Origin of the sequence: Marinobacter sp. MBR-99, assembly GCF_040547575.1 — a bacterium.
GTDB lineage: Bacteria > Pseudomonadota > Gammaproteobacteria > Pseudomonadales > Oleiphilaceae > Marinobacter.
This window is the reverse complement of record NZ_JBEPPY010000007.1, coordinates 112,730-170,400: the sequence shown is the minus strand read 5'-3', so window position 1 is coordinate 170,400 and position 57,671 is coordinate 112,730. Positions and strand designations below refer to the sequence as shown.

The 57,671-nt window shown below is 58.5% G+C and carries 47 protein-coding genes (2 of these 47 running past the window's edge); 27 read left to right on the top strand and 20 right to left on the bottom strand.

All coding sequences use genetic code 11. From position 1 onward, the window contains the following. Positions 1-58, bottom strand: partial view of a DsbA family protein gene (locus ABIE59_RS08280; protein ID WP_354445931.1) — the 5' end (the start) only. The gene continues 674 nt to the left of window position 1, outside the view; 58 of the gene's 732 nt are visible here — the first part of the coding sequence; its start codon is at positions 56-58; its stop codon lies off the left edge, out of view. 115 nt (positions 59-173) lie between these two features. Here ABIE59_RS08280 and ABIE59_RS08275 point away from each other — a divergent pair, with 115 nt between their 5' ends. Beyond that, entirely contained in the window at positions 174-1,136 is a 963-nt protein-coding gene (locus ABIE59_RS08275; protein ID WP_354445929.1) for an NAD(P)H-dependent flavin oxidoreductase, read from the top strand. On the opposite strand, the gene ABIE59_RS08270 is transcribed toward ABIE59_RS08275, so the two are convergent. Next, the gene (locus tag ABIE59_RS08270; RefSeq protein ID WP_354445927.1) at positions 1,122-1,718 is read right to left on the bottom strand and encodes an acyl carrier protein phosphodiesterase; all 597 of its coding nucleotides are present in this window, start codon (positions 1,716-1,718) and stop codon (positions 1,122-1,124) included. The genes ABIE59_RS08275 and ABIE59_RS08270 overlap by 15 nt on opposite strands. A 110-nt stretch (positions 1,719-1,828) precedes the next feature. Between ABIE59_RS08270 and ABIE59_RS08265 the strand changes: the two genes are divergently transcribed. After that, complete coding sequence (locus ABIE59_RS08265; RefSeq protein ID WP_354445925.1) at positions 1,829-2,005, top strand: DUF6435 family protein; 177 nt, start codon at positions 1,829-1,831, stop codon at positions 2,003-2,005. Between the two features lie 36 nt (positions 2,006-2,041). Here ABIE59_RS08265 and ABIE59_RS08260 read toward each other — a convergent pair whose 3' ends face one another. Both ABIE59_RS08260 and ABIE59_RS08255 read right to left on the bottom strand, forming a co-directional pair. Then, positions 2,042-2,383: a chaperone modulator CbpM gene (locus ABIE59_RS08260; RefSeq protein WP_354445923.1), complete on the bottom strand. Its 342-nt coding sequence runs from the start codon at positions 2,381-2,383 to the stop codon at positions 2,042-2,044. Between the two features lie 11 nt (positions 2,384-2,394). Next, positions 2,395-3,366, bottom strand: a complete 972-nt coding sequence (locus ABIE59_RS08255; protein WP_354445921.1) for a DnaJ C-terminal domain-containing protein — start codon at positions 3,364-3,366, stop codon at positions 2,395-2,397. 280 nt (positions 3,367-3,646) lie between these two features. On the opposite strand from ABIE59_RS08255, the gene ABIE59_RS08250 reads away from it, so the two are divergent. The 6 genes from ABIE59_RS08250 to ABIE59_RS08225 all read left to right on the top strand — a co-directional run bounded on the left by ABIE59_RS08250 (position 3,647) and on the right by ABIE59_RS08225 (position 9,358). Then, complete coding sequence (locus ABIE59_RS08250) at positions 3,647-4,426, top strand: SGNH/GDSL hydrolase family protein (RefSeq protein ID WP_354445919.1); 780 nt, start codon at positions 3,647-3,649, stop codon at positions 4,424-4,426. A 57-nt stretch (positions 4,427-4,483) separates the two neighbouring features. Further along, positions 4,484-5,509 carry a hypothetical protein gene (locus tag ABIE59_RS08245; RefSeq protein ID WP_354445917.1) on the top strand — a complete coding sequence of 342 codons (1,026 nt, stop codon included), beginning with the start codon at positions 4,484-4,486 and terminating at the stop codon, positions 5,507-5,509. 102 nt (positions 5,510-5,611) lie between these two features. After that, positions 5,612-6,301 (top strand): DUF3348 family protein, encoded by a 690-nt coding sequence (locus ABIE59_RS08240; RefSeq protein ID WP_354445915.1) that lies wholly within the window; start codon positions 5,612-5,614, stop codon positions 6,299-6,301. Then, positions 6,298-8,097: a coiled-coil domain-containing protein gene (locus ABIE59_RS08235; protein ID WP_354445913.1), complete on the top strand. Its 1,800-nt coding sequence runs from the start codon at positions 6,298-6,300 to the stop codon at positions 8,095-8,097. Before ABIE59_RS08240 ends, ABIE59_RS08235 begins: the two co-directional genes overlap by 4 nt. Further along, on the top strand, positions 8,097-8,750 hold the full coding sequence (locus tag ABIE59_RS08230; protein WP_354445911.1) for an OmpA family protein: 654 nt from the start codon (positions 8,097-8,099) through the stop codon (positions 8,748-8,750). Before ABIE59_RS08235 ends, ABIE59_RS08230 begins: the two co-directional genes overlap by 1 nt. A gap of 2 nt (positions 8,751-8,752) precedes the next feature. After that, on the top strand, positions 8,753-9,358 hold the full coding sequence (locus ABIE59_RS08225; protein WP_354445909.1) for a DUF2894 domain-containing protein: 606 nt from the start codon (positions 8,753-8,755) through the stop codon (positions 9,356-9,358). Between the two features lie 51 nt (positions 9,359-9,409). On the opposite strand, the gene ABIE59_RS08220 is transcribed toward ABIE59_RS08225, so the two are convergent. From ABIE59_RS08220 to ABIE59_RS08195, 6 genes are all read right to left on the bottom strand, one after another. Further along, complete coding sequence (locus ABIE59_RS08220) at positions 9,410-10,363, bottom strand: transglutaminase family protein (protein WP_354445907.1); 954 nt, start codon at positions 10,361-10,363, stop codon at positions 9,410-9,412. A 10-nt stretch (positions 10,364-10,373) separates the two neighbouring features. Beyond that, complete coding sequence (locus ABIE59_RS08215; RefSeq protein ID WP_354445905.1) at positions 10,374-12,878, bottom strand: circularly permuted type 2 ATP-grasp protein; 2,505 nt, start codon at positions 12,876-12,878, stop codon at positions 10,374-10,376. A gap of 89 nt (positions 12,879-12,967) precedes the next feature. Beyond that, positions 12,968-16,285, bottom strand: coding sequence for a transglutaminase family protein (locus ABIE59_RS08210; RefSeq protein ID WP_354445903.1), 3,318 nt, complete (start codon positions 16,283-16,285; stop codon positions 12,968-12,970). A gap of 35 nt (positions 16,286-16,320) precedes the next feature. Further along, positions 16,321-17,259: an alpha-E domain-containing protein gene (locus ABIE59_RS08205; RefSeq protein ID WP_354445901.1), complete on the bottom strand. Its 939-nt coding sequence runs from the start codon at positions 17,257-17,259 to the stop codon at positions 16,321-16,323. A 1-nt stretch (position 17,260) separates the two neighbouring features. Then, complete coding sequence (locus tag ABIE59_RS08200; protein ID WP_354445899.1) at positions 17,261-18,721, bottom strand: circularly permuted type 2 ATP-grasp protein; 1,461 nt, start codon at positions 18,719-18,721, stop codon at positions 17,261-17,263. Between the two features lie 14 nt (positions 18,722-18,735). Further along, a complete protein-coding gene (locus tag ABIE59_RS08195; RefSeq protein WP_354445897.1) occupies positions 18,736-19,797 on the bottom strand; it encodes a zinc-binding metallopeptidase family protein in 1,062 nt (353 codons plus the stop codon). 223 nt (positions 19,798-20,020) lie between these two features. Between ABIE59_RS08195 and ABIE59_RS08190 the strand changes: the two genes are divergently transcribed. Together ABIE59_RS08190 and pntB are read left to right on the top strand one after the other, a co-directional pair. Then, positions 20,021-21,598, top strand: a complete 1,578-nt coding sequence (locus ABIE59_RS08190; protein WP_354445895.1) for a Re/Si-specific NAD(P)(+) transhydrogenase subunit alpha — start codon at positions 20,021-20,023, stop codon at positions 21,596-21,598. Between the two features lie 12 nt (positions 21,599-21,610). Then, positions 21,611-23,002, top strand: a complete 1,392-nt coding sequence (gene pntB / locus ABIE59_RS08185; protein WP_354445893.1) for a Re/Si-specific NAD(P)(+) transhydrogenase subunit beta — start codon at positions 21,611-21,613, stop codon at positions 23,000-23,002. A gap of 87 nt (positions 23,003-23,089) precedes the next feature. On the opposite strand, the gene fba is transcribed toward pntB, so the two are convergent. The 4 genes from fba to tkt form a co-directional block, all read right to left on the bottom strand. Next, positions 23,090-24,154, bottom strand: coding sequence for a class II fructose-bisphosphate aldolase (gene fba / locus ABIE59_RS08180; protein ID WP_354445891.1), 1,065 nt, complete (start codon positions 24,152-24,154; stop codon positions 23,090-23,092). Positions 24,155-24,376: 222 nt separating this feature from the next. Continuing rightward, entirely contained in the window at positions 24,377-25,537 is a 1,161-nt protein-coding gene (locus ABIE59_RS08175) for a phosphoglycerate kinase (RefSeq protein ID WP_342631030.1), read from the bottom strand. 128 nt (positions 25,538-25,665) lie between these two features. Further along, a complete protein-coding gene (gene gap / locus ABIE59_RS08170; RefSeq protein WP_354445889.1) occupies positions 25,666-26,694 on the bottom strand; it encodes a type I glyceraldehyde-3-phosphate dehydrogenase in 1,029 nt (342 codons plus the stop codon). After that, on the bottom strand, positions 26,694-28,694 hold the full coding sequence (tkt, locus tag ABIE59_RS08165) for a transketolase (protein ID WP_354445887.1): 2,001 nt from the start codon (positions 28,692-28,694) through the stop codon (positions 26,694-26,696). The genes gap and tkt overlap by 1 nt, the downstream gene beginning before the upstream one ends. A gap of 235 nt (positions 28,695-28,929) precedes the next feature. On the opposite strand from tkt, the gene ABIE59_RS08160 reads away from it, so the two are divergent. From ABIE59_RS08160 to ABIE59_RS08130, 7 genes are all read left to right on the top strand, one after another. After that, entirely contained in the window at positions 28,930-29,931 is a 1,002-nt protein-coding gene (locus ABIE59_RS08160; RefSeq protein ID WP_354445885.1) for a metalloregulator ArsR/SmtB family transcription factor, read from the top strand. Between the two features lie 96 nt (positions 29,932-30,027). Beyond that, positions 30,028-31,218 carry a methionine adenosyltransferase gene (gene metK, locus ABIE59_RS08155; RefSeq protein ID WP_354445883.1) on the top strand — a complete coding sequence of 397 codons (1,191 nt, stop codon included), beginning with the start codon at positions 30,028-30,030 and terminating at the stop codon, positions 31,216-31,218. 469 nt (positions 31,219-31,687) lie between these two features. Next, the gene (gene ahcY / locus ABIE59_RS08150; RefSeq protein ID WP_354445881.1) at positions 31,688-33,082 is read left to right on the top strand and encodes an adenosylhomocysteinase; all 1,395 of its coding nucleotides are present in this window, start codon (positions 31,688-31,690) and stop codon (positions 33,080-33,082) included. Positions 33,083-33,094: 12 nt separating this feature from the next. Then, positions 33,095-33,964 (top strand): methylenetetrahydrofolate reductase [NAD(P)H], encoded by an 870-nt coding sequence (metF, locus tag ABIE59_RS08145; protein WP_061332605.1) that lies wholly within the window; start codon positions 33,095-33,097, stop codon positions 33,962-33,964. 216 nt (positions 33,965-34,180) lie between these two features. Further along, the gene (locus ABIE59_RS08140) at positions 34,181-34,939 is read left to right on the top strand and encodes a transporter substrate-binding domain-containing protein (RefSeq protein WP_354445879.1); all 759 of its coding nucleotides are present in this window, start codon (positions 34,181-34,183) and stop codon (positions 34,937-34,939) included. Between the two features lie 71 nt (positions 34,940-35,010). After that, complete coding sequence (locus tag ABIE59_RS08135) at positions 35,011-35,682, top strand: amino acid ABC transporter permease (protein ID WP_354445877.1); 672 nt, start codon at positions 35,011-35,013, stop codon at positions 35,680-35,682. A 13-nt stretch (positions 35,683-35,695) separates the two neighbouring features. After that, the gene (locus tag ABIE59_RS08130; protein WP_354445875.1) at positions 35,696-36,442 is read left to right on the top strand and encodes an amino acid ABC transporter ATP-binding protein; all 747 of its coding nucleotides are present in this window, start codon (positions 35,696-35,698) and stop codon (positions 36,440-36,442) included. A gap of 59 nt (positions 36,443-36,501) precedes the next feature. On the opposite strand, the gene ABIE59_RS08125 is transcribed toward ABIE59_RS08130, so the two are convergent. Together ABIE59_RS08125 and ABIE59_RS08120 are read right to left on the bottom strand one after the other, a co-directional pair. Next, positions 36,502-37,290, bottom strand: a complete 789-nt coding sequence (locus ABIE59_RS08125) for an SDR family oxidoreductase (protein ID WP_354445873.1) — start codon at positions 37,288-37,290, stop codon at positions 36,502-36,504. A gap of 55 nt (positions 37,291-37,345) precedes the next feature. Next, the gene (locus ABIE59_RS08120) at positions 37,346-38,905 is read right to left on the bottom strand and encodes a BCCT family transporter (RefSeq protein ID WP_354445871.1); all 1,560 of its coding nucleotides are present in this window, start codon (positions 38,903-38,905) and stop codon (positions 37,346-37,348) included. Between the two features lie 207 nt (positions 38,906-39,112). Here ABIE59_RS08120 and ovoA point away from each other — a divergent pair, with 207 nt between their 5' ends. Then, positions 39,113-41,275: a 5-histidylcysteine sulfoxide synthase gene (ovoA, locus tag ABIE59_RS08115; RefSeq protein ID WP_354445869.1), complete on the top strand. Its 2,163-nt coding sequence runs from the start codon at positions 39,113-39,115 to the stop codon at positions 41,273-41,275. A 38-nt stretch (positions 41,276-41,313) separates the two neighbouring features. Here ovoA and ABIE59_RS08110 read toward each other — a convergent pair whose 3' ends face one another. Next, positions 41,314-41,802, bottom strand: a complete 489-nt coding sequence (locus ABIE59_RS08110; protein ID WP_354445867.1) for a DUF2505 domain-containing protein — start codon at positions 41,800-41,802, stop codon at positions 41,314-41,316. A gap of 214 nt (positions 41,803-42,016) precedes the next feature. Here ABIE59_RS08110 and ABIE59_RS08105 point away from each other — a divergent pair, with 214 nt between their 5' ends. The 4 genes from ABIE59_RS08105 to ABIE59_RS08090 all read left to right on the top strand — a co-directional run bounded on the left by ABIE59_RS08105 (position 42,017) and on the right by ABIE59_RS08090 (position 46,733). After that, entirely contained in the window at positions 42,017-43,366 is a 1,350-nt protein-coding gene (locus tag ABIE59_RS08105; RefSeq protein WP_354445865.1) for an adenosylmethionine--8-amino-7-oxononanoate transaminase, read from the top strand. Between the two features lie 9 nt (positions 43,367-43,375). After that, complete coding sequence (locus ABIE59_RS08100) at positions 43,376-44,110, top strand: 16S rRNA (uracil(1498)-N(3))-methyltransferase (RefSeq protein WP_354445863.1); 735 nt, start codon at positions 43,376-43,378, stop codon at positions 44,108-44,110. A gap of 255 nt (positions 44,111-44,365) precedes the next feature. After that, on the top strand, positions 44,366-45,595 hold the full coding sequence (locus ABIE59_RS08095) for a DUF445 domain-containing protein (protein ID WP_354445861.1): 1,230 nt from the start codon (positions 44,366-44,368) through the stop codon (positions 45,593-45,595). Between the two features lie 91 nt (positions 45,596-45,686). Next, positions 45,687-46,733 carry an HDOD domain-containing protein gene (locus tag ABIE59_RS08090; protein ID WP_354445859.1) on the top strand — a complete coding sequence of 349 codons (1,047 nt, stop codon included), beginning with the start codon at positions 45,687-45,689 and terminating at the stop codon, positions 46,731-46,733. Here the strand turns inward: ABIE59_RS08090 and ABIE59_RS08085 are convergent. After that, positions 46,716-48,080, bottom strand: a complete 1,365-nt coding sequence (locus tag ABIE59_RS08085; RefSeq protein ID WP_354445857.1) for a YihY/virulence factor BrkB family protein — start codon at positions 48,078-48,080, stop codon at positions 46,716-46,718. The genes ABIE59_RS08090 and ABIE59_RS08085 overlap by 18 nt on opposite strands. A gap of 210 nt (positions 48,081-48,290) precedes the next feature. On the opposite strand from ABIE59_RS08085, the gene ABIE59_RS08080 reads away from it, so the two are divergent. Then, a complete protein-coding gene (locus ABIE59_RS08080) occupies positions 48,291-49,571 on the top strand; it encodes an OmpP1/FadL family transporter (RefSeq protein WP_354445855.1) in 1,281 nt (426 codons plus the stop codon). On the opposite strand, the gene ABIE59_RS08075 is transcribed toward ABIE59_RS08080, so the two are convergent. After that, positions 49,562-50,500 (bottom strand): D-2-hydroxyacid dehydrogenase, encoded by a 939-nt coding sequence (locus ABIE59_RS08075; protein ID WP_354445853.1) that lies wholly within the window; start codon positions 50,498-50,500, stop codon positions 49,562-49,564. The genes ABIE59_RS08080 and ABIE59_RS08075 overlap by 10 nt on opposite strands. A 74-nt stretch (positions 50,501-50,574) precedes the next feature. Here ABIE59_RS08075 and tmpT point away from each other — a divergent pair, with 74 nt between their 5' ends. The 4 genes from tmpT to ABIE59_RS08055 all read left to right on the top strand — a co-directional run bounded on the left by tmpT (position 50,575) and on the right by ABIE59_RS08055 (position 56,319). Continuing rightward, positions 50,575-51,234 (top strand): thiopurine S-methyltransferase, encoded by a 660-nt coding sequence (gene tmpT, locus ABIE59_RS08070; protein WP_354445851.1) that lies wholly within the window; start codon positions 50,575-50,577, stop codon positions 51,232-51,234. Between the two features lie 290 nt (positions 51,235-51,524). Continuing rightward, the gene (locus tag ABIE59_RS08065; RefSeq protein WP_354445849.1) at positions 51,525-53,447 is read left to right on the top strand and encodes a PrkA family serine protein kinase; all 1,923 of its coding nucleotides are present in this window, start codon (positions 51,525-51,527) and stop codon (positions 53,445-53,447) included. Positions 53,448-53,473: 26 nt separating this feature from the next. Further along, positions 53,474-54,763 (top strand): YeaH/YhbH family protein, encoded by a 1,290-nt coding sequence (locus ABIE59_RS08060; RefSeq protein WP_354445980.1) that lies wholly within the window; start codon positions 53,474-53,476, stop codon positions 54,761-54,763. Further along, positions 54,760-56,319 (top strand): SpoVR family protein, encoded by a 1,560-nt coding sequence (locus ABIE59_RS08055; RefSeq protein ID WP_354445847.1) that lies wholly within the window; start codon positions 54,760-54,762, stop codon positions 56,317-56,319. Before ABIE59_RS08060 ends, ABIE59_RS08055 begins: the two co-directional genes overlap by 4 nt. A 29-nt stretch (positions 56,320-56,348) precedes the next feature. Here the strand turns inward: ABIE59_RS08055 and ABIE59_RS08050 are convergent, their stop codons facing one another. Further along, a protein-coding gene (locus ABIE59_RS08050; RefSeq protein ID WP_354445845.1) for a TonB-dependent receptor family protein crosses the window boundary here: on the bottom strand, positions 56,349-57,671 show its 3' portion. It continues 780 nt past the right edge of the window; only the last 1,323 of its 2,103 coding nucleotides appear in the window; its start codon lies beyond the right edge, outside the window — the gene reads right to left on this strand; the stop codon is at positions 56,349-56,351.

Here is a 57,671-nt window from a genome sequence, read left to right as displayed (position 1 = left end):
TCCGGTGTTTACGCGGTGCGGGGGCGCCGGTTTGTTTGCGTCTTTTTGCTTCACCCATGGTGGGCTCCTTTGGTTTTGTCCTGTCACCCGTTGGAACGATTGTCCAACGTTCTCCGGGCAGGCTAAGATCCCCTATATCCTGAGAAAGTTCCAATAAAAATCAAGGACCAACCATGCCAATGCCCGTTCAGCTCAAAGATTCTCTGTCATTACCCCTGATTGCTGCACCGATGTTTCTGATTTCTTCACCCCGGCTCGCGCTGGCCTGCTGTAAGGCGGGCGTGGTCGGGAGTTTCCCGGCGTTGAATCAGCGCAGCAGTGAGGGGTTTGAGGAATGGCTGATTCAGATGAATACGGAGCTGGACCAATGGAAACAGGCCCATCCCGACAAGGTTACCGCGCCCTACGCGGTGAATCTGGTGGTGCACCGCACCAATCCCCGCTGGCAGGCGGATCTGGAGCTGTGTGTGAAGCACCAGGTGCCGATGGTGATTACCTCACTGGGTGCGGCCAGCCAGGTGGTGGAGGCGGTGCACAGCTATGGTGGGCTGGTGTTCCATGATGTGACCAATCAGAAGCACGCCCGCAAGGCGGCGGAAGCCGGGGTGGATGGCATTATTGCGGTGAGTGCCGGGGCCGGTGGCCATGCCGGTACGGTGAACCCGTTTGTGCTGGTGCACGAGATTCGTGAGGTGTTTGACGGCACGATTCTGTTGGCGGGCGGGCTGTCTCATGGTGAAGACCTGCTCGCGGCGCAGGCGCTGGGGGCGGATCTGGCCTATATGGGTACCCGGTTTATCAATACCGAGGAATCCGAGGCCGAGGATGCCTATCGGAACATGATTATTGAGGCAGTCTCTGCAGACATTATTCACACTCCTGCGGTTTCAGGCGTTCCCGCCAGTTTCATGCGCCAGAGCCTGGAGGCGGCCGGTTTTGATATGGCGAAGCTGAACCAGGCCGGTGATGTGAATTACGGCGAGAAGCTCAAGCCCATGGATGACGAGGCCAAGGCCTGGAAAACCGTCTGGTCTGCCGGCCAGGGAGTGAGCCTGATTCACGACGTGCCGAGTGTTCAGGCGCTGGTGGACCGGCTTAACGAGGAATACCAGCAGGCACGCTCACGGTTGGGCTGACAGGCTGGCGGTTTCTGCTTCGGCGAAGTTAAGCAGTTCCGGAAAGAACTGGAGAAACCGGGCTTCGAGCTGCTCATCGTTAGCCCGGATTTCTTCGATGATGCCAGCGAACTGATTGGCAAATCGGATTCTGCTGGCGACGCGATCAAGGGCATAGCCGATGTTCTCGAAGTCTTCGTAGGCACCGAACCAGTCATGCTGAACCATCCGACGGGTCACTTTGACCATGGGGGCAGGCATGATGTCTTCGTGGCTTGCCAGTTCTCGATACACGCCCCGCACAAACCGGTGATGATCAACGTCGCTGAACCTCTGCCAATGCCGCAGCAGGTAGTGATCATAAAGAATATCCAGCGCCACACCGGCAAAGCGCCGGCGCTGGCTGGAGAACAGCTGTTTACTGGCCCGCACTTGCGGGTGCCGGTCGGTGAAGGCATCCACTGCCCGGTGGTGGCGCACGCCCAGCAATACCGGTTCGGGCAACTCTGCCAGCCTGACACCCCGGCAGAAGTCTCCCAGGATACTGCCCACACGGGCCTCCGGAGAGTCCGGGGCGAGGAAGGTGTGGGCCAGGTGGTTCATTCTGAATGTCTACCATTTTGATCATTGATCATGTTGCGGTCAGTCCACGGTGAACTCTGCGGGGCCTGTTCCGTATACCTTTGCATAAACACAGCAACCGAGCGACCAGTATGTTGGGATTTTTGAAAGGCGACCCGAAGAAGAAACTGCAAAAAGCGTATGAGGACAAACTGGCCAAAGCACTGCACGCCCAAAGGAACGGGGACTTACGCAGTCACGGAACGCTGATGGAAGAGGCGGAGAAGATCTATGCGGAGATTCAGACCCTGGAGCAGGGAAAGAATTGATGGTGGGGGCAGTGCTGTTGACACTGCCCCGGGCAATCATTCGTCCATCAGTTGTCGAAGCTGCTGGTTAAGCCGAGCGATTTCTCTGCGCATGTCCTGAACTTCGTCGAGCAAGTCCAGAGATACCGCCAAGCCCGGCAGGTTGAGTTTCAGGTCTCTTTGCAACCGCATGGCTTTTTGCAAACGGGCCAGGGCTTCTACGTCAAACTGCCACTGACGTGCTTCAGGCACTTCGTCCACCGGCGCGATGATGCCGTAGCTCACCAGCTTGATAACGAACTCGGCGTGGCAATCGCCCCGCTCGCATACCTCCCTGAGAGTAAAGGTGCTGCCGGCGTCAGTGAGTTCCACGGTCACGATCTGATCTTTGCTAGTCATACCCACCCCGCTCACACGTGCAACTTGCTGCGTGGATTAAAGTTCTTTTCCAGTTCGGCCAGTTTCTCATACAGCGCTTCGGCCTCGGCTGTGTGCTGTTCCGGCATGGCCACCTGCAACACCACAAGCTGATCACCGGGGTGTTTGCCCGGGAAGCCCTTGCCTTTCAGGCGGAGTTTTCGGCCACTGGTGGAACCCTTTGGCACTTTCACATTCACCTTGCCACCAATGGTTGGCACTGTAATGGTCGCACCGAGCGCAGCCTCCCAGGGAGCCACAGGCACGGCGACCAGAACATCCGGGCCTTCCACGGCAAAATGCGGATGTGGCGCCAGTTCTACCTCAATAAACAGATCCCCGCTCTCACCGCCGCCCATACCCGGCGCACCCTGCCCTTTCAGGCGGATATGCTGACCCTCGCGCATACCGGCCGGTATTTTGACGTTCAGGGTCTTCCGGCGCGCGATTATCCGGCCGTGGTCATCCGGTTCGTGCACGGTGAACGACACCTGTTTTTCGCAGCCATGGAACGCCTCCTCAAGAAACAGGGCCAGACGGGCATGCACATCTTCGCCCCGCATGGATCTGCTCTGGCGAAAGCCGGCTCCGCGGGGGCCGCCGGAGAATCCGCCAGCACGACCACCGCCGAAGATCTCTTCAAAAAAGTCACTGAACTGCCGGGCATCAGCTTCGGTATAGCCGCCACCGCCAAAGCCGGATGAGCTCTGCCAACCCGGAGGCGGCTGGAACGAGCCGTCAGCACGGGCACCATACTTGCGCAGTTGATCATACTCGGCGCGCTTTTCAGGGTCTTTGAGCACCTCATAGGCTTCCCCGACTTCCTTGAACTTGTCACTGGCGTTCTCTTCCTTGCTGACATCCGGGTGGTACTTGCGCGCCAGCTTGCGATAGGCCTTTTTGATGTCCTCGGGTGAGGCAGACTCACTCACCCCCAGGGCGGCGTAATAGTCTTTGAAGTCCATGGAGCTCCTCACATCTGATCAAAGGTAATGCTCTGATACCTAATAGTTGACGCTGGCGCCGAAAATACAAGGCGGGAATGTTCGGGAGTTGCTTTGGGTCAAAGCCGATATTGGTGCGCTCGCGTCATCTTTCGTGACACCGCTCACAACTGGCATAGGCTGGCCGATTAGGACAATTTTTAACCAGTCCTGACATTTCAAAACCTCAGGCTTTCAGACCACTATTCATACTGCAGTACCAGAAATTGGAGTATCTATCCCTTACAAACGGAGTTGCACTATGTACAACAATCACAAAAAACCAACGTACCTGCAGGCTGTTTTTAACGCCAACCTGACCAGAGCCCTGGCTACCCTGTTGATGGCAGCCCTGTTCACCGGTTGTAGCGAACTGGGCTACCTGCTCAGTAACGACAAGGTGACCGATGCCGACAACAATCAGGTTGTCTTTATTGGTGATTCCATCTTTGCCTTGTCTGGCGAGATCCAGAACCAGCTGGAGACCAAGGCCGGTGAAACCTTCCGGCGCTATACCGTGTCTGGCGCCCAGTTATCCGGCGAGCTGATTGCCCCTTCTATCCCAAATCAGTTCCGGGAGGCGGTAGCGGACAACCCGGATATCAAGACCATGGTGGGCGATGCTGGCGGTAACGATATCCTGATCCCTGCCATCTTCCTGAATTCCAACAACTGCAAAACGCCCTGGTGGCGTTTCGGCCGGCTGAGCAAGCAATGCCGGGATTTCATTGATGACATCTATGTTGAAGGCGTGGATTTTCTTAATGAAGTGGCGGAAGCCGGGGTACAGAACGGCGTTCTTCTGGGTTACTACTACACCAAGAACGGGCTGTTTCGCCTGAAAGATATGAAGGAGGCTGTCGACTACGGCAACGCCACTCTGGCACGGGCCTGCCGAAACTCGGTGCTTGACTGCACCTTTGTTGACCCGCGAAGCGTGATTAACGACAGCGACATCATCTTTGATGGTATTCACCCGGCCGACAGCGGCTCGCGGAAAATCGCCGACCTGATCTGGCCGAAACTGCAGCCACTACTCTAAGCCCCGTAACCACCGGGCGGCCTCTTACCGGGGCCGCCCGACACCCTGAGGAACACCATGAGAGCTCAAAGCTGGATCGTACTCGCGGCATTTACAGGGCTGACCATGGCCGGCGGGATCTACATAGCCCAGGAGGCTGGAAACTCCGACGTTCAAAAGCGCGCTCAGGCCCTGGAAGCAAGACAAGCGCAGACTATCGCTCCGCATGACGAAACCGCGCGGCAGGCCCGGGACAGGGCCCTGGAGCTGGCGGTAAAATACCTGGAGACCTACGGCAAAACCATCCACAACCCGTCAACCCAGGCCCGACTGTATAACGAGAGACGGGAATTGATTGACGCAGACCCCGGCCACGGTGCCCAGCTGTTCCGCGATGCCGTTGAGACCGCCTTCCCGGATACGGCAGCACAGATTCTCACGCTGATGGCGCATCTGGACCTTTATCACGAATGGCTGGATGATAACGAACTTCGGTTACAGGCACTGCCACCACTGCAGCGCGAAACCGAACTCTGGCAGCAACGAGAAGCTCTGTTTGGCGCCCTGGCCAGCCAGATCTGGGGGGAGGAAACATCGTTTCTGGAGGAGAAATCCCAAAGGTTCCAGCAGGTGGTCACCAATCTGGAGGAATCCGGGGAACTCCAGTTAACCGAGCTGGCCCACCAGCTCCAAACTAGTGCCGAGGAAATCTACGGCAGCGACATGACCCGGCAATTCGCCGGCTCCGGCGCCCTGGGCCACGCACTGCTCAGCCTGGACAGCGTGCAAAGCCATTTACACCAGTTACCACCGGATCAGCGACAGCAAACCATTACCCACCTGCGCCGGCAATTCGGCTATCCCGAGGCTGCGCTGGAGCGCATGGCAAAACAGGACCAGCTTCGGGAGGAGAAATGGCAGAACGGGAACGCTTACATGGAGAAGCGACAAGTTCTTACCCGGCGCCTGGCCGGTGAAGAGCTGGAATCAGAACTCAACCGCTTGCGGGAAGAGCACTTCGGCATCGCAGCACCTACCATTGCACGCGAGGAAGAGGAGGGCTTCTATCGGTTTGAGCGGCCCCGGCGTTATGGCCTGAACTGAGTTTTTCTCACCACACAGTCATTATCATTCACTCCCCTTAGCCAGTAGAATAGCGTTTTTTGACGTTAGTCCGATCTGAACACGGAGTGAGACACCGAACGGATGCCGAACCAGCCTCAGGCGCAAACAGGCCACTCATCCAAACTGCTCGCACAGCTGGCCCAACTGGGCACACCTGCAGCTTCTGACGCCCTGCCCTGTTTTGCAGAGCGCCTGAGCCGGCTGTTTGGCCTGGGCGACACCATGACCCTGGACGCCGCCACCGCCTATCGCGCCCGGCAGCCGGGCCCGGTGCAAGACGCCGTGGTCGAGAAACTGACCGACGAACTGACCACTACCCGCCGGGCGCTGGTCCGCCGCGTTCGCACCTGGGCGGATGACCTTGAACTTGAAGGCGAGCCGGAGTTTGAGCCGGTGTTAAACGCCTGGCTGGCATTACAGCGCAAGATCGCCGCCAATAGTCGCCAGTTGCGGGATAAAGTCCGCAAGTCCATGAAGGGCCAGAGCCAGACCCTGGCCCGACTGGCGGAGCTGGATGCGGTGTTCGACCACACCATGGCCGGCTACACCAGTCAGTGTTTTTCCACGGTATCCAAGGTGCTGGAGCAACGTTTCCGAACCTTACAGACATCCCCTGAACACCCCAACAACTCAGGCAAGGCAACAGGTGACTGGTTCCACCGTTACTGCGAGGAAGCGCAGGCATTGTTACTCGCTGAACTGGACGTTCGGCTGGAACCGGTTCTGGGTCTGCTTGAAGCTTGTCACAATGAGGTTAATAACACCCCATGAGTAAGTTGTTCTTTACCCTGGCGTTCGCCATCGGCCTCGCTGTCGTGAGCTGGATTGGCGCCGGCTTTATTGGTTCTGACCTGCTGGCCCTGGCGTTCACCGGTCTGATTGGCACGGTGTATTGCCTGGGTTTTGGTGAGCTGGTGAATTTTCGCCGGCAAACCCGGCAGTTGGCCGGGCAAGTCGGCCAGTTGCCGGAAAGCCAGGACCAGGTTTCCCGTTGGCTGAACACTTTGCCCCAGCCGCTTCAGTATCCGGCGCAGCGGCGCATCGAAGGCCACGCCGCGGCCCTGCCTGGGCCCCAGCTCACCCCCTACCTGACCGGCCTGCTGGTGATGCTGGGGCTGCTGGGTACCTTTGCCGGCATGATCGTGACCCTTGGCGGCGCTGCCTCGGCCCTGGATAACAGCACCGAACTCAGCGCCATCCGCAGTGCGCTGGCCGCCCCCATCGCCGGGCTTAGCCTGGCATTTGGCACCTCCATCGCCGGTGTAGCCGCCTCCGCCATGCTGGGGCTGGCCTCTACGCTGAGCCGCCGAGACCGTGCACAGGCCTCCCGCACACTGGATACGGCCCTGCGTGAAAAACTGCACCACCTGTCTGCTGACCATCAACGCCAGCAGGCGTTCCAAGCACTGGAAACCCAGGCCAGAGCCCTGCCGGAGATGGCAACAGCCATGGAACACATGACGGAGCGAATGGAACAGCTCGGCCAGCAACTGGAACAGTCTCTGACCCGTAACCAGCAGGAGTTCCACAATACGGTCGGCAGCCACTACCAGACCCTGGCTGATTCCGTCGCCAATTCCCTGAGAACTGCATTGGATGACAGCGCGAAGCAGGCAGCAGAGCGGGTTGAGCCGATTGTCATCCATGCCATGGAGCAGCTACAAAGCAATGCCCGGTCCCTGCAGAAGAGCTGGGCGGATGATGCCCGCCAGCAACTGGCCGAATTGACCGCCGGTTTCCAGAAAACCACCGCCGACGCGGGCGAGCGCTGGCAGCAGAACCTGGAAAAATACCAGGAGCACTTCAGCAGCAACACTGCGGTGCTGGTCGACAACCAGAAAGCCGGCATCGAGCGACTGGTCGCCACCATCAGCCAACAGCTCTCCGAACTCAGGGAGCAGGAAGCCGATCGCGCTGATGCGTCTGCGGCACGCATGGAGAGCCTCGAATCGACGGTGACAAAACATCTGGCAGAACTGGGCACGGCACTGGAAGCACCCATGACCCGCCTGATTGAAACCGCCTCGGAAACCCCGAAGGCAGCGGCCGAAGTCATTCGGCAATTACAGTCGGAGATCGCCCGCAACAGTGAAAGGGAAAATGAGCTTCTGGAAGAACGCCAGCGACTGGTTCAGGAACTGGATAGCCTGCTGGAAAACCAGCGCAGCACCGCCGACAGCCAGCGGGATGCCGTGGATAGCCTTATCAGCGGCGCCGGAGAAACCCTGACCGGCATCAGCGAGCGCTTCAACACCCTGATTCAGCAGCAAAGTCAGCAGTTGGGCAAACTGGGCGACGACATTACCGGCAGCAGCCAGGAAGTCGGTGCCCTGAGCGATGCTTTCGCACAAGCCATCGAGCTGTTCAGCCAGTCCAACCAGCAGGTCGTCGCCAGCCTGGCGGATATCCAGAAAGCGCTGGATAACGCCGGCACCCGGCACGATGAGCAGCTGGCCTATTATGTGGCGCAGGCACGGGAAGTGATCGACCTGAGCGTCAGCGCCCAGAAAGATGTGATTGACGCCGCCGCAGCATTGCGCCGGGCCGAACCCAGCGAGGCCGGCTGATGGAACAGCTGGAAGGCGGCGAACAGCAATCGGCACCGGTCTGGGCCATCTTCTCGGACCTGATGGCGGCGCTGGTGGGCATTCTGGCGCTGATCCTGGTGTGGGTGATCGGCATTCAACTGGAACTCAGCCAGTCGCTGGCCCAGGAAATCGAAAAACGGCAAGTGGAAGAGCAACGCCGGATCGCTCTGGAACAGGCCCTGGAAGATCCGCTCACCAAGGGCCTGGTCACCTTCCGGGATGGCCGTATCGGCATCAGCGGCAACGTGCTGTTTGAGCTGAACTCGGACCAGTTGCAAGCCGAAGGCGAGGAAATTCTGGAATCGCTGATTCGCCCCCTGCAAACCTACCTGGAACAGCACGATGAGCTGCTGATGGTGAGCGGTTTCACCGACGACCTGCCCATGCATCCCGGCAACCGTTACCAGGATAACTGGGGCCTGTCGGCCCAGCGGGCGCTTACCGTCACCCGCTCGTTAACGGAACTGGGGCTGCCCAACGACAGGGTATTCGCCGCCGCTTTCGGGCCGCACCACCCGGCGGTGCCCAATGTGGATGCGGAATCACGAGCCCAGAACCGGCGGGTGGAAATCAGCACGGTGCCAAGGGCTCCTTCGGCGGCCGCGGAAGCAGAGACCAGGACAGGCGATTAACCATGAACGAAGGCCCCTGCACCTCCTTGCTTGAAAGCCTGAGGCAATCCGGCGCCAATCAGGTTGATCCTATTCGGTTCCGCTATCTGGAGTCTTTTGAACAACGATTGTGTGCGAAAGGACTTCAGCAGGGCGCGCACTGGGAAAAACTGGAGCAGGCCATCTCTGAATATCAGGCCAGCTTAGTCGGTACCGAGCCGCCAAAGCAGACAGAGGCCAACTCTGAGCCATCCGCCCTTTCGTTTCTGCTGGACAAGCTGAATCAAACCACAGAGGCGCCGGTTGAGGCCCCGAGGTCCGCGCTGGAAAAACGGATATTCGGCGAGACTGCAGAGCTTTCAGAAGCGCGTCCCGGATCACTGTCCAACAGCCCACACCCCCTCAAGGCGATGGTCAGAGCAAGAGCGGATCAGGGCACTCACGCTCTCCAGGGGCGCATCCGCCATGCTATTGAGAACACCCCGAAAGAGGCGGGGCCGATGAACGCGCATCGGCTGGTCAGCCGGGCTATTGCTGAAATGCAGACGTTATCGCCGGAGTATCTGGAGCGGTTTGCCAAGTATGCCGATACCTTAATGGCGTTGGAGCGACTGGCAAAAAGAGGCTAGAACAAGAACTTCTGATGCAGCCAACCCCGCCGGAATCAAACCGCCGCCCGGTCAGGGGGAGAGTTCTTCCAGATAGGTTTCGCCGTCGCCGTACAGGGAGGCAAACTCCCCCTCGGGCACCACGGTGACCGCAATCTCCGGTTCATGATCGCCACCGCCCAGCAGAACGCCCCGCATCGGTGTGATGTCGGAAAAGTCCCGGCCCCAACCGAGGGTAATGTGCTCCAGATCCGGCCTCAGGGCATTGGTGGGATCCAGCTCCAGCCAGCCGAAATCCGACACAAACACAGCCACCCAGGCATGGGTGGCATCGGCGCCGACCAGTCGTTCCTTGCCCTCCGGCGGATGAGTCAGGATATAACCACTCATGTAACGGGCCGCCAGGCCAAGCGAGCGCAGGCAGGCAATCATGATGTGGGAGAAATCCTGGCAGACCCCACGACGGGCCTTGAACGCCTGCTCAACCGGGGTGAAGGTTTCCGTCGCCGTCGCATCAAAGCGGAAGTCCCGATGAATCATCCGCATTAGCGCATCCGCCGCCTCAACCAGGGGCCGCCCCGGACGAAACGCCTCGCGGGCATAGTCGGCGTAGAGGGAGTCAATGGGCACATTGGTGGAGACAAACCGGAAGGCCGTGGCCTGAAGGTGCTCCGGCGAAAACGTTCTGTCCGCACTGTAACGCAGGCTATCACGCACAGTTTCCCAGGGGATTTTTGCAGCGGCTGCCGAAGGTTTCGGCCGGTCACGCAGTTCCACCCAGAATTCGCTGATGATCTCCAGGTACTCGTGGTCACCAGTGAAATGAATCTTGGTTATCCGGTTTCCAAAACAGTCGAGGAAGGAACGCCTTGCAGATGGTTCGGGCGATATAGCCAGATGATGTTCAAGATTCTTCTGCCAGGGCAGCGCCCGCGGCGTAAGCCTCAGCAAATGATGGGACTCCCCCACCACCTGATCGTACTGGTATAGAGTCTCATGACGCACATGGTAACGGACAAATGTCATGACAGGCGCCTCAATCCGGTTTCACAGGCCGGTCGGAATACCGGGTGTGAATGAAACACTGCCGCTGGATTTCATCGGATACACGATAGGCCTCAGACCGGATGTCATACAATAACCCTGCCAGGTCTTCGCACGCTTTGTCCGGGCGCTTGCGCTCAAATGGATACAGATCCAATGCCTGCAGGCGATGCAGCGATTCGTTCAGATCCGGCGGAAACAGCTGACCGGTTTTCCGCCCCATCTCCGGCAGATCCTTCTGCAGCTGGCGAAGCTGGAACATCACTGAATGGGGGTTGCTCTCGTCGATCACAAGGGTGTGAAGTACGCCAAGAAGCTCCGGCGTCCGTCGATACCGGGTTCGGTAGGTCACTTCCGAGTTGGCCACTTCCAGCAGCCACTCGAGCATGGCGTTTCGACTGAACCGGTCGCTGAACAACGGCACACAAATCAGCGTACAGAGATTGGCAAGCCGTTCCAGACGCCGACCGATCACCAGGAACACCCAACTGGCATCCCGGGTAATGTCGTCCATGGCAAAGCCAGCGAGGGAGATGCAGTCCAGCAACACCAGATTCAACGCCCGGATTGACTGATCTGGCGTAGCTGGTGCCGGGCTGAGGGGCTTGCCCACCCGATTGAGCGTATGCCAGTTGTCCGAGGATAGGCGATCCCGAACCTGGCTGGCGTTGAACAGCAAGGCCTGGAGAATCGACGCAATCGACCCCGGAAGCTTGAGATCACTCACCGCCCTGAGCAACATTCCCGGAAGCGGCTCCGGCACCGCGTCCTCCTCCGGTTCCGGCAGCGTCCCGAACTGCTCGGCCGCCTGTTGCAACCCGAACAGGGCCTCCTCGCTGGCCTGATCGTGACCCGAAAGCCGGTTGAACGCGGCCCGGAGTAACCGGGCAGTTCCCTCCGCCCGCTCAGAATGCCGGCCCATCCAGAACAGATTCTCGCCCACACGGGAGGGCGTATCCCGCTCTCCTTCGAGCAGGTCCGAAACCTGCAGCCGCTTCTTGATCAGTGACTTGGACGGCGCCGTGAAGCGCGCTTGTACCCAGGTATCCTTCGACAGCCCGCCCCGTTGCATGGAGATAACCTCTACCCCCTCGTCCATGGCTACCCGAGTCAGCCCGCCGGGCATGACCCGCCAGCCGGAGGGCGTGGCCGCCGCAAACAGTCGCAGGCCAATGGACCGGGTTGCCAACGGCTGATCCCGCTCGCCTTTCCAGACCGGCGCCTGCGAAAGGTGAACCAGCTCCTGCCCTACAAAGGCATGGGGATGGGCCTGCATTTTCTTGATCAGGGCCTCCCGCTCTTTGCCCTTCAACTGATAGCCAAATACCGGCTCCATTCGCATACTCGCGAACGCCGGTTTAATGACCAGTTCGTCCAGGTGCTCTAACACATAGTCCAGGGCCGGCTTTTCTCCGCACCACCACGAGGCTACCGACGGCATCACCAGAGGAGAGCCCAGCAGCTTCTTCGAGATCTCCGGCAGGAAACCGAACAACGCCGCACTCTCAAGTACTCCGGAGCCCAACGCATTCGCCATCAGCACCTTGCCTGCCCGCACCGCACCCAGCAAGCCGGGAATTCCAAGTACAGAATCGGCGCGCAGCTCCAGCGGATCACAGAAACCATCGTCCAGCCGGCGATAGATGGCGTGCACCCGCCGCAGGCCCTGGAGTGTTTTCAGGTAGACGGTGTCATCACGCACGGTCAGATCCTGGCCCTCAACCAGGGGCAAACCCAGGTAACGAGCCAGGAACACGTGTTCGAAATAGGTTTCGTTGAACCGGCCGGGGGTCAGGAGCACACAAAGCGGCGACTCGGTTCCGGCTGGCGACATTCCCGCCAGGCTGTTCTGGAAACCCTGGAAGAATTCCGAGAGGTTGGTTACCGGCAGATTGTGGAAGGGCGCCGGGAAAGCCCGGGAAATCACCAGCCGGTTTTGCAGGGCGTACCCCGCTCCCGATGGCGCCTGGGTTCTGTCCGCCATCACCCACCAGCCGCCGTCCGGCGCTCGCGCCAGATCCACCGCATACAGGTGAAGAAACCGGCCACTGACAGGTTGAATACCCTGACAGGGCCATTGGAAACCCGGCTGGCCGTAAACCAGGGCCGGCGGCATCAAGCCTTCTTTGAGCAACGACTGATCGCCGTACAGATCGGCCAGAACGCTGTCCAGAAGCTCAGCTCGCTGGGCGACCGCTTTCGAAAGCCACTGCCACTCATCCGCGCCCAGGACCAGTGGCAGCAGATCCACTTCCCAGGGCCGGGTGTCACCACGGGGATCCTCGTAGACGTTGTAGGTTACGCCGTCCTCGGTGATCGCGTTGGAAACCGCCTGGGCCCTGAGATTGAGACCGGCAACAGACTCAAGGTTCAACTGCTGCAGCAACGGCCGCCAATGCGGCTTTGGCCCGGCACCCTGGGAACCAAGCTCATCAAACCGATCCGGTACCGGGTGGTACTGGCGGAGGATGTCCGTTACTGCGCGCTGCTTCGCCACCGTGAATTCAGGCTCCGTTAGTCAGTGAGCTGGAAGCATAGCCGCTTTATACGCCCCGGAGCCAGCATCAAACAACGACTTCAGACATATTATTTGTGATATCTGAGGTCCAGGGTAAACGGAAACTCCCGATGCTCCGGAACCGGCCTCAGGGGCTGTTGCCCGGAGCTGTGTCCCATTCGGAAAAAACGCGCCATTCGCCGGCCTTCGGCTTCGAACGAGTTCACCGGCAGTGTCTCGAAATTCCGGCCCCCGGGGTGGGTCACGTGATATTCACAGCCTCCCAGGCTGCGTTCGTTCCAGGTATCCACGATATCGAACACCAGCGGGCCATCCACGCCAATGGTCGGGTGCAGGCACTGAGATGGCTGCCAGGCCCGGTAACGAATGCCGGCGACCGATTCGCCGACCATGCCGGTAGGCTGGAGCGGCAACGGCACCTGATTGCAGGTGACCTGATAACGATCCGGCGCGGCGCCACGAACCTTCACCTGCAGCCGCTCGAGGGAGGAATCCACATAGCGGGCGGTGCCGCCAATGGCGCCATGTTCACCCGTCACGTGCCAGGGCTCCAGGGCAGATCGCAGCTCAAGGGTTATCCCTTTGACTTTGTAGTCACCAATCCTGGGGAACCGGAACTCGAAGTGCGGGGCAAACCATTCGCTCTCCAGCGGGTAGCCCTGCGCTTTCATATCGTCGATCACATCCTCGAAATCCTGCCACACATAATGCGGCAGCAGGAACCGGTCGTGCAGCTCGGTACCCCAGCGCACCAGCCCGCTGGGCTTGTAGGGCTGCTCCCAGAATCGTGCAACGAGCGCCCGCAAGAGTAATTGCTGGGTCAGGCTCATGCGTGCGTGAGGCGGCATCTCGAAGGCCCGCAATTCCAGCAGGCCGTGACGCCCACCCGGGCCGTCCGGAGAATAGAGCTTGTCGATACAGAATTCGGCCCGGTGGGTGTTGCCGGTCACATCCGTGAGCAGGTCACGGAGCAGTCGATCAACAACCCATGGCACGACTTTTTTGCCCACCGGGCATAACCGCTCCATCTCCTTGAAGGCCAGCTCCATTTCGAACACGTGATCGTTGCGGGCCTCGTCGATGCGCGGAGCCTGGGAGCTGGGACCGATAAACAGCCCCGAGAACAGGTAAGACAGGCTGGGATGGTTATGCCAATAGCTGATCAGGCTGCGCAGTAGGTCCGGGCGGCGCAGGAACGGCGAATCCTCGGCCTTGCGTGACCCCAGCACGAAATGGTTACCGCCGCCGGTACCGGTATGGCGGCCATCCATCATGAATTTCTCGGAGGTCAGGCGGCACTGGTAAGCATCGGCATACAGGGATTCAGTCTGCTCCACCAGTTCGTCCCAGGTGGCCACCGGCTGCACATTCACTTCGATCACGCCGGGGTCCGGGGTGATCCGGAAGTGGTTCAGTCGTGGGTCTGAGGGCGGCTCATAGCCTTCCAGCAATACGGGTTGCTCCATCAAGGCAGCCGTTTTCTCAATGGCGGTCACCAGCGCCAGGTAGGGCTCAAGCTCGGCCAGGGGCGGCATGAATACCCGCAGTATGCCCTCCCTGGCCTCCACGCACAGGGCGGTACGGACCACCTCCGGAGAAGACGTCCCTTTTGCAGGCGCCTTCTGTTCACTCACCTCCGGCTCCGCCCCGGGCTCGACACGCTGTCCGCGGCTGTTCCACTGGCCGATTTCTTCGTTTTTTGCCAACGGGCCCCGGGGCGCAAATGGATCCTGCGGGTGGATCCATGGGTAATCCGCCTCCGCCACCCAGGGCTGGCTGTCCAGGGGCAGGCGGTGACCCATGGGGGAGCCGCCCGGCACCAGGTAACAGCGCTCACTGCGCAGGAACCAGGGGCCCGTTTCCCACGTCTGTTCCTTTTCGGAGACCCGCAGGGGCAGCACGTAGCCAACGGGCTCATCCAGCCCCCGGCTGAAAATCTGCTGTAGCTGTTTCCGCTCCAGGGCATTGTCCAGGCGGGAGTCGAAGGGATCGACGTTGACCGGCAGGCGCCGCTCGCGCCAGAGGTAATAAAAGGCGTCCTCAAAAGCCGGGAACACTTGCCTGGTATCGAGGCCCAGCTCACGGGTCAGGCCCCGGATAAAGCGCTCGGCCGCCTCCGCCGTGGCTCCGCTGTCAGTGCGTTCGTCCGCCAGCCAGCGCTCGTCCTGCCAGATGGCTTCGCCGTCCCGACGCCAGAAGCAGTTCAGGGACCACCGGGGCAGCGGTTCGCCCGGATACCATTTACCCTGGCCAAAATGGACCAGCCCGCCGGCGCCATAGCGCTCCCGCATGCGATGGTACAGTTCGATGGCTTTCCTGCGTTTGGTGGGGCCCATGGCCTCGGTGTTCCACTCCGGCTCGTCCCGGTCGTGGTTCGCCACAAAGGTGGGCTCGCCGCCCTGGGTCAGGCGCACATCAAGCTCGGTCAGTCGCTGGTCCACCTCATGGCCCAGACCCACGATGCGTTGCCACTGCGCTTCGGTGTAGGGTTTGGTGACCCGCGGTGCTTCCCAGATACGCTGGACGCCCATCTGATGTTCGAATTCGACCTCGCAATCCTCCACCATGCCGGTAATCGGCGCCGCGGAGGATGGATCCGGGCTACACGCCAGGGGAATATGCCCTTCTCCGGCAAACAGACCGGAGGTGGGATCCAGCCCCACCCAACCGGCGCCCGGCAGAAAGACTTCGCACCAGGCGTGCAGATCGGTGAAGTCTTCCTCGGCACCCGAAGGGCCGTCCAGCGCTTTCTGGTCCGCCTTCAGCTGAATCAGGTAGCCGGATACGAACCGCGCCGCCAGCCCGAGATGCCGAAGCGTCTGAACCAGCAACCAGGTGGAATCCCGACAGGATCCGGAGCCTTTTTTCAGGGTCTCTTCCGGAGTCTGCACACCGGGCTCCATGCGGATCAGGTAGTCGATCCGATCGGCAACACGCTGATTCACACCCACCAGGAAATCCACGCTGGGTGTTTCCTTGCGATCTATGGTCGCCATCCACTTACGGAATTCCGGTGTTTCCGGCAGTTTCTGCAGATACGGTGCAAGCTCCGCCGTCTGCCATTCCTCATAGTCGAACGGAATGGTCTCTGCCCGGGGCTCCAGGAAGAAATCGAACGGGTTGATTACGGCCATCTCGGCAACCAGGTCCACCGTGATCTTCAGCTCGCCGGTTTTTTCCGGGAACACCAGGCGGGCCAGATAGTTTGCCTGCGGGTCCTGTTGCCAGTTAAGGAAATAACCTTCTGGCTCCACCTTCAGCGAGTAGCTCAGGATCCGGGTTCGCGCGTGCGGACAGGGGCGCAGCCGAATGATCTGCGGGCCCAGTGTTATCGGGCGCTCGTAGCGATAGTGGGTGGTGTGGCTCAGGGCAACATGAATCGACATGGAACCTATCTCGCAGGCGAATAAAATGGGGAGTTTCAGGCTGTCTCGTAGACAGGAAACCAGGTCTCTACAATGTCCTCGTGAAGCTCACCGATCTCCAACTGCAGGTTTTCCAGGAACAGAATGCCCTCATCCTTGCGGATCAGTGCATCCACATCGCCCTCACGGGTGTGGCGTACCGCCTGCAAAGCCGTTCGTAACGGAATTTCGTTCCTCGGCAGGCGACCGAGAGCGTTGGCCACCTCGGTAAGGCTATGCAGCACGGACCTGGGGAACGGTTCATTCTGCAGCAGAAAGCGAATAACCTGGGGCCCGCTGACCTTGCGCCGGACATTGTGACGGTACATCTGGAAGGCGCTCTGATACCGCAAGACACTGGTCCACACCAGTCCGCCATAGGTTTCGGTGCCATCCCAGCCATCCAGGAACTGCAGGGCGCCCACTTCAATCTGCCGGGTGGCCATATCTGCCCGCTCGAGGTTACGGCCAACCCGGATAAAATCGTACCCGGTATCGTGGCTCATACACCCGGCCAGCAGACCATTGAGCATCTGGCAGCGGCCCACGATCTCGTTCAGGAATTCGTATCTCGCCCGTTTACCAATCCCCTGGTCTATATGCTCCTGAACATAACGGTAAAGCTCGTTGATCACCTCCCAGGCATCGGTCGGAACCTGATCCCGAGTCGTACGGACATTCTCCCGGGCGGCTTTGATGCAGGAAGCTATGGAACTCGGATTGTAAGCATCCGCGATCAGAAACTTCACGCAGTTGCGTTCATCAGCCTTCTGATGATGCTGATCAAACAACGCGCCCATGCCGGTAACCTCCACCAGCCCCTTCCAGGACAATTCGGTTTCCCTGGGCATGTCCAGTGCAAGGGAGTTAAAGGCCATGATCATTCGTGCGTTGTTCTCGGCCCGCTCGAGGTATCTGGCCATCCAGTACAGTCGTTCCGCTACGCGTGACAGCACATCAATTCTCCTCGTCCACGATCCAGGTATCCTTGCTTCCCCCGCCCTGAGAGGAATTCACCACCAGGGAGCCTTTGCGCATGGCCACTCTCGTAAGCCCGCCAGCAGTCACATAGGTTCTAACGCCCTGCAGCACGAAGGGCCTCAGGTCCAGATGACGGGGGGCCAGGCCCTCGTCGCACAAAGTTGGAGCGACAGACAGGCTGAGCGTGGGTTGGGCGATGTAATTGCGCGGGTTTTTCTTGATCAGGCGTGCAAACTCGGTACGCTGTTTCTTGGTGGAATGCGGCCCCACCAGCATGCCGTAGCCCCCGGACTCATTGGCTGGCTTGACCACCAGTTCATCCAGGTGTTCAAGCACATACTCCTGATCCTGTTTGTTCACACACATATAGGTGGGCACGTTCGGGATGATCGGCTCCTCATCCAGGTAGTAGCGGATCATGTCCGGCACAAAGGCGTAGATGACTTTGTCATCGGCCACGCCGGCACCGGGCGCATTGGCCAGGCCAACCTTGCCATTGCGCCAGGCCCGCATCAGGCCCGGCACGCCCAGGGTGGAATCGGCACGGAATTCCTCCGGGTCCAGAAAATCGTCATCAATGCGCCGGTAGATCACATCCACCCGCTCAAGCCCTTCCACTGTCCGCATGTAGACACAGTCGTCCTCGCCAACCACCAGATCGGCACCTTCCACCAGTTCGGCACCCATGCGCTGGGCCAGAAAGGAATGCTCGAAATAGGCGGAGTTGAAAATACCCGGAGTGAGTACCGCAATTCTTGGATGATCCTGAGGCCTGGGAGAAATCGACGCCAACATATCGAACAGCTGGTTGGTGTAATCATCCACCGGCAGGATGCTGGTGTTTTCGAACAGTTCCGGGAACACCCGTTTCGTCAACTGGCGGTTCTCCAGCATGTAGGACACACCGGAAGGAACCCGCAGGTTATCCTCGAGAACATACACTTTGCCGTCTTTGTCCCTCACCAGATCCGAGCCGCAGATGTGCGCCCAGACTCCCAAGGGTGGCGTGAAACCCCGGCACTGTTCGCGGAAGTTCTTGGAGTTGGCGAACACATACTTGGGGATCACCTTGTCCTTGACGATGTTCTGGTCGTTGTAGATGTCGTTGATGAACATATTGAGGGCCGTCAGGCGCTGCGCCAGGCCCTGCTCAATGGTTTCCCACTCCCGGAGCGAGATCACCCGGGGAATGATGTCAAAAGGCCAGGCCCGGTCGATATTCTCACCCTCGCTGTAGATGGTGAAGCTGATACCCATCTCCAAAATGGCCAGTTCGGCAGCCTGTTGTCGCGCCTGGATCTCTTCAGAACCAAGATTGCCAAGGTAGTCAGTAATCGCCGTGGCCGCGCGCCTGGGCTTGCCTTTGGCAGCGATCAACTCGTCGTAGAAGTCGTTGGGATCGTAGTTTTTCCAGTCAATCGTTTTATTCTTTTTCATTCAGGATCCTTTCATTAACCACCGTGAGCGATTCTGTGCACCAGTCGGAGCTTTTCCACCACCGGAGGCGGAAGCACAAAGGGGTAGGCGTCCTCATGCCCCATGCTTCGGTTCAGGCTGTTGAGCGCAAGTGTCAAAGGCAGCCAATGCTTTATCAGCGCATCGAAATCGTCAGCCCGATAGGGGTCAAACGCAGGATCCGGTTCGCTGTCCATCGGCGGGCTCTGCACGGCATTCAAACGCATCCCGAACTGCCAGGCAGTTTCCAGTGTATCCACCATATGCAGGTAATGTGCCCAGGTTTCAGCCCAGTCTTCCCAGGCATGGCTGCTGGCATAGGCGCTGATGTACCAGCTTTGCCAGTCACCGGGCGGGCCGCACTGATAATGCTGGTCCAGGGCTTGCCGATAGTCCCTGGCATCATCACCAAACAGCTCCCTGACTCTCCCCAACCATGGACCACTCCGGACCAGCAGATCCCAGTAGTAATGGCCGGATTCGTGACGAAAATGCCCCAAAACAGTGCGGTAAGGCTCAGCCATCTGGCTTCGCATCCGCTCCCGCTCCACCGGGTCCGCCTCGGCAATATTCATGGTGATCACGCCATTGGCATGGCCAGTTTTGACCTTCAATCGTTCATCAAACACGGCCGGCTGATCGGCGAGAAAATCGAACGCCAGCCCGAACTGATCTTCATTCCGGGGCTCGCAGGGCAACTGGAGGCGCAACACTGAATATACAAGGCGCCGCTTCTCTTTCTCGAGGCGCCGCCAGAGATCGTTGTTTTTCTGGATACTCAGGTCGGGGATGGTGCGATTCAGGCGACAGGCAACGCAGAAGCTGTGGGGATCGGTTTCAGGAATCAGCCAGTTACAGGCTCGCTGATTCTGATAATTGCCACACAGCCGATAGAGGTTACCACTGGCGACACTCGCCCAGGTGGCATGGCCTTCGGGCTCGATTGCCAGCAAGTCCATAACATCCGGAGCAAAGCCCAGATCCGCCCCGCAACTGGTGCAACGACTGTTTTCGAAATAAAGCAGATTGGCGCAACGGCCGCAGTGAAACAGCTTCATTGGAGGGCATCCTTGGCCAACATCGGCAAAACCATGCCTTCAAGTATTGGCCATCCAGGCCAAAACGCAAACAATCCTCGATACAGGTACGAACGCTCTCCGGATCCTCAGTAAAGCCCGAGCCCTTGTTCGGGAGTAGCTGGGCGAGCGAATCTGACAACCTGCACTAGTATGTAGGTATCCAGAGAACTGATTGATCGGGAAATCCGGAGGCAAACCAATAATGAAAATCGGTATCCCCAAGGAAATCTTTGAAGACGAGCGGCGGGTGGCCGCAACGCCGCCCTCCGTTCACAAGTTAATCGGACTTGGTTACGACGTCATCGTCGAAGGCGGCGCCGGCGAGGCAGCGAACTACTCCGACGCCGCCTATGAGAAAGTGGGTGCGGCCATCGCCGCTGACACCACCATGTTGTGGAAAGAATCCGATTTTATCCTGAAAGTCCGGGCGCCCATGGAGCATCCGGCCCTGGGCAAACACGAAGCGGATCTGATGAAGGAGGGCGCGTTTCTGGTCAGCTACATCTGGCCGGCCCAGAATCCGGACCTGCTCGAGAAGCTGGCCGCCCGAAAGATCACGTCTTTTGCCATCGACAGCCTCCCCCGCATCAGCCGCGCCCAGAAGATGGACGCCCTCAGTGCCATGGCGAATATTGCCGGCTATCGGGCAGTGATCGAAGCGGCCAATCACTTCGGGCGGTTCTTTACCGGTCAGGTCACTGCCGCAGGCAAGGTGCCACCGGCGAAAATCATGGTCATCGGTGCCGGCGTGGCAGGCCTCGCGGCGATCGGCGCGGCCAACAGCATGGGCGCTATCGTGCGGGCTTTCGATACCCGTCTGGAGGTGAAGGAACAGGTCGAGAGCATGGGGGCCGAGTTCCTGGTTCTGGACTTCGATGATGAGGATGGCAGCGGCAGCGGCGGCTACGCCAAGCAGATGAGCGACGAGTTCATCAAGGCGGAGATGGCGCTGTTTGCAGAGCAGGCGGAAGAGGTGGATATCATCATCACCACCGCCCTGATTCCCGGCAAACCGGCACCGAAACTGATCACCGCCGAGATGGTGAAATCCATGAAGCCCGGCAGCGTGATTGTCGACTTGGCGTCCGAGCGGGGTGGTAACTGCGAACTGACCGAACCCGGCAAGGTGGCCCATCATCATGGCGTCACCCTGATCGGCTACACCGACTTGCCAAGCCGGATGGCCAAGGTGGCCAGTGATCTGTATGCCACAAACCTGGTGCACCTGCTCACCGAGCTCACGCCTGAGAAGGACGGCCAGCCAGTGGTGAACATGGATGACGAAGTCATCCGTGGCCTGACGGTCGTGCACGAGGACGACATCACCTGGCCACCCCCAAAACCGGAATCGCCGGTCAGCCCCAAACCGGCACCGGGCACCGAGGAGCCTTCAGCCGAAGCAAAAGCCGCCGCCAAAAAGAAGGCCGACCGCCGCAGCGTGATCGGTAAGAGCGTGCTGTTCGTGGTCACCGCACTGGCACTCTACGGAGTCGGTGCCCACGCGCCGGAAAGCTTCCTGCAACACTTCACCGTGTTTGTGCTGGCCTGCTTCATTGGCTGGCAGGTGATCTGGAACGTTACGCCTTCCCTGCATACACCCCTGATGAGCGTCACCAATGCCATCAGCGGCATCATCGTGATCGGTGCCATTCTGCATCTGGCCCAGGCGGAGAATATTGCCGTCGGCATCATGGCCTTTGTCGCGGTGCTGATTGCCAGCATCAACGTGGGCGGCGGCTTCCGGGTCACCCATCGCATGCTCAAAATGTTCCGCAAGTAGGAGACGCCCGATATGAGTACCGGACTGGTGAGCGTGGCCTACGTGGTCGCAAGTATCTGTTTCATTCTCAGCCTGGGTGGCCTTAGCCACCAGGAATCGGCTCGGCGCGGTAATCTCTATGGCGTCGCCGGCATTATCATCGCGGTGGGGGCCACCCTGGCCAGCGTGGATGGGGGCATCAACGCCATTGTTATTGCGGTGTTGCTTGGCGTCGGCATTGGTATTCCCATCGCCAACAAGGTGGAAATGACCCAGATGCCGCAGCTGGTGGCCCTACTCCACAGTTTCGTGGGCCTGGCAGCGGTGCTGGTGGGCTTCTCCGGCTATATCGAGCCGTTGATTGCCACCTCCGGCACCGAGCACACCATCAAGCTGGTGGAGATATATTTGGGCATTTTCATCGGTGCCATCACCTTCACCGGCTCACTGGTGGCCTGCGGCAAACTGGACGGCCGAATCGACAGCAAGGCACTGACCCTGCCCGGCCGGCACCTGATGAACCTGGCAGCGATCATTGTCTGCGTGTTCCTCGGGGCATGGTTCCTGGGTACCGAGAGCATGGCCCTGGGCATTGTCGCCCTGATCCTGATGACCATCATCGCCTCGGTCCTCGGCATTCACCTGATCATGGCCATCGGCGGCGCCGACATGCCGGTAGTGGTTTCCATGCTCAACAGCTACTCCGGGTGGGCCGCCGCTTCCATAGGTTTCATGCTGGGCAACGACCTGCTGATTGTTGTGGGTGCCTTGGTGGGCAGTAGCGGTGCCATTCTCAGCTACATCATGTGCAAGGCCATGAACCGCTCGTTCATCAGCGTGATTCTTGGTGGCTTCGGCCAGACCAGCAGCAGTTCGGCGGCCGCCGATTCCGACCAGACCGTGCACGAATCCAGTGTCGATGACGTCTGTGAGGAACTGCGCAACGCCCAGTCGGTGATCATCGTGCCCGGTTATGGCATGGCGGTGGCCCAGGCCCAGAATGGCGTCAGCGAAATGACCAAGATCCTTCGGGACCGGGGCGTCAACGTGCGCTTCGGCATCCACCCGGTGGCCGGCCGCCTGCCGGGGCATATGAACGTGTTACTGGCCGAGGCCCACGTGCCCTATGACATCGTGCTGGAAATGGACGAGATCAACGACGACTTCCCGGACACCGACGTAGTCCTGGTGATCGGCGCCAACGACACGGTGAACCCAGCCGCCGCCGAAGACCCGGGCAGCCCGATTGCCGGCATGCCGGTGCTGGAGGTCTGGAAAGCTCACCAGGTGGTGATTCTCAAGCGGGGCATGGCCACCGGTTATTCCGGGGTGGAGAACCCGCTGTTCTTCAAGGACAACGCCCGTATGTTGTTCGGGGATGCCAAGGAAAGCATCGACAAGCTGGTGGGAGGATTGCGGGGCTGAATTGGCACTACCTGAACCATCATCAACGGGTGGTTTTCACCAACCCAAGAAAAAAGCCCCCGACTCGCGGGGGCTTTTTTGTGCAGCTTACTTAACCTTAGGGTCCAGCTCGCCAGCCTCATAACGCTCGAACATCTGCTCGAGGTTCAGTGGCTTGATCTTGCTGGCCTGGCCGGCGCAGCCGAAGGCTTCGTAGCGGGCTACGCAGATATCGGTCATGGCAACCATGGTGGCCTTGAGGAATTTGCGCGGGTCGAATTCGGCCGGGTTCTGGGCCATGAAACGACGAACAGCACCGGTACTGGCGAGACGCAGGTCGGTGTCGATGTTGACCTTGCGAACGCCGTGCTTGATGCCTTCGACGATTTCTTCAACCGGCACACCGTAGGTTTCCGGGATCTCGCCACCAAATTCGTTGATGACCTTCAGCCATTCCTGGGGTACGGAGCTTGAGCCGTGCATGACCAGGTGGGTATCTGGAATGCGCTTGTGGATGGCTTTGATTTGCTCGATGGCCAGGATGTCACCAGTCGGCGGACGGGTGAACTTGTAGGCGCCGTGGCTGGTGCCGATGGCGATGGCCAGGGCATCCACGTGAGTCTTCTTGACGAAGTCTGCAGCTTCTTCCGGGTCGGTCAGCATCTGGCTGTGGTCCAGGGTACCTTCGGCGCCGATGCCGTCTTCTTCACCGGCCTGGCCGGTTTCGAGGGAGCCCAGGCAACCCAGCTCGCCTTCTACGGACACACCACAGGCGTGGGCCATTTCGACGGTGCGACGGGTGACGTCTACGTTGTATTCGTAGCTGGTCGGGGTTTTGCCGTCTTCACCCAGTGAGCCGTCCATCATGACGGAGCTGAAGCCGAGCTGGATGGAGCGCTGGCACACGGACGGGCTGGTGCCGTGGTCCTGGTGCATAACCACCGGGATGTGCGGCCATTCTTCGATGGCGGCCAAGATGAGGTGGCGCAGGAAGGGTGCACCGGCGTATTTGCGGGCACCGGCGGAGGCCTGGACAATCACCGGGGAGTCGGTTTTGTCGGCGGCTTCCATGATGGCGCGCATTTGTTCGAGGTTGTTTACGTTAAAGGCTGGCACACCGTAACCATGCTCGGCGGCGTGGTCCAGAAGTTGCCGCAGCGATATCAGGGCCATGGGTTGTCTCCTTCGTTGACTTTTTGAGGTTTGAATTCTGTTCGTTTCAGACTTTTGAGTCTGCTGCGGAGGGTGGGGTAGGTCTTTCGCGGAACCGCTACGAGCACATCCATGTGCGCTTCTCTCAGGCCATCCCTGGCCTTCGAAATTCCGCGAAAGACCTACCCCACCCTCCTTGCGATTCTGGCCCTGTGCGGGTTTCTCTCAGAATCGCTTTGTTGATTACGCTCCGCGCTCTTCCAGTACGGCTACTGCCGGCAGGGTTTTACCTTCCACGAATTCCAGGAACGCGCCGCCGCCGGTTGAGATGTAGGAGATCTTGTCAGCTATGCCGTATTTGTCAACGGCCGCGACGGTGTCGCCGCCGCCTGCCAGGGAGAAGGCGTCGCTTTCGGCGATGGCTTCAGCCAATGCTTTGGTGCCGTTGCCGAACTGGTCGAATTCGAATACGCCGACCGGGCCGTTCCACAGGATGGTTTTGGCGCTCTTGAGCAGGTTGGCGAACTGGCCGGCGGTTTCCGGGCCTACGTCGAGGATCATGTCGTCGTCGCTGACGTCTGAGATGTTCTTGACGGTTGCGGTGGCGGTTTCGGCGAATTCGCTGGCGACCACTACATCAACCGGCAGCGGAATCTCCACGCGGCTGGCGATGTCTTTGGCGGTGTCGACCAGGTCGTGTTCGCACAGGGATTTGCCTACCGGGTGGCCAGCGGCCGCCAGGAAGGTGTTGGCGATGCCGCCGCCGACGATGATCTGGTCACACACTTTTTCCAGGGCGTTGAGTACGTCCAGTTTGGTGGAGACTTTGGAGCCACCGACGATGGCAACCACTGGCTTGGCCGGGTTGTCGAGGGCTTTGCCGAGGGCTTCCAGTTCGGCCGCCAGCAGCGGGCCGGCGCAAGCTTCGGGGGCGAATTTGGCAACACCGTGGGTAGAAGCCTGGGCGCGGTGGGCGGTGCCGAAGGCGTCCATTACGTAGACGTCGCACAGGGCGGCGTATTGTTTGGCCAGGTCTTCGTTGTCTTTCTTTTCGCCTTTGTTGAAGCGAACGTTTTCGAACAGCACCACTTCGCCGTCGGCGACTTCAACGCCGTCGAGGTAGTCTTTGATCAGGCGCACTTCCTGGCCCAGCAGGGTGCTCAGGTGCTCGGCAACCGGCTTCATGGAGGAGGCTTCGTCGTATACGCCTTCTTCGGGGCGGCCGAGGTGGGACATCAGCATGACTTTGGCGCCGGCGTCTTTGGCGGCTTGGATGGTCGGCAGCGAGGCGCGGATGCGGGCGTCGCTGGAGACTTTGCCGTTTTTGACCGGTACGTTGAGGTCTTCACGAATCAGAACCCGCTTGCCGGCGAGGTTCAGGTCAGTCATTTTTTTGATGGCCATAATCAGGTTCCGTAGTTATGGGTTCACAGATTCAAATAGTTAAATTTGGGTGGGGTCTGACCCCGTTCGGGGTCAGACCCCTTTGTATCCGTCGGGGCTGGGTGAAAGGTCAGGCCCCTTTGTAGCCTTCAGGTTTTGGTTAGCCACGCCTGGCTGACATCCAGCATCCGGTTGGCGAAGCCCCATTCGTTGTCGAACCAGCAGAGTACCTTCACCATGGTGCCGCCGGTGACTCGGGTCTGGCCGCCGTCTACCACGCCGGAATGGGCGTCGTGGTTGAAGTCAGAACTGGCCAGCAGTTCGTCGGTGTAACCGAGGATGCCTTTCAGGCCACCCTTTGCGGCGTTCTGCAATAGCTGGTTCACCGCTGTTACATCGGTGGCCTCGCGTACATTCACCACCATGTCTATAGCAGAGACATTGAGTGTTGGCACGCGCATGGCAACCGAGCTGAAGCGACCTTCCATATGGGGTAACAAACGCTCTATGCCACGGGCCAGGCCTGTGTCTACAGGTACGATATTATGAAGCGCGCTGCGGGTGCGGCGCAGGTCCTGGTGGTGGTAGGCATCGATCACCGGCTGGTCGTTCATGGCGGCGTGAATGGTAGTGGTACTGCCCTGCTCCACACCGAAGGCGTAGTCCAGTACCTTGATCACCGGCACCAGGCAGTTGGTGGTGCAGGAGCCCGCAGCCACAATCACATCCTCAGCATTCAGTTGGTCGTCGTTGATCCCGAACACCACGGTGCGGTCCACATCGGATTCGCCTGGCTGGGAAAACAGCAGGCGTTGGGCGCCAGCCTGAATGTGTTTCTCCGCTGTGGCGCGGTCGGAGTACGCGCCAGAGCATTCCAGCACCAGGTCTACGTCCAGCAAACGCCAGGGCAGGTCACTTGGGTCCGGGTGGCGCAGCACCCGGATGCGATCGCCGTTGACTACCAGGTTATCGCCATCCACCGCCACCTCACCGTGAAACCGCCCGTGGGTAGAGTCGTATTTGGTGAGATGAGCAATGGTGTCGATATCCGACAACTCGTTGATCGCGACCACCTGCAGATGGTCGCGATAGCCGTTTTCATAGAGTGCCCGCAACACGCACTGGCCTATGCGGCCGTACCCGTTGATGGCGATGCGAAACGGCGTTGAGTTGGTCATCAGGCGTCCAGCAGTTCGTCAGCCACTTCCAGGATGTTTTCGACGGTAAAGCCGAATTCCTTGAACAGCTCGCCAGCCGGCGCAGACTCACCGAAGGTGGTCATACCCACAACACGGCCGTCCAGGCCAACGTACTTGTACCAGTAATCAGCAATGCCGGCTTCGATGGCGATGCGGTTGGTGACTTCCAACGGCAGCACCTGTTGCTTGTACTCGGCGCTCTGGGCATCAAACACATCGGTAGACGGCATGGACACCACGCGCACGGCCTTGCCCTGCTCGCGCAGCTTGGCGGCAACGTCCTGAGCCAGGGCCACTTCAGAACCGGTGGCAATCAGGATCAGCTCCGGGGTGCCTTTGCTGTCAGACAGCACGTAGCCACCCTTGGCAACGTTGGCCAGCTGCTCCGCGTCGCGCTGCTGGTGCGGCAGGTTCTGACGGGAGAACACCATGGCGGTGGGACCGTCGTTGCGCTCGAGGGCGGCTTTCCAGGCTACCGCCGATTCCACGGTGTCGGCCGGGCGCCACATGCTCATGTTAGGCGTGGTGCGCAGGCTGGCCATCTGCTCAATGGGCTGGTGCGTGGGGCCGTCTTCGCCCAGACCAATGGAGTCGTGGGTGAAGACAAAGATGGAGCGCTGCTTCATCAGAGCGGCCATGCGTACCGCGTTGCGGCAGTATTCCATGAAGATCAGGAAGGTGGCGCCGTAGGGAACAAAACCGCCGTGCAGGGCGATGCCGTTCATAATGGCGGCCATGCCGAACTCACGCACACCGTAATAGATGTAGTTGCCGGAAGCGTCGTCTTTGGTCACGCCTTTGCAGCCAGACCAGATGGTCAGGTTGGAACCGGCCAGGTCGGCGGAGCCACCCATCAGTTCCGGCAGCAGCGGGCCATAGGCGTTCAGGGTGTTCTGGGAAGCCTTACGGGAGGCAATGGTGTCGCCCTTGTCCTGACACTCCTGGATATAAGCCTGGGCTTTCTCGGCGAAATCCGCCGGCAGCTCGCCGGCCATACGGCGCTTGAACTCAGCAGCCAGTTCCGGCTCGGCTTTTTCGTAGGCGGCGAATTTCTCTTCCCACGCTTTCTGGGCAGCGGCGCCTTTTTCTTTGGCATCCCAGGCTGCATAAATTTCAGACGGAACGTCGAACGGACCGTGCTGCCAGCCCAGCGCTTCCCGGGTCAGGGCGATTTCATCGTCGCCCAGGGGGGCGCCGTGGCAATCTTCCTTGCCCTGTTTATTGGGGGAACCAAAGCCAATGATGGTCTTGCAGCAGATGATGGTGGGCTGATCGGTATTGGCACGGGCCGCTTCAATGGCGGCACGAATGGCGTCGGCATCGTGGCCATCCACGTTCGGAATAACCTGCCAGCCGTAGGATTCGAAACGCTTGGGCGTGTCGTCGGTGAACCAGCCTTCTACCTCACCATCAATGGAAATGCCGTTGTCGTCGTAGAAGAACACCAGTTTACCCAGGCCCAAAGTACCGGCCAGGGAGGCGACTTCGTGGGAGATGCCTTCCATCAGGCAGCCATCGCCCAGGAAGGCGTAGGTGTAGTGGTCAACAATCTCATGCCCCGGGCGGTTGAACTGGACCGCCAGGGATTTCTCGGCCAATGCGAAACCCACGGCATTGGCAATGCCCTGCCCCAGCGGGCCGGTGGTGGTCTCGATGCCCGGGGTGTAGCCGTATTCCGGGTGGCCCGGAGTCTTGGAGTGCAGCTGACGGAAGTTCTTGATGTCGTCAATGGAAACGTCGTACCCGCTCAGGTGCAGCAGCGAATACTGCAGCATGGAACCGTGGCCGTTAGACAGCACAAAACGGTCACGGTTGGCCCACTGAGGGTTGGCCGGGTTGTGGCTGAGGTAATCGTTCCACAGTACCTCGGCGATATCCGCCATACCCATGGGCGCACCCGGGTGGCCGGACTTGGCTTTCTGAACCGCATCCATGCTCAGCGCGCGAATGGCGTTGGCGAGATCTTTACGGGACGACATTGACTATTCTCCAGTGTTTTTCAGGAAAAGAATTCAAGCTGCAAAAACTGCTCAAAAAGAAGGCGCGTATTTTCGCCGATTACGGTATGCCGGGGCAAATCCATATGTAGTGGTTTTCCGATGGCGGCGGCACAAACTCACCAAAGCAACTGATTTCACAAAGCCATAAATCTATATCAAAAATTTTTGATATGGCTATTGATCGACCAACCATTCCCCCCTACACTTGCCAACCATGACCTCACTCAATGCACATGCTAACGAATTGTCCTCCGTGGACACCCTGGCACCGATCTTCAAGGCGAGCGGAGACCCCCTGCGCCTGGAGATCCTGCGGGTGCTGCGCCGTGACACCTTCGGCGTGCTTGAGCTGAGCCAACTGTTTGATATGCGCCAGTCTGGCATGAGCCATCACCTGAAGGTGATGAACAAGGCCGGGTTGCTGGAACCCCAGCGCGAAGGTAACGCCATTTTCTACCGCCGCCCCCTGCATCTGGACAGCGACAAACTGGCAGACCAGGCCATTCGGCAGATTTTCGAAACGGTAGACCGCGTGCCCTTGCCTCTGCAGTTGGAAGAAAAGATTGAAGCAATACGGGAGCAGCGGGCGGAGCAGTCACAAGCGTTTTTCTCCCGGCACTCGGAACAGTTCCGGGAACAACAGGAACTTATTGCAGCCTTTGACTTGTATGCCGAGCCCACAGCAGAGCTGATCCGCAAGCGCACGGCCCGGCAAGAATGGCGCAGTGCGCTGGAAATCGGCCCCGGCGAAGGGGCGTTCCTGCCCGTGCTGTCAGCCCTGTTTGAACATGTGGTGGCCCTGGATAACAGCAAAGACATGCTGGCCAAGGCCACCCGCACCTGTATAGATGAGCGTTTGAATAACGTGGATCTGATTGACGGCGTGACCGACACCCTGCTGGCCCGGGGCGATGCCTTTGATCTGATCGTCGCCAACATGGTGCTGCACCATGTGCCCAGCCCGGCGGACATCTTTCTGGATGCGGCGGCACTGATGAACAGCGGGGGCTGCTTTGTCGTCAGTGACTTATGTAGCCATGACCAGGACTGGGCGAAAGAGAATTGCGGCGACCTCTGGCTTGGCTTTGAGCCGGAAGAACTGACCGCCTGGGCCGCTGACGCCGGCTTAAGCGCCGGAGAACAACTGTTTATTGGCCTGCGCAACGGTTTTCAGGTGCAGGTACGGGAATTCTGGAAAACGTCCGCAACGGCCTGAGGCCCGCGCGGACACTGAAACATCAAAAAACTTTGATATTGTCGTACGTAGAAATACGTACACTGACTTTGAAAACGCTCACAAAGGAGCACCGCTATGTCTGACTACAACATCTTCACTTCCGAATCGGTCTCTGAAGGCCACCCGGACAAACTGGCCGACCAGATTTCCGATGCGGTACTGGACGCCATTCTGACCGACGACCCGCACGCCCGTGTGGCCTGCGAAACCATGGTCAAGACCGGTGTTGCCATCGTCGGCGGTGAAATCACCACCAGCGCCTGGGTAGACCTGGAAGACCTGGTGCGCGGTGTGATCAAAGACATCGGCTACACCTCCTCTGAAGTGGGTTACGACGGCGACACCTGCGGTGTGATCAACATCATCGGCAAGCAGTCTGTCGACATCGCCCAGGGCGTTGACCGCCAGAAGCCGGAAGACCAGGGCGCAGGCGACCAGGGCCTGATGTTCGGCTACGCCAGCAACGAAACCGACGTACTGATGCCGGCGCCGATCACCTTCTCCCACCGTCTGGTGCAGCGCCAGGCCGAAGCGCGCAAGAGCGGTCTGCTGCCGTGGCTGCGCCCGGACGCCAAGAGCCAGGTCACCTGCCGCTACGAGAACGGCCAGGTGGTCGGTATCGATGCCGTGGTTCTGTCCACCCAGCACGATCCTGATGTCACCCAGGCGGACCTGAAAGAAGCCGTGATGGAGCTGATCGTCAAGCACACCTTACCGGCCGAACTGTTGCACAAAGACACCCAGTTCCACATCAACCCGACCGGCAAGTTCGTGATCGGCGGCCCGGTGGGCGACTGTGGCCTGACTGGCCGTAAAATCATCGTAGACACCTACGGCGGCATGGCACGCCACGGTGGCGGTGCGTTCTCCGGCAAAGATCCGTCCAAGGTTGACCGTTCCGCCGCCTATGCCGGCCGCTACGTGGCCAAGAACATCGTCGCCGCCGGCCTGGCCGAGAAATGCGAGATCCAGGTCTCCTACGCCATCGGTGTAGCCCAGCCGACCTCCATTTCTTTGAACACGTTTGGCACTGGCAAGATCAGCGACGACAAGATCATCGACCTGGTGCGCGCGCACTTCGACCTGCGCCCGTATGCGATCACCAACATGCTGGACCTGCTGCACCCGATGTACCGGGCCACTGCAGCCTACGGCCACTTCGGCCGCGACCCATACGAGATGACCGTTGGCGGCGAGACCTTCACCGCGTTCCCGTGGGAGAAGACCGACCGCGCTGCGGCTCTGAAGGATGCCGCGGGCATCTGACGAATTTGGGTCTGACTCCTTGAGTTGGGCCCTATTTTGGCCCAGCCCGCCACCGTCTGGGGGTGGCGGCGCTGAGGTAAGTCCTTCGGGGACACGCTACAAGCACATCCATGTGCGCTTGTTTCGGGCCGTCCATGGCCCTCAACAGTCCCCGAAGGACTTACCTCACCACCGCTTTGCAACATCGGTGAGGGCTTATCCAGAAAAAAGGCCTTAAAAATTGCTGTACCTGAGGCCTGAAACAGATTGAGCGGCGTAGAAAAGACCGCATACGCCAAATGTTAAAACGAGGGAGTGGGGTTTTGCTTTCGCGGAATTTCGAAGGCCAGGGATGGCCTGAGAGAAGCGCACATGGATGTGCTCGTAGCGGTTCCGCGAAAGCAAAACCCCACTCCCGCGGCACCCAAATCATGCGGCCAGAGGATCACGAACTCCGAAGGCCAAAGCAGACTGACAGGAGAACACCCAAATGAGCACTCCGGCAGAAAAACTGACCACGTTTGAAGACTACAAAGTCCGCGACATCACCCTCGCCGACTGGGGTCGCAAGGAAATCAAAATCGCCGAAGGCGAAATGCCCGCCCTGATGAAACTGCGCGAGAAATACAAAGCCGAGCAGCCGCTGAAAGGCGCCAACATCATGGGCTGCATCCACATGACCATCCAGACCGCCGTGTTGATTGAAACACTGGTCGAGCTGGGCGCTAACGTGCGCTGGTCATCGTGCAACATCTTCTCCACCCAGGACCAGGCCGCAGCCGCCATCGCGGCGCAAGGCATTCCCGTGTTCGCGTGGAAAGGTGAAACTGACGAAGAATACGAATGGTGCCTGCACCGCACCGTAGGTGCAGACGTGGACGGCTGGCAGCCGAACATGATCCTGGACGACGGCGGCGACCTGACCGAGCTGCTGCATAACGAATACCCGGAAATCATCAACAACGTGCACGGTGTCACCGAAGAAACCACCACCGGCGTTCACCGCCTGCAGGAAATGCTGCGTGACGGCACCCTGAAGATCCCGGCGATCAACGTGAACGATTCGGTCACCAAGTCCAAGAACGACAACAAGTACGGCTGTCGCCACAGCTTGAACGATGCCATCAAGCGCGCCACCGACCACCTGCTGTCTGGCAAGAAAGCGCTGGTGATCGGTTACGGTGACGTAGGTAAAGGCTCTGCCCTTTCCCTGCGTCAGGAAGGCATGATCGTAAAAGTGACCGAAGCCGACCCGATCTGCGCCATGCAAGCCTGCATGGACGGCTTTGAAGTGGTGTCTCCGTACATCGATGGCATCAACACCGGCACCGAGCAGGGCATCAACACCGAGCTGCTGGGCACCACTGACCTGCTGGTAACCACCACCGGTAACGTCAACGTGTGCGACGCGAACATGCTGAAGGCCCTGAAGAGCGGCGCCGTAGTGTGCAACATCGGCCACTTCGACAATGAAATCGACACCGCCTACATGCGCAAGAACTGGGAGTGGGACGAGGTCAAGCCGCAGGTGCACGTGGTGTACCGCGACAAGGCCGCCAACGACCACCTGATCCTGCTGTCCGAAGGTCGCCTGGTGAACCTGGGCAACGCCACCGGTCACCCGTCCCGGATCATGGATGGCTCCTTCGCCAACCAGGTGCTGGCTCAGATGTACCTGTTCGAGCGCAAGTTTGCCGACCTGCCGGAAGAGTCCAAGGCCAAGGGCGTTTACGTTCAGGTTCTGCCCAAGCAGCTGGACGAAGAAGTGGCCCGCGCGATGGTGGAAGGTTTTGGTGGTGTGATCACCAAGATGACGCCGGACCAGGCGAAATACATCGGTGTGCCGGTCGAAGGCCCGTACAAGCCGGAAAGCTACAGGTACTAAGCGGAAACGATCATGGAATCCCAGAAGCAATTCAAGCGCCGTTTCAGCTTTGAGTTTTTCCCGCCCAAGACCGATCAGGGCAAGGAAAAACTCCAGGCGGTGCGTAATCAGCTGGCCGAGGTGAACCCGGACTTTTTCTCGGTCACCTTCGGTGCCGGCGGATCCACCCGGGACCGCACCATTGAAACGGTACTGAACCTGCACAAGCAGGGCATTTCCACAGCACCGCATCTGTCCTGCGTGGGTGGTACCCGCGCAGAGATCGGGGAGCTGCTGGATCTGTATAAAGAGAACGGCATCAACCGGATTGTCGCCCTGCGCGGCGACCTGCCCTCAGGCATGGGTGCCTCCGGTGAGCTGCGTTACGCCAACGAGCTGGTGGAGTTTATCCGGGAGCACAGCGGTGATCACTTCAATCTGGAAGTGGCCGCCTACCCGGAGTTCCACCCGCAGGCCCGCAACGCCGAGGAAGACCTGAAGAACTTCGCCCGAAAAGTGCAGGCCGGTGCCAACAGCGCCATTACCCAGTACTTCTTCAATGCCGACAGTTACTTCTACTTCATCGACCGCCTGGAGAAGATGGGCGTCACCATTCCGGTGGTGCCGGGCATCATGCCTATCGTCAACTTCTCCAGCCTGGTGCGATTCTCGGATATGTGCGGCGCGGAAATCCCCCGCTGGATCCGCAAGCAGCTCGAAGCCTATGGCGACGACACCGACAGCATCCGCAAGTTCGGCGAAGAAGTGGTCACCGAGATGTGCGAAAAGCTGCTGAAAGCCGGGGCACCCGGATTGCACTTTTACACCCTGAACCAGGCTGAACCCAGCATCTCCATCTGGAAGAATCTGGGCATCAGCGACCGGGAGAAGATCGCTTTCTGATCTGCTCCCCGAAGCCCTCTGCACCTCTGCAGAGGGCTTTCGTGTTATCCTCCTGCCGCTATAACCAACTGATTTTCTGCAAATCCTCGTTTTCTGGTCTAACCTGTATCTGATGTATTCCCATCAACGCTCCCCGCAAGGCATGCGCTAAAAGCGGTTACCTGTGCGGATTGCCTTACCGGGCAAACGGAGCACAAAAAACAGAAAGGAGAACACATGAGCACGAAATGGCTGAAAACACTGGGCGCTGGCCTGGCATTGTCGGTTGCAGCGTCAACCGTTAGTGCAGAAACCCTTCGAGTGGTGACCGACCCAAGTTTTGTCCCCTTTGAAATGATGGATCAGGAAACCGGCGAGATGATCGGTTTCGACATGGACATCATCTCTGAGGTGGCCGAGCGCGCGGGATTTGAGTACAACCTGCAGACCATGGATTTCAATGGCATTATCCCGGCCCTGCAAACTGGTAACGTGGATATCGCTATCGCCGGCATTACCATCACCGAAGAGCGCAAGCAGATTGTCGATTTCTCTGACCCCTACTACGACTCAGGCCTGCGGATTCTGGTGCGGGCAAACAACAGTGATGTCGATGAGCTTTCTGATCTTGAGGGCAAGAAAGTTGGCACCAAGATCGGCAGCACCAGTTACGACTTCCTGATGCAAAACCTGGATAACAATGGCGGTGTCACGCCGTACCCGGGCAGCTCCGATATGTATATGGCGCTGATGTCGCGGTCCATCGATGCCGTGTTCTACGATGCTCCCAATGTAGGCTACTTTGCCAGCACCCGTGGCGAAGGCCGGGTTAAAACCGTCGGCCAGCTTTATGAAGGCCAGCAGTACGGTATCGCCCTGAAAAAGGGTAGCCAATGGGTTGGCCCGGTCAACGAAGCACTTGCCTCTATTAAGGAAGACGGCACCTACAAGACCATTTATGAAAAATGGTTTGGCCCCATGCCTGAAGACAAGTAACCCGCCATCCGTTCTGGTCAGGGCGCACAAAGCCCTGACCGGTTCCTCCCAACTCAACGGAGACTCACACTGTGGAATTCCAGTTTCAATTTGACTGGCAGGCAGCAATCAATGCCATTCCATTTCTGGCCAAAGGCATCCCCTACACTCTGATGATTTCCTTTGGTGGCCTGGCCATTGGCTTTGTGCTGGGCATTGTGTTCGGTTTGCTGAGCATCAACAAAAGCTGGTTCCTGCGCTGGCCAGCCATTGCCTACATCGAGATTTTTCGTGGCACGCCGATTCTGGTTCAGGTCCTGTTTATTTTCTACGGCCTGCCAGACCTGATCGGTGGGCCCATAGACCCGCTCACCGCGGGCATTGCAGCCATCGCACTCAATTCCGGCGCTTATATTTCCGAAGTGGTGCGTGGTGGCGTGCAGTCCATAGACAAGGGCCAGACCGAAGCAGGCCTGTCGCTCGGTCTCTCAAGAACTCAGACCTTCTGGTCTATCATCTGGCCCCAGGCGTTCCGGCGCATGATTCCGCCACTGGGCAACCAGGGCATTGTCAGCATCAAAGACACGTCCCTGTTTTCTGTCATCGGCGTAGGTGAACTGGTTCGTCAGGGGCAGGTGTACATTGCCAACACGTTTACCGCATTTGAGGTGTATTTCGTGGTGGCGCTCATGTACCTGGCCATCACCTTGACTCTGTCCCTGCTCCTGCGTTTGCTTGAGCGCCGTGGCGTAGCGTCTGTCTGAAGGAGCCCGAGAAATGACTCAGATTGTGAAAATGAAGGGCATGAACAAGCACTTCGGCAAACTGCATGTCCTCAAGGATATTGACCTGACCGTCGAGCAGGGAGAAGTGGTGGTGATTATCGGTGCCAGCGGCTCCGGCAAGTCCACTTTGATCCGCTGTGTGAACGGCCTTGAAGAGTATGAATCCGGCGTCCTGGAAGTAGATAACCAGAAACTCGCGCCCAAAGGTGGCAACCAGCATGCATTGTCGGAAATCCGCAAGGAAGTGGGCATGGTGTTCCAGCAGTTCAATCTGTTCCCTCACCTGACGGTACGGAAGAACATCATGCTGGCTCCCATAAAAGTCAAAAAGGCGTCCCAGGTAGTGGCCAACGCCACCGCAGAGCGCTTGCTGGACAGAGTGGGCATCGGCAACCAGGCCGACAAATACCCCAGCCAGTTGTCGGGTGGCCAGCAGCAACGGGTAGCCATCGCCCGGGCCCTGGCCATGGAACCTCGATTAATGCTGTTTGACGAACCTACCTCCGCGCTGGACCCGGAAATGATCGGAGAAGTGCTGGACGTTATGCGGGAGCTGGCCAAGGAGGGGATGACCATGATGGTGGTTACCCACGAGATGGGATTTGCCCGGGAAGTCGCAGACCGGGTGATCTACATTCATGAGGGCCAGATTGTTGAGGAAGGCAGGCCCGATGATGTCTTCGACAACCCCCAGAACGAACGTACCCAGGCGTTTTTGTCACGGGTGCTGGCACACTGACCGCCTCGCACCCGGTTTTCTGGCCTCGGTAACTGTCCCAGAGTTACCGAGGCCAGCCATCACGCTCTGGCCAGACGAAACAGCAACTCCGGCGACAGCCGCTTGACCCATAGCGCAGCCATTTCCTTACCCTTGCCTACGGCAATCTCTCGCTTCTTCGCCTGAAGGCCCTTGAAAATCACTTCGGCACATTCATTCACGTCCATGCCACCAGCAATGTCGGCATCTTCCTCACCATAGGCAGTGCCGTCACCGGCCAAGGCATTGCGGGAAATATCGGTGCGAATGAAGCCCGGCGTGATGGTGGAAACCTGAACACCCTCGCCTTCCACTTCCGCACGAAGGGCATCAAAAAAGCCCATCACCGCATGCTTGGCGGCGCAATATCCGGTTCTCATGGGAGCACCGACTTTGCCGGCCACACTCGAGGTGACCGCCAAGTGACCGGAACCGCGCTCCAGCATGTGGGGCAGTACGGCCTTGGTGAGTGCAATCTGGCCCATTACATCCACATCCATTAGTTTCTGATAGACCGACATATCGGTGTCTTTGCACAAAGAGCGTTGAGACACGCCGGCGTTGTTGACCAGAAGATCAATGGTCCCGAAAGTATCCAGAACCGTCTGTACCGCCGTGGGCAACGAGGCCCAGTCGGTGACATCCAACGGGAGCACAAGGACGTCATCAGCGACCAAACCAGCCTCTCGGCAACGGCTCGCAACTCGCTCCAGTTCACTTGCTCGCCGCGCAGATAACACCAGACGCGCACCATCTTTTGCATATCGCAGGGCGAGCGCTTCGCCAATGCCGGAGGAGGCTCCGGTAATCCAGACAGTTTGTGCAGACATAACCAGTGAGTCCTTGAGTTGTCGATTGTTGTTCTTGCCTAATCTGAACCTGAGACTACACCAGCCCTTGTTCCCTCGCCATAGCCATCGCAGCGTTAGGCCCCGTCCAGAGTGAAGGCAGGATTATCAGGGAAACCGGTATCGCGGTGAGCACAATAAACTGTTGAAGCACCCCGATCTGACCAGCACCCATATACAGAAGAATGGCGGCCATCAGCGCCATCGCGCCTCCCCAGAATACCCGAATCCAGGGGCTGGGCTCATCGTGACCCGCACCGACCATGGCGATGGCGTAACTCATGGAGTCGCCGGTAGTAGCAACAAAAATGGTGGTAAGCAAAAGAATTGCTGCGGCCATCCAGGTGCCGCCGGGCAACGCCTGAGCGACGGTCAGAGTGGCAACATCAAAGCGGAAACTGTTCAGCGCATCGGTGAGGTCAAAGGTGCCAGCCAACTGGTGATAGATACCGGAACCGCCCAACAGGGTGAACCAGATGGTTGTAGCGATCGGCGCCAGCAAGGCCACGGCAAGAATCATTTCCCGCACGGTCCGCCCACGGGAAATCCTTGCGACAAAAACGGCCATCAACGGTGTGTAGCCGATAAACCAGGCGAAGAAAAACACGGTCCACCATTTCATCCACCAGTCTGGCGCCGTTTGCGCAGTCATGGTGGCCATGGCGAAAAATGAAGTGACATATTCACCCATAGACTGGGTATAGGTGTTTGCCAGGAACAACGTCGGGCCAAAGATAAAAATGACCGCCGCAATGGCCAGCGCAAGCAACACGTTAAAACGGCTGAGCAACTGGATGCCTTTGTGTAGCCCGGTCATCGCGGACGTCATGTAAACGCCCGCCAGCACAATCAGCACGGTCAGCTGCGTGCCATAGCCGTCGGTCACACCAAACAACTCGTGCAGACCAAAGCTCATCTGCGTGGCAAGGAAGCCTATCGGCCCAACGGTGCCCGCCACCACAGCAATCACACAAAACGCATCAACGATGCCGCCAAGGCGTCCCTGGATAACCTTCTCGCCAAATACCGGATACAACAAAGTGCGGGGCTGCAGTGGCTTGCCCTGATCATAGTGGGCTCTGGTCAGAACCAGGGCCGTCAGCGAACCGAGCACCGCCCAGGCCAAAAAGCCCCAATGGGTAAACGCCTGCGCCATGGCCGGTGCGACTGCCGCCGCAGTACCCGCCTCGGTACTAAACGCCGGGGGCGTCACCACAAAATGATACACCGGCTCGCCGGCGGCAAAGAACACGCCACCACCCGCCAGCAGGGTACACATGATCATTGATAACCAGCGAAAGCGGCCAATCTGGGGTCGGTCAAGGCCACCGACGCGCGCTGCCCCAGCGCGACTGAGCGCTGTTCCGACGGCAATGAAAAATGTCAGCAGCAGAAGCAACTGAAACAACGAACCCAAATACTTTGCTGTCCAGGTAAAACCGGCACCAATAACACTGGCCACAGATTCGCTGTTGAAGATTGAGGCCCCGACAAAGAACAGGATAAAACCGATGGTAAGGATCAGAACCACCGGATCACTGTCGGCCAGGGCGCTGGATTTGTCCCGTATCTCGGGACCGGACGATGTCGCTTTCATGAGTGATGCCTCTCGAAGAAAAAGCCGCGCAGGCTACAGGAAAGTTCGTGATCTTGCACGAATCAGCTACTAACTACGCAGCAATCTCAATAAAACATCACAACGTAACCGACTATCCATGTGCTACTTTGTCACTTGGGAATGAACCACAATGTCAAAGACGGTCGTATGGGAGGTTATAAAACACGCTAAGGGAACTGTCTGAAGATGCACTCACCAACTCAAGAAGAGAAAACCGCCACTCAACTCAGTGGACGCTCCGGATCATTACCAAAGCTACTCAGAACCCCCAAACTCGACGAAGGCTCACCAAGTGACAAGCGTGCTGAGATTGCGGCGTATTTCACCAACACGTTTGATGTCTACACTCGGTTGTTCAGCTGCCTGGCCGATGATGCCGGATATTTTCAGAAATCCATCCCTCTGCGACACCCCCTTATTTTTTACCTGGGTCATACCGCAACATTCTTTATCAACAAACTGGTTCTGGCCAAGCTGCTACCGGAGAGGATTGATCCACGCATGGAATCCGTCTTCGCCGTCGGCGTGGACGAAATGAGCTGGGACGACCTGAACGACGATCACTATGACTGGCCAAGTGTGGAAGAGGTCATGGAGTACCGGACCAAGGTCCGCTGTGCTGTACTGGCACTCATCGACTCGTTACCGTTAACCCTCCCGATCAACTGGGAAAGCCCCTGGTGGCCAATCGTGATGGGGGTTGAGCATGAACGCATCCATCTTGAAACATCGTCGGTACTGATCCGTCAGCACGACCTTGCCCGAGTGCAGCCACAACCGGAATGGGCACCGGTTCAGGAGACCGGCGAGGCGCCCGACAATACGCTGATCACGGTTCCCGCCGGTGAAATTCGCATTGGCAAATCCTATGACGACCCCTGGTACGGCTGGGACAACGAATACGGCCAACACCAGGCCAATATCGACGAATTCAAAGCCAGCCAGTATCTGGTCAGCAACCAGGAGTTTCTGGAATTCGTTGAAGCGGGCGGCTACCAACAGGACCAGCATTGGAGCGAAGAAGGACTCTCATGGCGGCAGTTCACCAAGGCCAAACACCCGACCTTCTGGTGTTGGCGAAACGGCTGGCAACTGCGTTTGATGACGCAAGAGGTCGAAATGCCCTGGGACTGGCCGGTTGAGGTCAACTACCACGAGGCAAAGGCCTTTTGTGAATGGAAGCGTGAGCAAACTGGCCAGCCCATTCGCTTGCCGACCGAAGACGAATGGTATCAGCTGTGTTCCGTAGCGGGTGTATCTGAAGTGGGTGAAGGACCCGCCAGTGCAAACTTGCACCTTGACCATGGCGCGTCGTCTTGCCCGGTAACACGGTTCCGGCATGGTGACTGGTTTGATGTGGTAGGCAACGTGTGGCAGTGGACCGAAACCCCCACCTACCCGTTTGACGACTTCAAGGTACACCCGCTTTACGACGATTTCACAACGCCGACCTTTGATGGCCAGCATAACCTGATTAAAGGCGGTTCCTGGATTTCCTGCGGAAACGAGACAAGACTTGCCGCACGCTATGCTTTCAGACGGCATTTTTTCCAACACGCCGGGTTCCGGTACATTGCCTCCGAAGCCGAGGCCGTTCAACCCAATGCATATTATGAAAGCGACCGTCTACTAACCGAGTACGCCGAATTCCACTTCGGCGACAGCTGGTTTGGCGTCGAGAACTTCCCGAAAGCCATGGCAGACCTGGCCGTTGAAGCCATGTCAGGCAAGCCGACAGTGAAAGCTCTAGATCTAGGCTGCGCTTGCGGACGCTCAAGCTTTGAGCTGGCGAACGTTTTCCAGACAGTGGAAGGGGTAGATTTTTCAGCCAACTTCATCCGCCTTGGCGTAGAAATGGCTGAACAAGGCTCCGTTCGCTATTCACTGGCAGAAGAGGGCGAACTGGTCAGCTACCACACCCGGACGCTGAAAGACCTCGGGTTGGAGCAAACGGCGGGGCGGGTGTCATTTCATCAGGGTGATGCCTGTAACCTAAAGCCCCAGTTTACCGATTACGACCTGGTACTGGCCGCCAACCTGATTGATCGCCTGTACAAACCGCGACGCTTCCTGGACCACATACACGAACGCATCAATGACGGCGGGCTGCTGGTGATTGCCTCACCCTACACCTGGCTGGAGGAGCACACACCAAAAGAGGAGTGGATTGGCGGATACAAAAAAGACGGCGAAAACCACACCACCCTGGATGGGCTAAAAGAACATCTTGGCAAACACTTCAGAATGATCGGGGAGCCTCGGAAAGTGCCGTTCGTCATCCGTGAGACACAACACAAGTTTCAGCACACCCTGTCTGAGGTTACCGTTTGGGAACGGTTGGCGCGCTGATCAGAGCGCCAACCCGCATCCAACTGGATACTGGAAGGTCACAACAACTGCCGAGTCACTTCGTACTCCCGCTCAATCTTTGCGTGGGAGTCCTCGGCCAGGAACTTGGCGACCTTTTTCCCCAGGAAGGGCACGTCGCAGTGAACGGACAAGTTCACATAGTTGATGCAACGGTTACCGTTGCCCAACAAACGCATAATGCCCTTGATTCTGGCCGGCACCCCATCAATCTTTACCCGAAACTCGCAGTGCCACTCATCATCGTCTTTCTTGAACCAGTGCTCTTCCTGGCGCACCCGGTTCCACTCCCGATGAAAGCTCGCCAGCATGCCCGGCACCGGGGCTGAGGCCATCATTTCCCGCTCAATGACCAGCTTTGCCGCAGCATCGTCCCGTTGCAGCTCAGCCACATGGAGGTTCCGGGAACCGAGCTTCTCGTTCTTTTCAATAATGTGATGTTCACTGAAGAACCGTTCAATGATGTGATCCAGCCCTACCTCATAGGGATGCTCCAGAGTCAGCTCCATAATCGCCTCCTGTTATGTTGACTTCATTGTTGCTGCAGCAGGCCACCCTCACATTGGCCGCCCGAGCGAGGGTTTCTGGCATGGAAGCCATCCGACTGGTTCACATGCGGCGGCTGCTCTGGGTCACACCTGGAGCGCTGTTAACCGAGCGTTCCGGGAAGTATCATGGGCGGTCTCAAACAAAATGCCCCAGCCGGGACGACAGGAGAACACGATGCGCAATGCTGATCTGGTCGCACGGGACCTCAAATCCGTGTGGCACCCCTGCACCCAGATGAAAGACCACGAAAGTCTGCCGCTGATCCCCATCAAGCGCGGCGAAGGCGTGTGGTTGGAAGACTTCGAGAGCAACCGGTATATCGATGCGGTCAGTTCTTGGTGGGTGAACCTGTTCGGCCATGCCAACCCGCGCATCAACTCCGCCATTCAGGAACAGATTGGCCAACTGGAACACGTGATTCTGGCGGGCTTTACCCATGAACCGGTGGTCAACCTGTCTGAACGCCTGATCGAAGTCACCCCGGAAGGGCTCAGCAAGTGCTTCTACGCGGATAACGGTTCATCCGCCATCGAAGCCGCCCTGAAGATGAGCTACCACTACTGGAAAAACCTGGGCCAGCCCGGCAAGAAGAACTTCGTCAACCTCAGCAACAGCTACCACGGCGAAACCCTGGGTGCACTGGCTCTGGGCGACGTAGCCCTCTATAAAGACACCTATCAGCCACTGCTGATGGAGGTTCTTACCGCCCCGTCTCCGGATGCCTACAACAAGGAACCGGGTGAAACCGACGAAGACTATGCCCTGCGCCAGTTCGAGGCCATGGAAAAACTGCTGGCCGAACGCCACGACGAAATCTGTGCTGTGGTGGTCGAGCCCCTGATCCAGTGCGCCGGCGGCATGCGCATGCACCACCCGATTTACCACACCAAACTGCGGGAAGCCTGCGATCGCTACAACGTACACCTGATTGCCGACGAGATCGCCGTGGGCTTTGGCCGCACCGGCACCCTGTTCGCCTGTGAACAATCCGGCATTACCCCGGATTTCATGTGCCTGTCCAAGGGCCTTACCGCTGGCTACCTGCCGTTGTCCGCCGTACTGACCACCGAAACCGTGTACAACGCCTTTTACGACGACTACGAAACCCTGCGTGCCTTCCTGCACAGCCACAGCTACACCGGCAACCCCATCGGCTGCGCCGTCGCCCTGGCCACCCTGGACATCTTCCGAGACGAGAATGTCATCGAGAACAACCGCCAGCTGTCCCGTTGCATGGCCGAATCCGTCGCCCACCTGGCCGACCACCCCAACGTAGGTGACATCCGCCAGCGCGGCATGACACTGGCCATCGAAATGGTCAAAGACAAAGCCAGCAAAACCCCGTTCCCCTGGCAGGAACGCCGGGGCCTGAAAGTTTACCAACACGCCCTCACCCGCCAGGCACTGCTACGGCCGCTGGGCAATGTGGTGTATTTCATGCCTCCGTATGTCATCACCGAAGACCAGATACGTCACCTGGCCCAGGTAGCGACTGAAGGCATCGGCATCGCGGTTAAAGGCTGAGGGCAGCCCATGCGCATACCCAGGATATTCACAGACAGCCCGCTCCAGGCGGGCAGCCTCTGCGAGCTTGACGAAAACGCCGCCAACCACGTGGGCCGGGTACTGCGCATGCAGCCAGGCCAGGAACTGCGCCTGTTCAACGGCGACGGCCAGGACTACACCGCCACCATCACCCAGGCCGGCAAGAAAAACGTCCAGGTGGAAATAACCGGTGCTGAAACCAACCGCACCGAATCTCCCCTGAACATCATCCTTGGCCAAACCCTGTCCAAGGGCGACCGGATGGACTACGCGGTACAGAAAGCGGTCGAAATGGGCGCCACCACCATCGTGCCCCTGACCACCGAACGCTCCGATGTAAAACTCAAAGGCGACCGGGAAGAAAAACGCCTGCGCCACTGGCAACAAGTCGCCATCAGCGCCGCCGAACAATGCGGCCGGGCACGGGTACCGAACATATTGCCAGTCATGACCGTTACCGAGTGGCTGCAATACAGCCAGACCGCCGACCTGCGACTGGTACTCCACCACCGCACCGAGCAGTCGTTGAACACCCTCACCAAGCCGGGCAGCATTGCCCTGATGATCGGCCCGGAGGGTGGTTTGACCGCCGATGAAATCCACCTTGCAGAGCAAAACGGCTTTCTGCCCGTGGCCCTTGGACCCCGGGTATTGCGCACCGAAACCGCACCGGTTGCGGCGATTGCGCTGTGCCAGTGGCTGTGGGGAGACATCGGCAACTGAGTTTTGTGGCCCCGAATGGCAAACCTCCGGGCGTCGCAGTCATTGACAGATCTGACGGCGGCTAACATTATCCGTGTCAGACAAAACTTGGCTGACCGCCCCGAACCTGGGGTGGTCGGTTGGGGGACAGGTTTCCAAAACCTTGCGGAGCCATGGATGGCGGAGCAGAGCGTACAGGGAAGTATTCACAGCGTGTTTTGGAAACCTGTCCCCCAACCGGCCGCTTGCACCCAAGAAAACAAATAAGAGCCCAGGATGACAGACCTACTTACCAATCCAGAGTTTTGGCAATACCTTAGCATCCCCGTGATAGCGGCCCTGATCGGCTGGACCACCAACTGGCTCGCCATCAAAATGACCTTCTACCCCCTGGAATTCATCGGTAAACCACCACTCCTGGGCTGGCAAGGCATCATCCCCTCCAAAGCACGGAAAATGGCCGCCATTAGCGTCGATGCCACCATCTCCAAAATCGGCACCGTCCAGGAAATCTTCGACCAGATCGACCCAAAAGTCCTGGCCGCCCACATCATCTACAGCGTCGACCCACGCATAGAAGAATACGTAGACGAACTCATGCTCCGGGAATACCCCACCTTCTGGGAAAACCTGCCAGCATCCGCCCGGAAGATGGTCTACGACAGGGTTCGAAAGTCCACACCACAACTGGTCGACAACCTGGTTGACGACATATCAGACAATATCGAAGACCTCCTGGACATCAAAGGCATGGTCATCGAGCGCCTGGCCCGCGACAAAAAACTGCTTAACCGCATTTTCCTTGAATGCGGCGACGTAGAGTTCCGTTTCATCATCAACTCCGGCCTCTACTTCGGTTTCCTGTTCGGCCTGATCCAGATGGCCGTCTGGTACTTCTACCCCGCCATCTGGGTACTGCCCCTGTTCGGCCTTCTCGTGGGCTGGGCCACCAACTGGATTGCCCTGAACGTTATCTTCCGACCGCTTCATGAACACAAAGTCGGCCCACTTCGGCTCCAGGGGCTATTCCTCAAGCGTCAGCCGGAGGTTGCCGAATCTTTCTGCCACATCGTTACCCATGAAATCCTTACCGTGGGCAACATCATTAACTCCATCCTTGAAGGCCCCAAGGGCGACCGTGCCCGCAACATGGTCAAGAAACACATCAAACCCCTGGTGGATGAAACCGCCGGCATGGGTAAGGCTCTGACCCAAATGGCCTTCGGCCCGACCGGCTTTGCCACCCTGAAAAACAAGGTCGGCGAGAAAGCCATCGAGATCTCGCAAAGCTCCTTCAACAACCCGGTGTTCGAGCAGGACCGCGCCCGGGCCGTGGAATCGATCATGGTGGAGCGGATGATTGCGCTGTCCTCAGAGGAGTTCCAGGATCTGCTACGCCCCTGTTTCCAGGAAGACGAAATCAAACTCATTCTGGTCGGCGCTTTCCTCGGTTTCGTAGCCGGTGTTTGCCAACTGGTCTTCGTCTTCGGCGAAGCCTTCTTCTGAGCCTGAAGAAGGCTGTGCAGGGTTGCATAACGCCACTATACTGAAGCGGTAAACGGTCACTTCTCAATACACGTTATACCGGAGGCAATGGATGCCGGGCTTTTTTTCCTGGATATCAGGCTTGTTTTCGACTCCGCCGCCTGCCATGGCTGCCACCGAGACACGCCTGTTTAACCCGGCGCAAAGTCACAGTCCCGAACAACACGCGTCAGACGCAGAGATTGTCAAACAACTGGAAGAGCATCTGTTCGGCTGGCTGCTTGACGCGTCTCCGGCAATGCTCCGATCCGAGTCCACCGGGGCAGAACGGTTACTAACGGAACTGGAGCGCCGCCTGCGCACCAGCGAAATGGAAGAGCTGCCGCGCAGGCCCGGCAGCTTGCCTATGCTGATGCGGGCGCTGTCCAACGAAACGACCGACCGCAAGCAGATTACCGACATCATCCTGAGTGACCCGTCGCTCACAGACCAACTCCTTCAGGTAGCCAACAGCCCCTACTTTCGGCCGGGTGACAACACCATAGAGTCGGTGGATCAAGCCGTATTTGTATTGGGGCTGGATGGCATCCGGAACGTTATTTCAGCAGCCGTCATGCGCCCAATGATGGCAGCAAGAAACAGCCGGGAAGCCCTGTTTGCGCAACGCGCCTGGCGCTGGGGGCTGACCTGCGCCCGGGCGGCGGAGCTGATCGCCCGCATTCACCGCGACGACACCAGTGCCCATTTCATGGTGGGGCTGCTACCGGCACTTGCCTATATCACCATTCGTCGGGAGCTGGGACGCATCTACCGGACACAGAATGCCGGCAGCGAGCCGGAGCCAGCGGTTCTGAGGATAGCCCTGATTCGACATCAATGGACTGCTTGCCAGTTGCTGGCCAATGTCTGGAACCTGCCACCGAAATATCATGCCTGGCTGCTATCGGCAGAACGCCCGGCGCCCAGGCAAGCCCACTCGGCACTCACCGATGGCTTGTTGTTGGGCACCCGAGAAGTTCTGCGCCATGCTCGCCAGCGCAACCTGCCGGACGACAAGCTCGCTCAGATAGTGCACCTGACACCGGAGCAGGTCAGCCCGGTGCGCAAGGCCGTTCTCAGAATGCTGCAGGAAGGCAAAAGCTCAAAAGCCGACGCCTGACACCTTCGAGGCATCCATGGCGCTGCCCTGGGGCTGGGGATCTTCCCCGGCAGCCAGCAACTCCGCAAAACTGACATCTTCCCGTTGGCCAACAAGATCACAAAGCTGCACCGGCATGGCGCCGGCAGGCAGCCGGTCAACCACACGGTCTTCGTCCCGCCGCACAGTCTGCAAAACGCCGCCAATGGTGATCAGGTTCAATGCTCTGCCCGGCACAAGCTGATCGCCATTACGACCGGCCAGGCTCAACAAACCGGCACGAATGAGCTTGTCACTGATGTTTCGGGTAATTTCGCCCGGTACTCGCAGTTCGTATTCCAGAGCTTCCTGCTGTGGCGCTGGCTCGCCACGACTGAACGGCTTGGCCACCATCCACATCAAGGCAAGGGCAACACGCTCCTGAAGTTCCGGAGCCTGCTGCACGTTCTGGCGCTTGGCCACGGATCCCGGATTCTGCATGTAGAATGCAAGACTGGCGCCGAGCAGCAGAATCATCCAGTTCAGATAGGTCCAGATCAGCAGAATGATACCCACCGCAAAGCCGGAATAAATGGCGGCATACTTGGTGGAGCCCGCCACAAACGAAGCGAATATCATGCCTGCCGCCTGCCAGGAGATCCCCGCCACCAGGCCAGCAATGAAGGCGTAGCGCAACTTCACCCTTGTGTTCGGAATAAACACATAGACGAAGGTAAACGCACCCACTACCAGGAAGAAGGGCGTGAAACGGCTAACCAGAACGATTAACGAACCGAATGGCTCAATCTCCATGAACCTTTGCACCGCGTTCGAGGAGAATATGGTGGCCGTGACACCAATGGCGGACACCATCAACAACGGCCCCACCATGATCACACTCAGATAGTTGCTGAAGCGCTGGGCCATGGACCGCATTTCCGGCACCCGCCAGATCATGTTGAAGGAGCGCTCGACTTTTTGGACCAGTGAGATAACGGTGTACACAAGCAGGGCGAGCCCCACAAACCCAAGCACCCCCACTTTCATATTGTCCACAAACCCGAGAATGCGCTCTGCCACCTCAATGCCCTGGGGCCCCATCGGCTCAAAAAACTGGTACAGCAAGGGTTCCATGCGCTGGTGGACACCCATCGCTTTGAGCACCGAAAAGCTCAGAGCCAGCAACGGCACAATGCTTAACAAGGTGGTATAGACCAGGCTCATGGCATGCAGGGTCAACTGACCGCTGATCACATCCCGAACCACGGCATATAAAGAACGGCCGGTTTTGTATAGCCAGGTCCAGGGCCATTTCTGCGGTGGATTGGGGTTGGCGAGAATCCACTTCTCCGCCGCCTGAAGCCGCTCTTTGGTTTGAATTGATGCCACGCAAGATCCTGCTTGTCAGTGTTTTCTACAGCTTATCAGCCGAATGGCAGTAAACAAGCTGATTCCGATTCATAAGTACAGTCGTGTTCAGGCTCGCGGCCCAAAATCACAATATAACCATATCAAATTTTGTTACTTCCACTTATAACCTAATTAACGTAAAACGACGCTCCCAAAGAACCAATCCGTTTATCGCCACAGGGTTTATCCATGCGCTTGTCCCGAATTCTTGCCACGACCACCCTTATTGCCGCAGCGCCGTCTGCCGCATTGGCCACCAATGGCTATTTCAGCCACGGCTACGGCACCATCAATGCCGGCATGGCAGGGGCGGGAACCGCCCTGTCACAGGACAGCATTGCTGCGGCCACCAACCCTGCGGGTATGGCATTTGTGGGCAGTCGTGTGGATGGCGGGCTGGAGGTGTTTTCTCCGCGCAGGCGCTACACGGTTGACGGTGGCGTACTGGCCCCGCCTGCGGGCACTTTCTATCTTGCTCCCGGCACCGTACAAAGCGAAAACGATGCGTTCCTGATCCCCCACTTCGGGTACAACCGGGCTATGGGGAACGGCCACAGCTTTGGCCTGTCGGTGTTTGCCAATGGCGGGATGAATACAGAATACAGTGGCGAGAACGGCGGCACCTTTGGCGCAGGCAAAACCGGAGTCAATCTGGAGCAGCTGTTTATTGCCCCCACCTGGTCCTGGGAGTTTACCCATGGGCAAGCCATCGGCGTGTCACCACTGATTGCCTATCAACGATTCAAGGCAACCGGGCTGCAGTCATTCGCGGGTTTTTCTTCAAACCCCGACGCGCTCTCCAATAACGGAACAGACGACGCCTGGGGCTACGGTCTGCAGATCGGCTGGCAGGGCCAGGTCACCGACACCCTGAGGGCCGGACTGAACTGGCGCACCATTCTGGAAATGGAAGAGTTCAGCAAGTACGAAGGCCTGTTTGCCGAGCAAGGCGGCTTTGATATTCCCCAGATGTTCAACGCCGGCATCGCCTGGTCCGGCATTGAAAACCACTGGCTGCTGCTGGATGTCCAGCACATCCGCTACAGCGAGATCAATAGCATTGGCAACCCCATGTTGCCGGCGCTTGGCATGGCCGCCATGGGCGATCCCAACTCGCAGCTCGGCGCAGATAACGGCCCGGGCTTCGGCTGGGACAACATGACCATCGTCAAACTCGGCTGGCAGTGGCAGCAGACCAACGAACAAACCTGGCGCGCCGGCGTCAGTTACGGTGAGCAGCCCATTCCGGATGAAGAGGTGCTGTTCAACATCCTCGCCCCAGGCGTTCAGGAATGGCATATCACCGGCGGCTTCACCCATCGGTTCAGCGAAGCCCTGGAGGTATCCGGCATGGTTTTCTACTCACCGAGAAAAACCGTTCGGGGTGAAAACCCACTTGGCCCCGGCCAGGAGATTGAGCTGAGCATGAGCCAGGTGGGTGCTTCCTTCAGCGTTGGCTATCAGTTCTGAACCGACGCCAGATTCCCCACGGTAATCCCCACGATCCGCTGACGGGCCTCACGACTGGCCCAGGCGGAGTGGGGTGTGAGAATCAAGTTCGGAATATCCTCTGCCAACAATGGATTCCCGTTGCGTGGCGGCTCCTCAGTCAGCACATCAAAGCCCGCCCCGGCAATCTCGCCTTTGCGCAGGGCGTTCACCAGCGCCACTTCATCTACCAGACCTCCCCGGCTGGTGTTGATCAGTAGCGCTGTGGGTTTCATCAACCCCAGTTCCCGCTCACCAATCATATTCCGGGTGTCATCGGTCAGCAGGCAGTGCAGAGACAGTACGTCGGCCTGCGCCAACAGGTCGTCCAGCGGAACCCGGGAATAGCCATCGACCTCTCCGGGCTGCTGCCCCGGCCGACAACCCAGCACAATGTTCATACCAAAGGCCTTTGCCCGTTCCGCCACACCCTGCCCCAGGTCGCCATAACCGACAATGCCCAGGGTTTTGCCCTCCAGCTCCATAATCGGGTAGTCCATCAGGCAGAACATATCACTCTTACCCCAGGTACCATTTCTGGCATCCCGATTGTAATCCAGTAACCGCGTAGCCAGCGCCAGAATCAGCGCCATGGTGTGCTGGGCTACCGTGGAACGGCCATAGTTGGTCACGTTCATCACAGTGACCCCGTGCTCCTTTGCGGCCGCCCGGTCAATGTTGTTCAGGCCCGTGGCCACCACCGCAATCGTCTTCAGCTCCGGGCAGGCGTCGAAATGCTCCCTGCCCAGCACCACCTTGTTCACCAGCACCGTATCAAAACCCTGAATCCGCTCCACAACCTGCTCGGGCGCGGTTCGGTCATAACAGGTCAGGCCACCGGTCACCTGCTCCAGCGGAGACAGATCCACATCACGGCCAAGGGTTAGGGTATCCAGAAAGACCGCCTTCATACTTTTCTCCCAACTCATGATCGGCACAGATTAAGGTAGACTGGGTAAAACGAGCAAATTCAGGGAGGCAAACCATGGAACACGAATTCTGGCACGAACGTTGGGAAAAGAGCCAAATCGGCTTCCACGAGGGTACGGTAAACCAATACCTGCACGATCACTGGCCGGAACTGGCCGGCGAAGGCACCGAAGCCGTGTTCGTGCCCTTGTGCGGCAAAGCCCACGACATGTGGTGGCTCCACGACCGTGGCCACCCCATCATCGGCGTGGAACTCAGCGACATCGCCTGCAAAGACTTCTTCGAAGAAGCCGGCGAAAAAGCCAAGGTTCATCCGGGCGAGCCTTTCACCACTTTCAAACACGACGACCTGCAACTCTGGTGCGGCGACTTCTTCCAGCTGGTGCCGGATGATCTCAAGCACATCCGACTGGTCTACGACCGCGCCGCCCTCATCGCCCTGCCCCCGGAAATGCGCAAGGGTTATGTGGAACACCTGACCGCCATCATCCCGGACGACACCCGAATCCTGCTGATCACCCTCGACTACGACAGCAGCGAAATGCAAGGCCCTCCCTTCAACGTCAGCGACGAGGAAGTGTTCCAGCTGTATAGCGAGGACTATGAAGTCAACCACGTTCTCAAGCGGGACATGGCCCATGACAATCCCTTCGCCAAAAGAAGAGGGCTGAGAAACGGTGCCGCAGAAAGCGTATTCACTCTGACGAAGAAATAACGGCTGCCAGTTCAAGCGGGCCCTGTGGGGCCCGTTGCCAGCCCCGCAACGCGCCGTAACATAATTTAATGAACCTAAGATGACCCCCACCTGTCCAACCCCCGAACTCTGAACTAAGCTCAGAATAAGCAGGCCGGAAACCTCCGGATAACGTATACCTGTTTAACAGAACCACTCCACTAACCCATCAACCAGAGCACACCGCCGGGGACCGGCGGCGTAATAGCAACGGGGACATTGCGTGAGTTAAGGCAGTCTTATAACAAGCGAGAGCAAGCGAGGGGCCATCTATGAGCATTCTGCAGCACTTCAAAGACCGGTATGCATCCACTCAGGAGGAAGAATTTTCCCTTGAGGAATACCTGGAGATCTGCAAAAAGGACCCAACGGCATACAGCACCGCCGCCGAGCGAATGCTGATCGCCATAGGCGAACCAGAACTGATTGACACCTCCCGTGACCCTCGGCTGTCACGCATTTTTTCCAACAAAGTCATCAAACGTTACCCGGAATTCTCTGAGTTCTACGGCATGGAAGAAGCCGTGGAAAACATCGTGTCGTTCTTCCGCCACGCCGCTCAAGGCCTGGAAGAGAAGAAGCAGATTCTTTACCTGCTCGGCCCGGTGGGCGGCGGCAAATCCTCCCTGGCGGAAAAACTCAAGGCACTGATGCAGAAGGTGCCGTTCTATGCCATCAAGGATTCTCCCGTCAACGAAAGCCCCCTGGGCCTGTTCGACCCGGACGAAGACGGCCCGATTCTGGAAGAAGAGTACGGCATTCCCGGCCGCTACCTGAAAAACATCATGTCGCCCTGGGCGGTAAAACGACTGCACGAGTATGGCGGCGACATCAGCCAGTTCCGGGTAGTGAAGCGCTACCCGTCGGTGCTCGACCAGATCGGGGTGTCCAAGACCGAACCCGGTGACGACAACAACCAGGATATTTCGGCGCTGGTGGGCAAGGTCAACATCCGCATGCTGGAAGACTACTCTCAGGACGATCCTGACGCCTATAGCTTCAGCGGCGGCCTTTGCAAGGCCAACCAGGGGCTGATGGAGTTTGTGGAAATGTTCAAGGCGCCCATCAAGGTGCTGCATCCGCTGTTAACCGCCACCCAGGAAGGCAACTACAACACGACTGAAGGCATGGGCTCGGTGCCGTTCGACGGCGTGATCCTGGCCCACTCCAACGAATCCGAGTGGCAGACCTTCCGCAACAACAAGCACAACGAGGCCTTCCTGGACCGGGTATACATCGTCAAGGTGCCCTATTGCGTGCGGGTGACCGAAGAAATCGAGATCTACCGCAAGCTGCTGAAAAACAGCTCCCTGTCCGGCGCGCCCTGTGCACCAGACACCCTGGACATGCTGGCCCAGTTCTCGGTGCTGTCACGCATCAAGGAACCGGAAAACTCCAGCATCTTCTCCAAGATGAAGGTGTACGACGGCCAGAGCATCAAAGACACCGACCCGAAAGCCAAGTCCATCCAGGAATATCGCGATGCCGCCGGGGTAATGGAAGGCATGGATGGCCTGTCTACTCGCTTCGCGTTCAAGATCCTGTCCAAGGTATTCAACTTCGATACCACCGAAGTGGCGGCCAACCCCGTGCACCTGCTGTATGTGCTGGAAAAACAGATCGAGCAGGAGCAGTACCCGTCGGAGATTCAGGAAAAGTACCTGCGATTCATCAAGGAATACCTGGCACCGCACTATGTGCAGTTCATCGGCAAGGAAATCCAGACCGCCTACCTGGAAAGCTACAGCGAATACGGCCAGAACCTGTTCGACCGTTACGTGACCTACGCTGACCTGTGGATACAGGACCAGGAGTTCCGAGACCCGGAAACCGGGGAAATACTGGACCGCGCCTCCATCAACGACGAGCTGGAAAAAATCGAGAAGCCCGCAGGCATCAGCAATCCGAAAGACTTCCGAAACGAAGTGGTCAACTTTGTGCTACGGGCCCGGGCCAACAACCAGGGCCAGAACCCCAGCTGGCTCAGTTACGAGAAGCTGCGCAGCGTGATCGAGAAGAAGATGTTCTCGAACACCGAAGACCTGCTGCCGGTGATCTCTTTTAACCCGAAAGCCAGTCAGGAAGACCAGAAGAAGCACAAACAGTTTGTTGAACGCATGGTTGAACGTGGGTACACGGAGAAACAGGTCCGCTTGCTCGCCGAGTGGTATCTGCGTGTGCGTAAGTCCCATTAACGGCCAGCGGGAGCAGTACCATGGGTATGACCCACATAGTCGACCGGCGACTGAACGGTAAAAACAAAAGCGCAGTGAACCGGGAGCGGTTCCTGCGCCGTTACCGCCATCACATCAAAAAAGCGGTATCTGAGGCGGTCCAGAAGCGATCCATCACGGATATCGAACGGGGCGAGAAAGTAAGCATTCCCGCCCGGGATATCGACGAGCCCATATTCCACCACGGCCAGGGCGGCCGGCGGGAAGTGGTGCATCCTGGCAACCAGGAATGGGTAGCTGGTGACACAATACCCAAACCTCCTGGCGGAGGCGGAAAAGGTCAGGGGCAAGGCGAGGCCAGCCCGGATGGCGAAGGCATGGACGAATTTGCCTTCCAGATCACTCAGGAAGAGTTCCTGGAATTCCTGTTTGATGACCTGGAACTGCCTAACCTGGCCCGGAAGAAACTCAAGGATACCGAAGCCTTCAGCTACGTACGGGCCGGTTTTACCAGCCAGGGCGTGCCCGCCAAGCTCGATGTAGTGCGCTCCCTGAGAGGCGCCCATGCCCGCAGGCTTGGCCTTGGCGGCGCCCGCAAAAAAAAGATCAAAGACCTGGAAAAGCAGCTTGAGATCTTGAAAAGCGCCCCGGATGACCTGGACCCGGCATTCAGCCACGAAGACCAGATCAAGGTACTGGAAGACGAGATCGTGCGGCTGAAAGCCAACGTCAAGCGCATCCCGTTTATCGACGAAATCGATCTGCGGTACCGGCAACACCAGAAGCAACCCAAGCCCGCCACCAGCGCCGTGATGTTCTGCCTGATGGACGTGTCCGGCTCCATGACCCAGATGCACAAGGACATCGCCAAGCGCTTTTTCATCCTGCTTTATCTGTTTTTGAAAAAGAACTACAAGAAGATCGACGTGGTGTTTATTCGTCACCACACCAGCGCCAAGGAAGTGGACGAAGAGGAATTCTTCTACAGCCGGGAAACCGGCGGCACCATTGTCTCCAGCGCCCTGAAGCTGATGCACAGGATCATCGAAGCCCGATACTCGCCGGCGGAGTGGAACATCTACGCCGCCCAGGCATCGGATGGGGACAACTGGAACGATGATTCCCCGGTTTGCAGCAAGCTGCTGGCCAACAGCATTCTGCCGCTGGTGCAGTACTACTCCTACATCGAAATCACACCCCAGGACCACCAGATGCTCTGGTACGAGTACGAGAAGATCCTGGAACAGTTTCCCCAGAGTTTTGCCATGCAGCAAATTGCAGACCCTGGTGATATTTACCCTGTATTCCGACAGTTGTTCGAGAGGAAAGCGGCATGAGCAGCCTGATTGATCGCCCGAACGCACCGGAGAGCGAACAACCCAAGGCAGGAACGCCCATTTCCACCGGCTCGGAGTGGACCTTTGAGCTGATCCAGAAGTACGACGAGGAGATTGCCAAGTGCGCCGCCGAGTTCGGCCTGGACACCTACCCTAATCAGGTGGAAGTGATCACCGCCGAGCAAATGATGGATGCCTACAGTTCCGTGGGCATGCCTGTAGGTTATCACCACTGGTCATTCGGCAAGCAGTTCCTCCAGACATCCAAGGGGTATCAACGCGGGCAGATGGGACTGGCCTACGAGATTGTGATCAACTCCAACCCCTGCATCGCCTACCTGATGGAAGAAAATACCCTGCCCATGCAGGCGCTGGTGATTGCCCACGCCAGCTATGGCCACAATTCGTTCTTCAAGGGCAACTACCTGTTCCGTACCTGGACCGACGCCAGTGCGATCATCGACTACCTGGTGTTCGCCCGCAATTATGTGGCCGAATGCGAGGAACGCCATGGCGTGGATGCGGTGGAAGAAATCCTCGACTCCTGCCACGCCCTGATGAACTATGGCGTCGACCGCTACAAGCGACCGGCGCCCATTTCCGCCGCCGAGGAAGCCCTGCGCCAGAAAGAGCGGGAAGAATACCAGCAGCGGCGCATCAATGATTTGTGGCGCACCATCCCGAAACCGGACGAAGACGACGACCCGATCAAGCGCAAACCCCGGTACCCGGAAGAGCCTCAGGAAAACCTGCTGTACTTCATCGAAAAGAACGCGCCACTGCTGGAAACCTGGCAACGGGAGCTGGTGCGCATTGTGCGCAAACTGGCGCAGTACTTTTACCCGCAACGCCAAACCCAGGTGATGAACGAGGGCTGGGCTACCTTCTGGCACTACACCCTGTTGCACCGGATGTACGAGAAGGGCCTGGTGACCGATGGCTTCATGCTGGAATTCCTTCAAAGCCACACCGCCGTGGTGTACCAGCCACCGTTCAACAGTCCCTGGTATTCCGGCATTAACCCCTACACCCTGGGCTTCTCCATCTTCACCGACCTGCGCCGCATCTGCGAGAACCCCACTGCTGAAGACCGGGAGTGGTTCCCGGATATCGCTGGCAAGGACTGGCTGGAAACCGTGCACTTCGCCATGCGCAACTTCAAGGACGAAAGCTTTATCCAACAGTTTCTATCGCCCAAGGTGATGCGGGACCTCAAACTGTTCGCCATCGAGAACGATGACCAGGAAGACCACTACATGGTAACCGCAATCCACGACGACCCGGGTTACCGACCGTTGCGGGAGAAACTGGCGCGCCAGTACAACCTCAGTTACCGGGAACCCAACATTCAGGTGTGGAATGTGAATGTGCGGGGCGACCGTTCACTCACCCTGCGGCATATTCCCGTGGACCGGGTACCGCTTGGCAAGGAAACGGACGAGGTGCTGAAACACGCCCACCGGCTGTGGGGCTTTGATGTGCACCTGGAAAGCGTGGATGACGGCAAGGTGGTTGAGGAGCATCACTGCCCACCCAGTGGCGCTGAAGAGGAGTGACCATAATGGGCCACCCCTGAGATCACAAATCAGAAAGTCAATTCAATGCCCGCATAAAAAGTTCTTCCAGCGCCGGGTTCAAAGTAACCTCTGTCCTCGATGGGCCGGTTTGCGTTGGCATTAATGCGCACATTGCTGAAGTAATCTTCATCCAGCACATTGCGGACACCGGCATAGAGATTGAGCCTCTGATTGCCCAGGCGCACCGAGTCACCGGCTCGGGCGCCCAGCAACCAGTAATCGCTTACCTTGGTCTGGTTGCTGTTCTCGGCGTAAAAGCTGCCAACGTACTGCCATTCCAGCGCTGCGAACCGGCCAGCCATACCCCGCCACTCCAGTTCAGACACCCAGAGGGTGCCGGGCAAGCCGGGGATGTCATTGCCATCAGCCTCATTGCCCTGTTCGTCCGTGAAGTCGCGCAGCTCGTAGTCTGCCAGGGTCAGTGCTGTGGTCGCCCGCCAGGCATAGGAGATATCCCAGCCCAGGCCCAGTTCAACACCGTTGCGCCGGGTTTCGCCGGCATTTTCGTAGAAGGTACGGCCATCCAGTTCGTAGGGCAGGATTTCATCCTTAACCCGGATGGAGAACAGCGCCAGGTCGTAACTGAGCGCGTTGCCCCATAAACCACGAACACCAATCTCCCGGTTCAGCGCCTTTTGTGGTTCCACATCCGGGTTGAAGCCCCCGGCACCGGAGGGGTTGGCAAACTCGGTAAACGTAGGCGACTCAAACGCCGACCCAACGGTGGCGTATACCTGATGCCGGGGCGCCAGGCGATAGCTCAGGCCAACCACGCCGCTGACTTCCCGGAACGTCCGGCTGCCGGAATCGTCTCCGTCCTCAAGCCGGTCATCATCAACCGACAGGCGCAGATGATCCCAGCGGGTCCCGAGTGAAAAGTTTAACCGATCCGTCAGCGCCAGATCCCCTTGGGCGAATACAGCCACGTTTGTCGCGTTCTGGGTTTCTGCCTGGGTTTGCCCGGTAATCTCGCCCATGGGTGACACCTGGTAGCGCCGGCGGTCATCCGACTGCCGATGGACATCCGCGCCGGTTACCCAGGTCAAAGGTCGCCCGGCCAGCTCGGAACTTTGCTGGTACTGGGAACTGATTCCGTAAAAATGGCGGTCGTAGGCCACTCGGCTGGCGCCGGGAAAAGGCAACTGCTGGGCGAAATCCCGATGGCTGTAAAAGGTGTTCACGGTCACCTCACCGGGCAATACGGCGGCGTCCTGATACTGCAGCCCCAGGGTTTGCTGATTCACCGTCTGACCGCTATCCAGGCGCTTGGCCATGAAGGTGGCCTGGTTTGGGTCTTCCTCTACCTGGGCCAGGGTCAGACCGCCCGGGTC

Coding starts and splice junctions, on each gene's coding strand:
- ABIE59_RS08055 (WP_354445847.1), top strand. CDS start 54,760: ATGAGCAGCCTGATTGATCGCCCGAACGCACCGGAGAGCGAACAACCC.
- ABIE59_RS08105 (WP_354445865.1), top strand. CDS start 42,017: ATGCGCAATGCTGATCTGGTCGCACGGGACCTCAAATCCGTGTGGCAC.
- ABIE59_RS08245 (WP_354445917.1), top strand. CDS start 4,484: ATGAGAGCTCAAAGCTGGATCGTACTCGCGGCATTTACAGGGCTGACC.
- ABIE59_RS08100 (WP_354445863.1), top strand. CDS start 43,376: ATGCGCATACCCAGGATATTCACAGACAGCCCGCTCCAGGCGGGCAGC.
- ABIE59_RS08130 (WP_354445875.1), top strand. CDS start 35,696: ATGACTCAGATTGTGAAAATGAAGGGCATGAACAAGCACTTCGGCAAA.
- ABIE59_RS08225 (WP_354445909.1), top strand. CDS start 8,753: ATGAACGAAGGCCCCTGCACCTCCTTGCTTGAAAGCCTGAGGCAATCC.
- ABIE59_RS08110 (WP_354445867.1), bottom strand. CDS start 41,802: ATGGAGCTGACTCTGGAGCATCCCTATGAGGTAGGGCTGGATCACATC.
- ABIE59_RS08120 (WP_354445871.1), bottom strand. CDS start 38,905: ATGAAAGCGACATCGTCCGGTCCCGAGATACGGGACAAATCCAGCGCC.
- tkt (WP_354445887.1), bottom strand. CDS start 28,694: ATGTCGTCCCGTAAAGATCTCGCCAACGCCATTCGCGCGCTGAGCATG.
- ABIE59_RS08190 (WP_354445895.1), top strand. CDS start 20,021: ATGAAAATCGGTATCCCCAAGGAAATCTTTGAAGACGAGCGGCGGGTG.
- ABIE59_RS08060 (WP_354445980.1), top strand. CDS start 53,474: ATGACCCACATAGTCGACCGGCGACTGAACGGTAAAAACAAAAGCGCA.
- ABIE59_RS08210 (WP_354445903.1), bottom strand. CDS start 16,285: ATGTCGATTCATGTTGCCCTGAGCCACACCACCCACTATCGCTACGAG.
- ABIE59_RS08075 (WP_354445853.1), bottom strand. CDS start 50,500: ATGAAGGCGGTCTTTCTGGATACCCTAACCCTTGGCCGTGATGTGGAT.
- ABIE59_RS08080 (WP_354445855.1), top strand. CDS start 48,291: ATGCGCTTGTCCCGAATTCTTGCCACGACCACCCTTATTGCCGCAGCG.
- ahcY (WP_354445881.1), top strand. CDS start 31,688: ATGAGCACTCCGGCAGAAAAACTGACCACGTTTGAAGACTACAAAGTC.
- ABIE59_RS08260 (WP_354445923.1), bottom strand. CDS start 2,383: ATGACTAGCAAAGATCAGATCGTGACCGTGGAACTCACTGACGCCGGC.
- tmpT (WP_354445851.1), top strand. CDS start 50,575: ATGGAACACGAATTCTGGCACGAACGTTGGGAAAAGAGCCAAATCGGC.
- gap (WP_354445889.1), bottom strand. CDS start 26,694: ATGACCAACTCAACGCCGTTTCGCATCGCCATCAACGGGTACGGCCGC.
- ABIE59_RS08160 (WP_354445885.1), top strand. CDS start 28,930: ATGACCTCACTCAATGCACATGCTAACGAATTGTCCTCCGTGGACACC.
- metF (WP_061332605.1), top strand. CDS start 33,095: ATGGAATCCCAGAAGCAATTCAAGCGCCGTTTCAGCTTTGAGTTTTTC.
- ABIE59_RS08235 (WP_354445913.1), top strand. CDS start 6,298: ATGAGTAAGTTGTTCTTTACCCTGGCGTTCGCCATCGGCCTCGCTGTC.
- ABIE59_RS08195 (WP_354445897.1), bottom strand. CDS start 19,797: ATGAAGCTGTTTCACTGCGGCCGTTGCGCCAATCTGCTTTATTTCGAA.
- fba (WP_354445891.1), bottom strand. CDS start 24,154: ATGGCCCTGATATCGCTGCGGCAACTTCTGGACCACGCCGCCGAGCAT.
- ABIE59_RS08255 (WP_354445921.1), bottom strand. CDS start 3,366: ATGGACTTCAAAGACTATTACGCCGCCCTGGGGGTGAGTGAGTCTGCC.
- ABIE59_RS08265 (WP_354445925.1), top strand. CDS start 1,829: ATGTTGGGATTTTTGAAAGGCGACCCGAAGAAGAAACTGCAAAAAGCG.
- ABIE59_RS08230 (WP_354445911.1), top strand. CDS start 8,097: ATGGAACAGCTGGAAGGCGGCGAACAGCAATCGGCACCGGTCTGGGCC.
- ABIE59_RS08095 (WP_354445861.1), top strand. CDS start 44,366: ATGACAGACCTACTTACCAATCCAGAGTTTTGGCAATACCTTAGCATC.
- metK (WP_354445883.1), top strand. CDS start 30,028: ATGTCTGACTACAACATCTTCACTTCCGAATCGGTCTCTGAAGGCCAC.
- ABIE59_RS08275 (WP_354445929.1), top strand. CDS start 174: ATGCCAATGCCCGTTCAGCTCAAAGATTCTCTGTCATTACCCCTGATT.
- ABIE59_RS08140 (WP_354445879.1), top strand. CDS start 34,181: ATGAGCACGAAATGGCTGAAAACACTGGGCGCTGGCCTGGCATTGTCG.
- pntB (WP_354445893.1), top strand. CDS start 21,611: ATGAGTACCGGACTGGTGAGCGTGGCCTACGTGGTCGCAAGTATCTGT.
- ABIE59_RS08250 (WP_354445919.1), top strand. CDS start 3,647: ATGTACAACAATCACAAAAAACCAACGTACCTGCAGGCTGTTTTTAAC.
- ABIE59_RS08220 (WP_354445907.1), bottom strand. CDS start 10,363: ATGACATTTGTCCGTTACCATGTGCGTCATGAGACTCTATACCAGTAC.
- ABIE59_RS08065 (WP_354445849.1), top strand. CDS start 51,525: ATGAGCATTCTGCAGCACTTCAAAGACCGGTATGCATCCACTCAGGAG.
- ABIE59_RS08240 (WP_354445915.1), top strand. CDS start 5,612: ATGCCGAACCAGCCTCAGGCGCAAACAGGCCACTCATCCAAACTGCTC.
- ABIE59_RS08200 (WP_354445899.1), bottom strand. CDS start 18,721: ATGAAAAAGAATAAAACGATTGACTGGAAAAACTACGATCCCAACGAC.
- ABIE59_RS08090 (WP_354445859.1), top strand. CDS start 45,687: ATGCCGGGCTTTTTTTCCTGGATATCAGGCTTGTTTTCGACTCCGCCG.
- ABIE59_RS08125 (WP_354445873.1), bottom strand. CDS start 37,290: ATGTCTGCACAAACTGTCTGGATTACCGGAGCCTCCTCCGGCATTGGC.
- ABIE59_RS08270 (WP_354445927.1), bottom strand. CDS start 1,718: ATGAACCACCTGGCCCACACCTTCCTCGCCCCGGACTCTCCGGAGGCC.
- ABIE59_RS08175 (WP_342631030.1), bottom strand. CDS start 25,537: ATGGCCATCAAAAAAATGACTGACCTGAACCTCGCCGGCAAGCGGGTT.
- ovoA (WP_354445869.1), top strand. CDS start 39,113: ATGCACTCACCAACTCAAGAAGAGAAAACCGCCACTCAACTCAGTGGA.